The following is a 55223-nucleotide window of genomic DNA, read 5'->3' as shown; positions in this document are numbered from 1 at the left end:
CGGATGCGCTACTGGCTGTCCAAGACGCGCGAATACCTGACGGTCGACCATCCGCAGGTGAAGGCGATGCTGGGCCGCGAGAGCCCGGAGGCCCTCGCCGACCGCCTGATCTCGGGCACGAAGCTGGCCGACGCCGAGTTCCGCCGCCAGGCCCTGGGCATGACGGTGGAGCAGTTGTCGGCCGCCGACCCGCTGCTGGCCTTCGTGGCCGCCAACGACCAGGCGGCCAGGGCCATCGGCGACCGCTGGGCGGCCGAGGTCAACGCCCCGACCGCCCGCGCGGCCGAAAAGGTCGCCCAGGCGCGGTTCGCCGTCTACGGCACCAACCAGTATCCCGACGCCACGTTCAGCCTGCGCCTGTCCTACGGCGAGGTGAAGGGCTGGACCTACCGCGGCGTGACCGTGCCGCCGTTCACCTATATCGGCGGCCTCTATGAGCGGGCCACCGGCTCGGAGCCGTTCAACCTGGCCCAGGCCTTCGCCGACCACGAGGACGATGTGAACAAGGAGGTCGTCTACGACTTCGTCTCGACCAACGACATCATCGGCGGCAACTCAGGCTCGCCGGTGGTCAACGCCGCGGGCGAGGTGATCGGCGCGGCCTTCGACGGCAACATCCACTCGCTGGGCGGCGCCTTCGGCTACGACGGCGAACTGAACCGCACGGTGACGGTGTCGACGGCGGCGATCACGGAAGTGCTGCGGACGGTCTATCCGAACCCGCGCATCCTGGAAGAGCTGGGCGTGGAGTAACGCCCTTCTCCCCTTGCGGGAGAAGGTGTCAGGCGTAGCCTGACGGATGAGGGGTCGCACCGGTCTTGCCGGGCGACCCCTTCGTCATTCATGGTCGGCCCCGACGTCGGCATCCGTCGGCAAGACCCCTCATCCGACCCGCTTCGCGGGCCACCTTCTCCCGCAAGGGGAGAAGGAAGGAGTTAGACATGCGCCACCTCACCCTCGCCGCCTCCGCCGCCATTCTCGCCTTCGCCGCCGCTTCAGCAGCCCGGGCCGAGGAAGGCATGTGGACGTTCGACAACTTCCCCATCGCGCGGGCCAACCAGACGCTGGGGACGAACATCGACCAGGCGTGGCTGGACCGGGTGCGGCTGTCGTCGGTCAAGTTCGGGGGCTGTTCCGCGGGGATCGTCTCGGGCGAGGGCCTGGTGATGACCAACAACCACTGCGTCGCCACCTGCGTGGCCAATCTGTCGACCCAGGCGGTGAACTACGCCGAGACCGGCTTCGCCCCGCGCACCCGCGAGGAAGAGCTCAAATGCCCCGGCGGAACGGCCGAGATCCTGACCGACATCAGCGACGTCACCGAGCGGATGCACGCCGCCGGCGCCGGGCTGGAGGGCCAGGCCTTCACCCAGGCGCGCGACGCGGAGGCCGGCCGGATCGAGCAGGAAGCCTGCGCCGGCGACGCGACGGTGCGCTGCCAGGTCGTCAGCCTGTACCGGGGCGGCCAGTTCAAGCTGTACAAGTACCGCCGCTACACCGACGTCCGGCTGGCCTGGGCGCCGGAGGACCGCGCCGCGACCTTTGGCGGCGACCTCGACAATTTCAGCTTCCCCCGCTTCGCCATCGATGCGGCCTTCATCCGCCTCTACGAGAACGGCGCTCCGGCGGCCACGCCGACGCACTTCAAGTGGAACGCCGACAAGCCGGTCGAGGGCACGCCCGTGTTCGTCGCGGGCAGCCCGGGCGCGACCCAGCGGCTGCTGAGCATGGACCAGCTGATGACGCTGCGGGACGTGGTCCTGCCGATGGACCAGCTGATCGCCTCAGAACTGCGCGGGCGGCTGATCCGGTTTTCGGAGGAGAGCGAGGAGAACGCCTTCATCGCCATGGATCCGATCGTCGGGCTGGAGAACACCTACAAGCGCGGACTGGGGCGGATGCGGGCCCTGACCGATCCCGACTTCATGCGGATGAAGACGGAGGCCGAAGCGGACTTCATATCCCGCTGGATGGCTCGGGAGGCGGCCGGGGCCGCCGGGAGAGCCGCAAGTGGGGATGCCAGCCACGCGGGCAGCAGTGGAACACCGTGGCTCACCCTGGCCGCCATTCAGCCGACCCAGCGCGAACTGTATCCGGCCATGGCCCTGCTGGAGGGCGGCACGGGCGTCGGCACCACCTCGCCCGGCGGCGGCTCGCAACTGTTCAGCTGGGCCCGGACGCTGGTGCGCGCGGCGCAGGAGCGGGAGAAGCCCTCGGCCCAACGCCTGCCGGAATACGCCGACAGCCGGCTGGCGGGCGTGCAGTCGGGCCTGTTCGCGGAGCGGCCGGTCTATCCGTCGCTGGAGCAGGTCCGCATGGAATGGTGGCTGTCCAAGACGCGCGAATGGCTGACGGTCGACGATCCGCGCGTGCGGGGGCTGCTGGGCCGGGAATCGCCCGAGCAGCTTTCGGCGCGGCTGGTCGAGGGCACGAAGCTGGCGGATCCGGCGGTGCGGCGGGCGCTGTGGGAAGGCGGTCTGGCGGCGATCGAAGCCTCGGACGATCCGATGATCCGCTACCTGCTGTCGATCCAGGACGAGACCCGCGCGGTGCGATCGGACTGGGAGGCCCGGGTCGAGGCGCCGACCAGCCGCGCCTCGGAGCAGCTGGCGGCGGCGCGGTTCGCGGCCTATGGCGACGCCGTCTATCCGGACGCGACGGGGACGCTGCGGCTGACCTACGGCAAGATCGAGGGCTCGGACGTGCCGGGCCAGCGCTTCGGCGCCTTCACCACCTTCGCCGGCCTGTGGGACCGGGCCACCGGCGCGCCGCCGTTCGACGTGGCCCCGAAGCTGCTGGCCGCGAAGGACCGGATCGACCCGGACACGGTGATGGACATGGCCGTGTCCTCGGACACCATCGGCGGCTCGTCCGGCTCGCCGGTGGTCAATGAGGCGGGCGAGATCCTGGGAGCCAATTTCGACTCCACGGTGCTGACCCAGCGCAACGCCTACGGCTACGACCGCAACGTCAACCGCTCGGTGATCGTGACCACCGGCGCGGTGACCGCGGCGCTGCGCGACGTCTACGGGATGGAGCGGCTGGTCGAGGAGCTGGGGGTCGAATAGCGGCCAGGGGCCAGCGGCGTTGAGCCCGGGCCCGGCCCGGCCGCAAACGCCCCTTCCGTCGACCCTGGACCCTGGACCCTGGCCTCAGAGTTGGCTCATCTTCTGCTGGGCCTTCGAGAAATACTGCCAGCCGGTCCAGAGGGTGACGATGGCGGCGACCCAGATGAGGACGTAGGCGAAGGTCTGGAAGTGGGGCTGCCACTCCAGCGGCCAGCCGAAGCCGTCCCACAGCAGGGCGATCTGCAGGGCGCCGAGGGCGATCATCTGCAGCATGGTCTTCCACTTGGCCAGCAGGGTGACGGGCAGCTTGACCTTGCCGGCCACGGTCTCGCGCAGGGCCGAGACGGCGAATTCGCGGAACAGGATGAGGCCGCAGGGAATGGCGCTCTGGGCGACGGAGCCCCAGGCCAGCACGCCGAGGATCGCGCCGGTGACCAGCACCTTGTCGGCGATGGGATCGAGGATGGCGCCCCAGCGGGTGGTGGCGTGCCAGCGCCGGGCCAGATAGCCGTCCACCCAGTCCGTGGAGGCGGCGACCACGAAGATGACGAAGGCCGTGCGGCCGAGGCGGAACTGGTCGTCGGGGCTCAGATAGTCCGACAGCACCGGAATGCCCTGCGGCGCCGCGCCGGCCAGGATCAGGAACATCACCACCCCGGCGACGAGCCGCAGGCCCGTCAGGATGTTGGGGATGGGATTGGCGTGGTGGGTCGGGGTCATTGTCGGCATCCGTGCTTCAACGCCGATGTGCCACGCTTCGATGCCTGAGGCGAGCGATCAGCCGAGCGGCTCGAACCGGCCGGGGCCGTTGAGGGCCGTCAGCACGCCGTTGGCGATGCCGAAATGCAGGCCGGTGAGCGTCAGTTCGCCTGCCGCCTCCCGCTCGGCGATCCACGGGAAGGTGCGCAGGTTCTCCAGCGACAGCCGCACCACGGTCTCCTCTGCCAGCCGCTCGGTCTCCTCGCCGGGGAAGCTCTCGCAGATCAGGCGAACCACCGGCGCGGCCTGGGCCACCCAAGGGGCCACGAAGTCACCGCAGGTGTCCGGCGCCCCGTTCAGCATGGCGTGCACGCCGCCGCAGTAGGCGTGGCCCATGACCACGATGCGCGAGACGTTCAGGACCTTCACCCCGAACTCCAGCGCCGCCGAGACGCCGTGCAACTGGCCGTCCGGCTGATAGGGCGGCACGAGGTTGGCGACGTTGCGGACGACGAACAGCTCGCCGGGAGCGGCGTCGAAGATCAGCGCGGGATCGGCGCGGCTGTCGGAACAGGCCACTACCAGGGTGTGCGGCTTCTGGCCGTGAGTGGCCAGCGCCTCGTATTCGGCCTTGGCGGCCGGCCAGTGTTCGGTGCGGAACCGTCGATAGCCGGCGGTCAGTTCGTCGGATGAATCGCTCATGGCCGCCGCCATGCCTCAAAGCGCGCGACGGCGCCAGCCTGGATCATTTCACCAATTCGGGATGGCGGGCCTCGAACGCGGCGAAGTCTTCAGAGACGTCGATGTCCCAGCCCCGCCCTCGCACGAGATCCTCGGCGCCGCCCGAGTCGCCCAACGCCAGCCGGGCGTAGCCGAGGCCGTAACTCGACGCCGCCTGTTGGGGATCGGCGGCGAGAGCCCGTTCGTAGTCGGCTTTCGCCTCTTCGTAGCGGCCCATCTGCAGCAGGACCATGGCGCGGCTGTCGATGAAGGCGGCCTCGCCGGCCGACAGGGCCGCGTCGCAGTCGGTCAACGCCTGGTCCAGATCGAACGCCTCGATGGCCTGGCCCCAGCAGACATTGTTGAGCATCACCGGATCCCCCGGATCAAGGGCGCGGAGGGCCGCGAAATCGGCCCGCGCCCCTGCTGTATCGCCCATGGACGCCCGCAACTGCCCACGCTGGCTCAGAAGGTTGGCGGCGGCGGGCGCGGCCCCCAGGGCGCGGTCGAGAGCGGCGAGGGCCTCGCCCGCACGGTCCGTCCGCCTTTCGAGACGAACCAGCGCCTCAAGGGCTATGGCGTCCGTCGGGTCCGTCTCCAGCCGTGACGCGGCCAGGCTCCGCACCTCGTCCCCCCGCCCGAGCCGGGTCAGGGCCCGGAACTCGCCCCACGCCCCCGTGGAGCTGTCAGGCGCGGTTGTCTTGAGCGCGCGGTAGTCGGCCAGGGAGCGGTCCCAGCGGCCGAGCTGATAGTAGGCGGCGCCACGCGCTGACAGGGCCGAGACGTCGGCAGGGTCGAGTCGCAGGGCGACGGTCAGGCTGACGACGGCCTCGCCGTACTTGCCCTGACCGTAGGCCGCAAAACCCTGGCCCACGGCGGCCGCCTGATCGCCCGGATCGAGATCCACGGCGTGGTCATAGTCGGAGCGGGCGCCATCGTAGTCGCGCGCCTCGGCCCGCGCCGCGCCGCGCGCCTTCACCGCCTCGGCGTTATCCGGATTCCGTTCAAGGGCGGCGTCGAGCAGCGCCAGGGCGCCGTCATGGTCGCCGGCGTCGCTCAGACGGCCCGCGCGGGCGACAAGGTCGGCTTCGTCGCTTGCGCCCGGCAGCCGGCGCGCGGCGTCGGCTTCGGTCGCCACATAGTCAGCCGGCGCGCGCAGACGCATGGGAAGGGCCGTGGCGTTCTCGGCACGCGTCCGGGCGGAGGCCATTTCCGCGGCGGTGACCTCGGGCGTCAGGCTCGTCGAAACGACGGCGACTTCGGCCACGCCGTTCTCGAGCCTGCCGTGCCGTTCGATGCGGTAGCCGCCGCCTTCGATCGTCTGGTCGCCGCCTTCCAGTTGGAAGCCGCGGCCCCCGTACGGCAGGCTCACCCGCATCACGGAGCGGTTCATGGTGGGGTGGGCGATGGCGTACGGGGCGTCGCTGAATCGGGCGAGGAGGCCGCGCCGCTCGGCTCCGGCCGGCAGGACCAGGCCGGAGTCAGGCACCGCCATGACGCGTCCGCCCGAACCGTTGATCCAGCTCAGACGGGTCTTCCCTCGCATGAGCAGGTGGAGCACGTTCGCCGCTTCGTCATAGCGGGTTTCCACGGCCTCAATCGTCAAACCGGACTCATCGCCGTTCCACTCGGCCTTCATCATCGCTTCGAGCTGGTCAGGAGGAACGTTGCCCAGCTGACGGCGGAGGGCGGTCGCGTAGTCGCCGCGATAGGCGAAATCGACCGCCATGGACGCGTCGGCGTCGATGCCAGACGTCGCATCCACGTCGATGAGGATATCCATCGTCGGAACCGTCAGCGGCGGTTGCTCGATGGGCTCGAGCCCGGCCCCGGCCTGGCGAACAGGCAGGCCCCAGCGATAGGGAGGCGGGATCAGGCCCTCGAGCGTGCGATCGCCGATGCGGGTGCCGTCCATCCACCAGGCCGCGCCGTCCACCTGCGCGCGCACGATGACATGATCGAACCAGGCCAGAAGCGGCAGCTGGGCGTCCAGACCGTCGCCCCATCCGGTGCTGACGAGCACCGGTTCGGCCTCGATGTTCAAGCCCTTGAGCAGGGCCAGCAGCAACACCGTCTTGCCCTTGCAGTCGCCGTAGCGGCTGCGCCACACCTCGTCCGCGGACATGGGCACATAATTGCCCTCGCCCATGGCCAGGGCGAGGTAACGGACCTGATCCTCGACCAGCCGCAGGGCCGCCATGGCGCGTCCCGCGTCGGTGCCATGGGCCGCGCGGATACGTTCGATTTCGGCCAGCAGTGGCGAGTCCGGCTCCAGCGTCGCCCCCGTTTCATAGAGGGGGGCCATCAGCTTCGAGGCGTCGGCCCACGACTGGAAATCGGTGAACTGCACCGTGCGGAACAGGGTGAAGCGCACCGGAAGGTCGCCGGGCATCTGCTCCGGCGTCAGGTTGCGGGCCTCGATCTCGTAGAGCCATCCGTCGCCGGACCGGCGGGGGCGAACATCCGCCCATGGTGCCGAGGCCATGACCTGCATCGGGTGGTCGTCCGACCATGTTGCGCGCAGGCGGTAGTGATCCATGATCTGGCCGGAGCCGAGCCCGTCGAACGCCTCGAGGTGGGGCGCCAGCACGCCCTTGGAGTCGTGGCGGGTGAACGACAGTTCGAGGATGTCTCCCACGCGTAGATCCCGCGGCTGGAGCGTCGCGGTCAGCCGTCCGTCAAGCATGGCGGACTCGAGGCTGCTTTCGCGCCGAAGCGTTTCGAACGTCTGGTCCGCGAGCACGTCGATCGTCTGGCCGTCGCGGACGAGGCGAAGGCTATGGACCTGCATTGTCTCGCGAGGCGGGCTCCACTCCAGGCTGACGGTCCCCACGCTGCCCAGCCCCTGCCGGGTGAGGACCTGGAACCGCTGGAAGGTGTAGGTGTGGGCGCCGTCGGCGTCGAAGCGGATCTGATGATCGATGGCCAGCGCCCGCAAGGCGGCGTCGCCGACGGCCGGGGCGGGCGCATCTGTGATCGGCGCCTGCACCCAGGCCGGCGCCGGTGCGAGCTCGACCTCTTGCGCGGACGCGGCGGCGGCGGCGAACACCGTCAACGAGACGGCGAGCGCCGTGAACCATCTTGCAAGCACTGACGCACTCCCCCTACTCGCGTTCTGGTTTAGCACGACGAGGGCAGACCGCCAGAGGTCGCTTCCCTAGGGCCGCCGGAAGAAGGCGTGGATGCGTTCGGCGAGGGGCTGGTTGATTCCCTCGACCTTGACCAGGTCGGCGACCGAGGCGCGGGAGACGCCCTTGGCCGAGCCGAAGGCGTGCAGCAAGGCCTTTTTGCGCCCCGGGCCGACCCCCTCGATCTCGTCGAGCGGATTGCGCTTGATGTCCATCGAGCGGCGCTTCGCATGGGCGCCGTTGGCGAAGCGGTGGGCCTCGTCGCGCAGACGCTGGATGTAGTAGAGGGCCGGCGACTTGAGCGGCAGCATGAAGGGCGGCTTGCCCGGCACGAAGAAACGTTCGAGGCCGGCGTCGCGATCGGGCCCCTTGGCCACGCCGACGGCAAGAATGTCGTCGAGCCCCAGATCGGCGAGCACGGCCTGGACCTCGGCCAGCTGGCCCGCGCCGCCGTCGATCAGCAGCAGGTCGGGGCGTTCGACTTCCTCGCCCTCGTCCTCGTCCTTGACCAGGCGGGTGAAGCGGCGGCGCATGACCTCGCGCATCATGCCGTAGTCGTCCCCGGGAGTCAGATCCTCGCCGCGGATGTTGAACTTGCGGTACTGGTTCTTGCGGAAGCCCTCTGGCCCGGCGACGATCATGCCGCCAACGGCGTTGGTCCCCTGGATGTGGGCGTTGTCGTAGACCTCGATCCGCTCTGGCCGGCTGTCGAGACCGAAGGCCTCGCACACCTCGTCGAGGATTTTCCCCTGGGCCGAGCTCTCGGCCATCTTGCGGCCCAGCGCCTCGCGGGCGTTGGTCAGGGCGTGGTCGATCAGGGCCTTGCGATCGCCGCGCCGGGGTTGCTCGATGCTGACCACGCGGCGGCCATCGACCGTCCTGGCCTTCATCGAGAAGGCCTCCTCGAGCAGTTCCTTCTCGTGCGGGACGATGTTGGACAGAATCTGCCGCGGCACCGGCTTGTCCTCGTAGAACTGGCCGAGGAAGGCGGCGAGGATTTCGGCGTCCGTGTCGCTGCGGTCGACGCGCGGGAAATAGGCCCGGCCGCCCCAGTTCTGGCCGGAGCGGTAGAAGAAGACCTGGACGCAGGCCTGACCGCCGTCGGAATGCAGGGCGAAGACGTCGGCCTCGGCGACGCCTTCGGCGCTGACGGAATTCTCCATGGCGATGGCCGACAGGGCGCGGATGCGGTCGCGGACCCGGGCGGCCTGCTCGTAGTCCATGGCCTCGGCGGCGGCGCTCATCTCCTTCGACAGGCGCCCGATCACCGCCCGCGACTTGCCGCGCAGGAAGGCCTCGGCCTCGTCGACCAGCCCCTGATAGTCCTCGAGCGAGATCAGGCCGGTGCACGGCGCCGAGCAGCGCTTGATCTGGTGCAGCATGCATGGCCGGGTGCGGGTCTCGTAGACGCTGTCCGAACAGGAGCGCAGCAGGAAGGCCTTCTGCAGGGTGGTGAGCGTCCGGTTGACCGCCCAGGTCGAGGCGAAGGGGCCGAAATAGTCGCCCTTGATGGTGTGGGCGCCGCGATGCTTGCGGACCTGTGGCGCGCGGTGGTCGCGGCGGATCATCAGCTCGGCGAACGACTTGTCGTCGCGCAGCACCACGTTGAAGCGCGGCTTGAGCTTCTTGATGAAGTTGGATTCGAGCAGCAGGGCCTCGGTCTCCGAGGCGGTGACGACCAGCTCCATCGAGCGGGTCAGGGAGACCATCAGGCCGATGCGCTGGGTGTGGAACCGGCCCTGGGCGTACTGGAGGATGCGCTTCTTCAGCGAGCGCGCCTTGCCGACGTAGAGGCAGGCGCCGTCCTCGCCGTACATGCGGTAGACGCCCGGCTTGTCGGGCGCGCGCCGGGCCTCGTCGCGGATCAGGTCGGCGGCGACCAGCGAGGGCGGCGGCGTCTCGGCGGCGGGAATCGTCTCCTCGGTCATCGGGACCGATATAGGCCTAGAATTTGCGCACCATAAGGACGCCGGCGATCACGAGGCCGACGCCGGCGACGCGGCCGAGGCTGATCGGCTGCTTCGGCATGCCCATGGCCCCGAAATGGTCGAGGGCGACGCTGAGCAGCAGCTGGCCGGCGACCATCAGTATGATGGTGGTGGCCACGCCCAGCCGGGGCACGCCCCAGGCCGCGGCGACCACGAAGATGGCGCCGTACAGCCCGCCGACCCAGGCGTACCAGGGCAGGGCCCGCGACGCGGCGATGTCCGGCCGGACCTGCAACACGACCGCGAGGATGCCCAGCGCGGCCGTGCCCACGGCGAACGAGACGAAGGCCGCGTTCACCGGCGATCCGACCGCGGTCATCATCTTCGCATTGGTCGGCGCCTGCAGGGCAGTGGCGGCGCCGCCGAAGACGACGGCGATCATGGCGAGGAGAGAGGGGTTCATGAACGCTCGCTAGCACGGCGCACGCGGGCGCGGCAGGGCCGATCGTGGTTGCGGCGCATCGCCCGGCGTGGCCTGTTCGGCCGATGATCGTCATTCCGACCTCGCCCGGCGTCCACCTGCTGTTCGACCTGCTGGCGTGGGCGGCCGGCGCGGCGCTGGGGCTGGTCCTCTACCGGTGGCGGCTGCGGGACCTGACCGAACGGACGGCAGGGGCCGTCGGGCCGGGCTATGTCGCCAGCCTGGCCGTCGGCGGAATTGCGGGCGCTTGGCTGTCCGGCTCGCTGAACACCCTGATGTCCTCCACCCCGACGCTGTCGCACAGCATCATCGGCGCGCTGGCCGGGGCCGTAGTCGGCGTGGAGACCTGGAAGCGGGTCAGGGGCGTGCGGGGTTCGACCGGCGGAGTCTTCACCGGGCCCTTCGCGCTGGGCATAGCGGTCGGACGGCTGGGCTGCCTGTTCGAGGGCTTGCCGGATCGGACCTACGGTCTGTCCACGTCGCTGCCTTGGGGCGTCGATCTGGGCGACGGAATCGCCCGCCATCCGGTGCAGATCTACGAGTCGCTGGCCATGCTGGCGTTCCTGGGACTCTATTTGGCCGGGCTGGCGCGGCGGTCGCCCTGGGCCATGCGGCGCAGCTTCTATGGGCTGTGCGTCTGGTACGGGGCTCAGAGGTTCGTCTGGGAATTCCTCAAGCCCTATCCAACCTTGGCTGGACCGTTCAATCTGTTCCACCTGATCAGCCTCGGCCTGGTCGTCTACGGGGTGGTGATGTATGGACGGGACCTCCGGCACGCTGAAGGCGGCGGACACGCGCAAGGTCGCGCCCTATCTGTTCTTCGGCCAGACGACGAGCCTGTGTGAGACCTGCTACGGGCTCGCGCCGGCCAAGATCATCATCGACGATGACAAGGTCTTCTACCTCAAGCGCTGCCCTGACCACGGCGTGCAGAAGACGCTGATCGCCGACGACGTGGCCTACTGGAAGGGCCAGAAGGACTGGCTGAAGCCCGGCGACCGGCCCTTTATGCCGCAGAGCCGCACCGAGCACGGCTGTCCGTGGGACTGCGGCCTGTGCCCCGATCACGAACAGCATTCCTGCCTCGCCATCGTCGAGGTCAACGAGGCCTGCAATCTGAGCTGCCCGGTTTGTTTCGCCGACTCGTCGGTGAAGCGGGAGGGCCATCGCCCACTGGCCGAGATCGAGGCCATGCTGGACGTATTGGTGGCGTCGGAGGGCGAACCGGACCTCGTGCAGCTGTCGGGCGGCGAGCCGACCATCCATCCGCAGTTCTTCGACATCCTCGACGCGGCCAAGCGGCGGCCGATCCGGCATTTGATGATCAACACCAACGGCCTGCGCATCGCGCGTGAGCCGGGGTTCGCCGAGCGCCTGGCGGAATACGCCCCCGCGTTCGAGGTCTATCTGCAGTTCGACAGCCTGAAGCGCGAGGCGCTGATGGACCTGCGCGGCGCCGACCTGAGGGCGATCCGGGTCGAGGCGCTGCAGGCGCTGGAACGGGTCGGGCTGTCGACGACGCTGGTGGTGACGCTGAAGAAGGGCGTCAACGACGACGAGATCGCCGACATCGTCCGCTTCGCCCTGAAGTGGCGCTGCGTGCGCGGGGTCACGTTCCAGCCGATCCAGGACGCCGGGCGCAACGACGGGTTCGACGCGAAGAAGCACCGGATCGTGCTGACGGAGGTGCGCAGACGGATCGCCGAGGCGGGCGTGTTCGCGCTGGAGGATCTGATCCCCCTGCCCTGCAACCCCGACCAGATCTGCATCGGTTATGGTCTGCGGGACGGCGAGCGGGTCGTGCCGGTGACCTCGCTGATCCCGCGCGAGCTGCTGGTGGCGGTGGCGCCCAATACGGTGACCTTCGAGGCCTATCCGGAACTGCAGAAGCGGGTGTTCGACCTGCTGTCGCTGTCGACCGCCCAGACGGATACCTCGGAGAAGCTGTCGGCCCTGCTGTGCTGCCTGCCCGAGGCCGCCGTGCCGCAATCGGTGGGCTATGCTGACACCTTCCGGGTGGTGGTGTCGCAGTTCCTCGACCGGTTCAATTTCGACCTCGGCACCGTCAAGCGGTCCTGCGTGCATTTCGTCCAGCCGGACGGCCAGATCATTCCCTTCGACACCTTCAACACCTTCTACCGGCCCGGCGCGCCCGGGGCGGATGCGCTGGCCAAGGGGAGGAGCCCGCGATGAGCGGAGGGGACGGAACACGGGCGGCCGCCAGATTCTTCGGCTTGCTGATGATGGCCGCCGGCGGTCTGATCGCGCTGACCACCGGGGCCTGCACCCTTTATGTCGTCCTGGCGGGTCTGATGGCCAATGGGTCAGGCGGTTACGGTACGACCGGGGAATGGGTCGTGATGGCGCTGGTCATCGGCGGCCTCCCGTGCTTGATCGGCGTGGGGCTGTTCCTCGGCGGCCGCAAACTATCCAGGCCCCCCCGCGCCCGAAGGGTTGCCCCCGTGGAGAGCGACGATGAGCCCACCCTGAGATCGTAATCCCGTCATCGTCTTCTTCGGCTGGCTGCTGATCGCGATCGGCGGACTGATCACCTTCGCCTCAGGCGCCTGCACCGTGACATTCGTCGTCGGCGGGTTGAATCAGACCAACGCCGACGGCTTCATCGGATGGCTTCTGCTCTGCCTGGCTATCGGCGCCGTCCCGATGCTGCTGGGAGCGGGCATTGCGGCGATCGGCTGGCTGATGTGCCGCCGCCGGGTCACCAGACCGGATCGGTCTCCGCCCCGCTGAGCGCCTCGGCCACCCGCGCCCGCGTCGCGCGGTGCGTGTCCTCCGGCAGGGCGCAGGGGTCGAACCAGCCCACCTCCGCGATCTCGCCGCGGCTGGTGCGGTCGGTGAGGGTGAAGCGGTCGATGCGGTAGACGAGGACGTGGTCGCCGCGGAAGAAGCGCTCGTTGGAGTGGACGCTGACCAGGGTCGGGCGGCCCTCGAGTATGACGCCGGCCTCCTCGCGCATCTCGCGGGCAAGCGCGTCCTCGCAGGACTGGCCGCGCTCGACGCCGCCGCCGGGCAGCCACCAGCCGTGCAGATAGGTGTGTTTGACCAGCAGCACCCGGCCCTCGCCGTCCACCGCCATGCCGCGCACGCCCAGGGTCATGCCCCGGCTGATCCGCGACCAGGCGAAGAACAGCGGGCGGGTCCAGGGCTCGATACGGGTGCGCCACGTGGTCATGGGCGGGACGATAGGGCCTGAGGTCGGCTTGAACAGCCGCGCGGGGCGCTTTATTGCGGGCCCCTGCTACAGGAGCATCGCATGCTGGCCCTCTTCATCATCCTCGGCTTCGTGGCCGTTCTCGCCGCGATCAACTTCGTCGAGTTCGGCCGGGTTGACTGAGCCGGCGGCCCGGAGCGGCGCCGCCCTCGTCACCGGCGGGGGGCGGCGGATCGGCCGGGCCATCTGTCTGGAGCTGGCGCGGGCCGGCTTCGACGTCGCCATCCACTATCGATCCTCGGGCGCGGAGGCGGAGTCCGTCGCCGGCGAGGTGCGGGCGCTGGGCCGCCGGGCCGCGACCGTGCGCGCCGATCTGGCGGACGAGGCCGCCACGAAGCGGCTGATCCCCGAGGCCGTCGCCGCGATCGGGCCGCTGGCGGTGCTGGTCAACAACGCCTCGGTGTTCGAGGACGACCGGGTCGGCTCGCTGTCGCGCGAGACCTGGGACGCGCACATGGAGACCAACCTGCGCGCGCCGGTCGTGCTGGCCGAGGCCTTCGCCGAACAGGCTCCGGACGGGTCGGCGATCGTCAACCTGCTGGACCAGCGAATCCTCAAGCCCGACCCGCGCTTCATCTCCTATGCCCTGTCGCGCAACGGCCTGTGGTGGGCGACGCGGACCCTGGCCCAGGCGCTGGCGCCGCGCATCCGCGTCAATGGCGTCGGGCCCGGACCGACCCTGCCCTCCACTCACCAGACGCCCGGGCAGTTCGAGGCGGAGGCCCGCGCGACGCCGCTGGCCCGCGCAGGCAGCCCCGAGGCCGTGGCCTCGGCCGTGCGATGGCTGGTGGACGCCGAGCTGGTGACGGGCCAGATGATCGCCGTCGACGGGGGCCAGCACCTGGCCTGGAAGACCCCGGACATCGTGGAGTAGCCCGTGGCCGCCTCATCTCCCCTGCCCTTCCCGGGCGCCGACGCCGCCCCCGGCATCCGCCGCGAGGGCCTGACCGTGTTCGTGCGCGGGCTGGAGGTCGCGGCTGGAATCGGCGTGCACGACCACGAACTGGGCCGGCTGCAGCGGCTGGTCATCGACGTCAGCCTTGAACTGACGCCGGCGGCCATCGAGCGGCTGGCTGACACCATCAACTATGAAACCGTGGCCGAGGCGGCCCGGGTCATCGTGGCCGAGGGTCACGTCGGACTGGTCGAGACCTTCGCCGAGCGGCTGGCCCTGGCCATGCTGGCGGACACCCGGGTGCGGCGCTGCGCCGTGCGGATCGAGAAGCCGGGCGCGCTGGACGGCGCGGCGGCCCCCGGCTGCGAGGTCACGCTGGCGCGCTGAGGCGGCGTTCGGCGGTTGCGCCCGCGACGGCGGACCGTCATTCTGGATTCAAGGACTCGAAGGACCTCCGATGGCCGAACCCGGCGATCCGCAATCCCCGGACGATCACGACGACCTGATCGGCTTCGCCTCGCCGGCGTCGTTGCAGGGACGCGTCCGGACGCCGGCGGCGCCCGAACCCGCGCCCGAGGCGCGCCCGGAGCCGGAACCGGACCTGTTCACCGCCTCCGTCGCGGCCTCCATCCCGGTCGAGCCCGACCCCGCTCCGGCGCCCGCGACGCCGGATCCGGCTCCCACGCCCATCGCCTCCGTCAGCGCCTCTATTCCGGTCGATCCGGAGCCGGACCCCGCGCCCGCCGAACGGGCTCCGCCCGAAGCCGCCCCGTCCCCCGCGCCGGTCGCGGCGGACTCCATCTTCGAACCTTCGCCCGGGTTCTCGCCCCGCCCCCGGCGCAGCGAGACGCCGGCCATTCCAGGAGGCGGCATGGGCCTGTACGCTGTTTATGCGCTGATCTTGTTCGCCATCCCGACGCTGGGGGTCTCGGCGCTCATCGGTCTGCTCGCCGTCACGGGCCGGGCCGGACCGGACGATCCCACGGCCCTGTCGCATTTCCTGTATCAGCAGCGGACCCTGTGGACGGCCGCCGTCGCCGTCGCGGTGGGATTGATCTTCTTCCTGGTGCCCTTCGGCCTGGGGCCGGCGATCATGTTCCTGGCCGCCCTGTGGCTGGTCGTCAGGGGCGCGGCGGGGGTCTGGGCGCTGAAGGCGGGGCGGCCGATCGCCGATCCCCGCGGCTGGTGGATCTGAGAGGAGCCGCGCGATGAGTTCCACACCTCCCCGGGACGAACCCGTCTTCCGCGCCGGCGGATCCGGCGACGGCAAGGTCGCCGCCCTGGTCGGATGGGGTCTGTTCATCCTGTCGATCCCGAGCGCCTGGGTCCTGGTGCTCGTCGGTCTCGTTGTCGCCTATGCGGCGCGGGGTTCGGCCGAGGGTCTGGCGCGCCAGCATCTGGACGCGCAGATCCAGCTGTTCTGGTCGGTGTTCATGTGGGGCGCCGTCGCCATCATCGGCGTGATCGTCAGCGTTCCGCTGATGGTCGTCGGCATAGGCTTCATCACGATCATCGTCTTCGGCTTGGCATGGTTCCTGATCAGCGTCTGGTTCACGGTGAAGAGCATCTTCGGTCTGATTGCCCTGGTGAGCGACCGCGCCCCCTGAGGCGTTCAGGAGACAGGGTCCTGCTTGTGCGACGCTGACGCGCAATTGCCGGGAACGGATGGTCAGCGCTGGAGTTGCCGCGTGTGTCGGCACGCCGACATACGGGTAGGGAGACTTCGCCGATGACCGATCTGCGCGACGTTCTGGGCCGTCAGCGATACGAACAGGGTTTCACCGCCCCCGACGGGCAGACGCGCACCGTATTCGCCGACTACGCCGTCCAGGGCGATACGCGCATCATCCTGCATGTCGAGGCCGATCCGGCGCTGAGAGGCACGGGGGCGGCGGGAGCCTTCATGCAGTCCCTGGCCGAGCATGCCCGGGCCGAGGGACTGAAGCTGGCCCCCCGGTGCAGCTATGCGGTGCTTTGGTTGAAGCGGCACAGCCAGTACGACGACGTGGTTGCCTGAGCCGCCGACGCCAGTCAGCCGCCCGCCCGTCAGCCGCCGCCGTAGCCGCCGATGATCGGCAGGATCTCGCCGGTGATGTAGCTGGAGCATTGCGGCGAAGCGAGGAAGACGAAGGCGGGCGCGATCTCCTCCGGCTGGGCCGGGCGCTTCATCACCGTCTGCGAGCCGAATTTGGCGACCTTCTCCGCCGGCTGGTCGGCCGGGTTCAACGGTGTCCAGACTGGACCCGGCGCGACCACGTTGACGCGAATGCCCCTGGGCGCGAGGTGAGTCCCCAGCGACCGGGCGAAGGCGTGGATGCCACCCTTGGTCATCGAATAGTCCAGCAGGTTGTCGTTGCCCATGATGCCGGTGACCGAGCCCGTCATGACGATCGACCCGCCCGGCTTCAGATGGGGAACCGCCGCCTTCACCAGGTTGAAATAGCCGTAGAGGTTGGTCTTCAGGGTGCGGTCGAAATGCTCGAGGGTCAGGTCCTCCAGCGCCTCGACGTGCTCCTGGAAGGCGGCGTTCGGCACCACGACGTCGAGGCGGCCGAAGGCGTCGAGCGTGGCCTTGACCGCCGCCTCGGAGAAGGCGGGATCGGCGGCGTCTCCCTTGAGCACGATGGCGCGGCGGCCCTCGGCCTCGACGGCGGCCTTCGTGTCCCCGGCGTCGCCTTCCTCGTCGAGATGGCAGATGGCGATGTCGCAGCCCTCGCGGGCGAACAGCACCGCCACCGCGCGACCGATGCCGGAGTCGGCGCCGGTGATGATCGCCGCCATCCCCTCCAGCTTGCCGGAGCCCTTCCAGAACGGCGCGTCGTACATGGGCGCGGGATCGAGGGCGGCCTCGTCGCCGGGCTTGCGCTGATGCTGCTCCGGGAAGGGCGGTTCGGGATATTTGCGAGCCCCGGCCTGAACCGCCCCCTCCTCCTTCGACTCGCCGCCAGCAGGAGCCTTGGCGTCGATCTCCGCCTGAATCTTCCGCTCCTGATCGGCGATGTTCTCGGCGCGGTTTTCGAAGCGGTCGTCCATCGGGTCGGCTCCTGTCTCGGGGATGAAGACAAAGTCGATGGAGCGGCCGGGTGTTCCCGCGCATTGTAGCGGCACGGTTGGAGGAGACGGCGATGCCCGAGGTCGATCTGGACGCGCTGGGGGCGGCGGCGGGGCCGATGCAGGCGTGGGTGCTGCCCGCGCTGCTGGGGCTGGGGCTCGCCTCGGCGACCGGACTGCGCACCTTCCTGCCCCTGCTGATGCTGGCGCTGGCGGCGCGCTTCGAGATGTTCGGGGTGCGGCTGATCGACCAGATGGACTGGCTGGTCTCCTGGCCGGCCATCGCTGCACTGGGCATAGCGACGACGGCAGAATTCCTCGGCGACAAGGTCCCGGCCATCGATCACGGGCTCAACGCCGTGGGCTATGTCACCCGCCCCGTAGCCGGCGCCATCGCCGCGGGCAGCGTGTTCTGGGCCGTGGACCCGGCCATGGCGGCCATGGCCGGACTGATCGTGGGGGCGCCGGCGGCCCTCGCCTTCAACGCGGCCCAGACCGGCGTGCGGGTCGGCTCGACGGCGACCACGGGCGGGCTGGGCAATCCGGTGGTGTCGCTGTTCGAGGACGTGCTCGCCTTCTTCACGGTGATCGTCGCCTTCCTGGCGCCGATCGTGATTCCGCTGGTCCTGCTTGTACTCGCCGTGATCGTCTTCCGGCTGGCGCGCCGCATCCGCGAAGGGCGGACGCCGCGACCCGCCTAGAGGGCGCGGCTGACGATGGCCTTGAGGGTTTCGGCCCTGGCCGGCAGGTCCGAGGACAGGCGGCCGGCGATCTCGCGGGCTCCGACCGGATAGGCGTCGCCGCCCTCGGCGATCTCTCTCGCCATGCGCGAGGCCTCCAGCAGGACCCGCTCCAGGGCCTCGACCTGTTCGACGGCGAGGGCGCGCGCCTCGAGCTGAAGCCGTTTGACCCGTTCCGTCGTCGTCTCGGGCGTGCGCATCAGGTCGTAAATCTCGGCATCGCCGGGAATGAGGCGCAGATCGGGCTTGGGCGGACTCTTGGGCATGGGTCACTCCTGCCAAGCCGAATGCGAAGCGGCGCCGCTCCGTTCCCGTCGGAGAGGGTAAACGCGCGACAACGGGCGCCGGTGTGTTTCCGTTGCATCACGAAACGGCACCGCGCCCGGGTCCGGCCCGTCAGGCAGCCTCGGTACGAAGCTCCGTCCGGGCCTCGGCCTCGCGCACGGCGTCGACCGCCCGATCCACGACCTCGAGGCCGGCGCCCGGTCTTACGGCCTCGACTGTCAGGATACGGCGGAACGTCCGCGCGCCGGGCCGGCCGTGCATCAGCCCCAGCATGTGCCGGGTCATGGCCGGCAGATGCACCCCCTCCGCCAGCCGCGCCGCCAGATAGGGGCGGTAGCGCTCGATGGCCTCGAAGGCGTCGACGTCAGGCGTGGCGGCGCCAAACAGCCGCCGGTCCGCCTGGCCGAGGATCGCCGGCTCGTGATAGGCGGCGCGGCCCAGCATGACCCCGTCCAGCCGGACGCCGTCGGAAGCGTCGAGATGGACCTCCGCCTCGTCCAGTGAGGCGACGCCGCCGTTGATGGTGACGGACAGGTGCGGCCGCTCGCGCTTGAGCCGCCGCACGAGGGCGTAGTCCAGCGGCGGCACGTCGCGGTTCTCCTTCGGCGACAGGCCCTGCAGCCAGGCCTTGCGGGCGTGGACGATGAAGACCTCGACGCCGACGGCGGCGCAGGCGTCGACAGTTTCGAACAGGGAGATCTGCGGGTCCTGGTCGTCGACGCCGATGCGGCATTTGACGGTCGCGGGCACGTCAACCGCCGACCTGATCGCCGCCATGCAGTCGGCGACCAGAGACGGTTCGCGCATCAGGCAGGCGCCGAAGCGGCCCGACTGCACCCGATCCGAGGGGCAGCCGACGTTGAGGTTGATCTCGTCATAGCCGAAGGCCGCACCGATGCGCGCGGCCTCGGCCAGCTGGTCGGGATCGGAACCGCCCAGCTGCAGCGCCACCGGATGTTCGACCTGATCGAAACCGAGCAGGCGCTCGCGGTCGCCGTGGATCACCGCCGGGGCGGTGACCATCTCGGTATAAAGCAGGGCCCGCGCCGTGAGGGCGCGATGGAACGCCCGGCAGTGCCGGTCGGTCCAGTCCATCATCGGGGCGATCGAGAGGCGGCGGTCCATGGGGCGGCGCTTCTACACCGAAGTCGGGCGCGAGGCGACCAGGGGAACCTTTGGCATTGGCCGCGGTTCATCGGGCCTCAAGGAGGAATTCCCATGATCAGACCAATTCTCGCCGGCGTCGCCTGTGTCGCCCTGCTCGCCGCCTGCAACCAGGAACAGAGCCCGGAAGCCGTCGACAAGGCCCAGGACATGGCGGCCGGTCCGGTCGGCCAGACCTCGGCCGCGACCATGGGCTCGAACATGGTGTCGGCCTATGTGCCCAACGCCGCCATGGGCGACATGTATGAGATCCAGGCCGCCGACATCGCCCTGCAGCGGTCGCAGAACGCCCAGGTCAAGGAACTGGCGACGATGATCAAGACCGATCACACCGCCGCCTCCAACGCCATGAAGGCCATGCTGCCGCAGGCCGCCCCGGACACCACGCCGCCGACGGAGCTGGATGAGCGCCGGCAGGGCCTGATCGACAACCTGCGCTCGGCGTCGGCCGAGAATTTCGACCGCACCTGGGTCGACCAGCAGATCGCCGCGCATAACGAGGCGCTGACCCTGCACCGCGGCTTCTCGGACCAGGACTCGCCTCTGGCGGCCCATGCCCGGTCGGTGGTCCCCAAGATCGAGGCTCACCTGCGCCAGGCCGAGCAGATCAAGGCGGCGATGTAACACTCGCCCCCTGACCGAAACGACAGGGCCGGCGCCGATCAGGCGCCGGCCTTTTCGCGTTCATCGTCCTCTTCCAGAACCTCGGCCGCCTCCGGATTGAGCGCCGTCCCCTCCCGGCGAGGCTTGACGTAGGGCTCGGGCCGGGTGGTCGCGATATTGCCGCGCATCAGGGACCGTCCGGCCTGGATGCCCTCGACCAACTGGAGCGAGAAGCGCTCTTCGTCGCGGCGGCGGACATCGGCGATCGTCTCCCGCGCCTGATCGCCGCTGAAGCCCAGATCAATGAGCACCTGCTCACCGAAGACCAGCGCCGATTCGAACGTCTCTCGCATCTGGTACTCGACCCCGGCCTGGACGAGGCGGATGGCGTGGCCGCGGTCGTAGGCGCGGACGAACAGTTTGGTCAGCGGGAACTCGGCCTTCACCAGTTCGACGATGCGGTCGGCGGTTTCCTGCTTGTCGACGCAGACGAGGATGGTCTCGGCGGTCTCGGCGCCGGAGGCGCGCAGCACGTCGAGCCGGGAACCGTCGCCGTAGAAGACCTTGAAGCCGAAATTGCCGGCGGCCTGGATCATCTCGACGTCGGTGTCGATGATGGAGACGTCGATGTCCCGGGCCAGCAGCGGCTGCGACACGACCTGGGCGAAGCGGCCGAAGCCGATGATCAACACCCGCTCGCGCAGGCCGTCGGCCCGGTCGACGCCATCCGTCCCATCGGGGCCGACCGATTCATCGGGTCGCAAGCGGTCGGCGAGCATGACCCGCAGCGGCGTCAGGGCCATCGACAGGATGACCACGGCCGAGAGGATGGCGGCGGTGCGGGCGTCGAACAGGCCGGCGGCGAAGGCGGTGGAATAGAGGACGAAGGCGAACTCCCCGCCCTCGCCCATCAGGGCGGCGCGCAGCAGACCCTCGCCATGCTTCTGCTTCAGCCGGGCGACGGCGTAGACGGCCACCATCTTGGCCGACATGAAGGCGGCCAGCCCGCCCAGCACCCAGGCCCAGTCCGCGAACACCACCCGGACGTCCAGCGACATGCCGACGCTGAGGAAGAACAGGCCCAGCAACAGGCCCCGGAACGGCTCGACGTCGGCCTCGAGCTGGTGGCGGAAGGTCGACTCCGACAGCAGGACGCCGGCGAGGAAGGCGCCCATGGCCATCGACAGTCCGCCCAGGTTCATGGCGTAGGCGGCGCCGAGAACCACGAACAGCGCCCCCATGGTCATGATCTCGCGGCCGCCGTAGCGGGCCAGCAGGCGGAAGAAGGGGTTCACCACCCAGCGCCCGGCCGCATAGACCAGGGCCACGGCGCCGACGGCCAGCGCCACGGTCATCCACATGGGATTGCCGGTGTCCACGGCCGAGCCGTAGGTCCCCGCGAGCACGGCCACCAGGGCCAGCAGGGGCACGATGGCGAGATCCTCGAACAGCAGGATGGAGATCACCCGCTGGCCGGGCGGAGCGGCGTTCTCGTTGCGCTCCTGCAGCAGTTGCATGACGATCGCGGTCGACGACAGGGCGAAGCCGAAGCCGGCGATCAGCGCCGCGTACCACGCCAGGCCGGCGGCGAGGGCGAGGCCGGTCAGCAGAAGGGCGCAGACCAGAACCTGCACCGCCCCCAGCCCGAAGATCTCGCGCCTGAGGCTCCAAAGCCGCGCCGGACGCATCTCGAGCCCGATGATGAACAGGAACATGACGACGCCGAGTTCGGCGACGTGCAGCACCGACTCGGGTTCGCGGACCACCCCCAGGGCGGAGGGGCCGATCAGCAGGCCGGCGGCCAGGTAGCCGAGCACCGAGCCGAGGCCCAGGCGGCGGAACAGGGTCGCGGCCACGACCATGGCGGCGAGCAGGGCGACGGCGTGTCCCAGACCCATGCTGGTCGTCTCGTGCATCGTGGTCCCCTGTGTGCGCGAGCCGTCATAGTGGGGGCGCCGGCGGCCAGACGCCAGCCCGGGCGTGTCAGGCTTCGTCAGGCGACCGCGGCGGTTGTGCGGCGCAGGGTAGGGTGTGCCAATGCACTGACAGGGAGCGACGCCGATGATCCATCACCCGCTGAGACGCAGTCTGGCCGCCGTGCTGGCGGCCTCCCTCGCCGCCCCGCTGGCGCCCGCGCCGGTGACCGCCGCCAGCCGCCCGGACCGGGTGATCGACGGCGTTGTCTCGCCCGACAACTGCCGTCGTGTCGGCATCGAGCTCGCCCCTGACCGGGGCGGCGACTACTACGGCGCCACCGCGCGGAGGGGGGCGCCGGGCTACGCACCGCCCGCCCCGATGCCGCCGCCGCCGCCTCCGCCGCCGCCGCCTCCCCCGATGGCTCCGCCACCGCCGGTCCAGCCGGCGACACAGGTCGATGAGATCGTCGTCAGCGGGTCGCGGATCAATCACGACAGCCGGGCGGCGCCCACCGCCATGGTCGTCGCCGGCAACCTGATGGCCCCGGCCAATGTGCCGCCCGACACCGAACGCTACCCCGACGCCACGCCCAACCCGGTGAAGCGGGTGGCCGAGGAGCCGGTGTCGACCTTCTCGATCGACGTGGACACGGCCAGCTATTCGAATGTCCGCCGCTTCATCGAGGAGGGCCGCCTGCCGCCGCCCGACGCGGTGCGGGTCGAGGAGATGATCAACTATTTCGACTACGGCTACGAGCGACCCCGGTCGGCATCGGAGCCGTTCGCGATCACGACGGCGGTGGCCGCCTCGCCGTGGTCCGAGGGCCGCCAGATCGTCCACGTGGCGCTGCAGGGCTATGAGCTGCCCGAGAGCCAGCGGCGGCCGCTGAACCTGACCTTCATGGTTGACGTGTCCGGCTCGATGCACTCGCCGGACAAGCTGGACCTGGCCAAGAAATCGATGAACCTGATCATCGACCGCCTGCGGCCGCAGGACCGGGTGGCGGTGACCTATTACGCGTCGGACGTCGGCACCGCCGTGGGTCCGACCCCCGGCACGCAAAAGCTGAAGCTGCGCTGCGCGGTCGAGGCGCTGAACGCCGGCGGCTCGACGGCCGGGGCGCAGGGCATGGTCAACGCCTACGCCCAGGCCGAGGCGGCGTTCGGGCGCGACAAGGTCAACCGCATCCTGATGTTCACCGACGGCGACTTCAACGTCGGGGTGACCAACGACCAGCGGCTGGAGGACTATGTCGCCGCCAAGCGCGAGACCGGCATCTATCTGTCGGTCTACGGCTACGGGCGGGGCAACTACCAGGACGCCCGCATGCAGACGATCGCCCAGGCCGGCAACGGCGCCGCGGCCTATGTGAACAACCTCGAGGAGGCGCGCCGCCTGTTCGGCCCGGCCTTCGACCGCGGCGCCTTCCCCATCGCCGACGACGTCAAGATCCAGGTCGAGTTCAATCCGGCCCGCGTCTCGGAGTACCGGCTGATCGGCTACGAGACCCGGATGCTGAACGAGGAGGACTTCAACAACGACCGCGTCGATGCCGGCGAGGTGGGGTCCGGCGCCTCGGTGACGGCGGTCTATGAGATCACCCCCGTCGGCGGACCGAGCCAGATTCCCGAGCGGCGTTACGACGCGAACCGGCCCGACAATTCCCTCGGCGTCGGCGGCGGCGATGCGTCGGGCGAGGTGGGCTTTGTCCAGGTCCGCTACAAGCTGCCGGGCGAGCGCGACTCGCGGCTGATGCAGCGGGTGGTGTCGAACAGCGGCGCCGGACAGGTCTCGGCCCAGCCGCCGGAAAGCACCCGCTGGGCCCTGGCGGTCGCCGCCTTCGGCCAGAAGCTGCGCAACGATCCGTGGCTGGGCGACGGCTACGGCTGGGACCAGATCCTGGAACAGGCGCAGGGCGCCCGGGGCGAGGACCCCTACGGCGAGCGCGCGGACTTCGTGCAGATGATCCGGGCCGCCGCGGGGATGGAAACGCAGGCGAGGCCGTGATCCCGATTTCCTTCTCCCGACGGGAGAAGGTGGCGCGCAGCGCCGGATGAGGGTCGGCTGGTGAAAGCGGCGAAGCCGCCCGCCGCCAGTCGACCCTCACTCTTCGCATAACGACGATCGCTTCGCCCTCGTGCGCTCAAGCCCTCTCCCATCGGGAGAGGGTTCGTGCATGGTGGGGCGTGACAGAACAAATCTCCCCCAGGACCGCCCGCCGCATCGCGCTCTCCGCCCAGGGCTTCGGCCGGACGCCCCCGGCGGCGCCTGGCCCGAAACACGTCCGTGACCTCGTCCGCAAGCTCGGCGTCGTCCAGATCGACAGCGTCAATGTGGTGACGCGGACCCACTATCTGCCCGCCTTCTCGCGGCTGGGCGACTATCCGCGCGAGGCGCTGGAAGCGGAGGCCTGGGGCGCGCGGCGCAACCTGTTCGAATACTGGGGGCATGAGGCGTCGCTGCTGCCGCTGGAGCTGCAGCCGCTGCTGCGCTGGCGCATGGCCCGGGCCGAGGCGGGCGAGATGTGGGGCGGACTGGCGCGGTTCGGGCGCGAACGGCGCGACTATATCGACGGGGTGCTGAAGGAGATCGAGCGGCGGGGGCCGGTCACGGGCGGCGACTTCAACGACGCGCCGCGCGGGGCCCCCGGCTGGTGGTCCTGGTCGGACGGCAAGCGGGCGCTGGAGTGGCTGTTCTGGGCCGGGATGATCACCACGAAGACGCGGCGGGGGTTCGAGCGGGTCTACGACCTGACCGAACGCGCCCTGCCCGCCCGGATCATCGACCTGCCGACGCCGGACGAGGCCGACGCCCAGCGCGAGCTGATCCGGCGGTCGGCGCGCGCCATGGGCGTGGCGACCATGGCGGACCTGCGGGACTACTACCGGCTGCCGCTGGCGGAGACGAAGGCGCGGGTGGCGGAGCTGGTCGAGGCGGGCGAGTTGGCGCCGGCGTCGGTGAAGGGGTGGCGGCAGGCGGCGTATCTGGCGCCCGGCGCGCGGACTCCGCGCACGGTGACCGGCGCGTCCCTGCTGTCGCCGTTCGACAACCTGATCTGGGCCCGCGACCGGACCGAGCGGCTGTTCGGGACACGGGTGCGGCTGGAGATCTACACCCCGGCCCACAAGCGGACCCACGGCTACTATGTGCTGCCGTTCCTCGAGGACGAGGCGATCACGGCTCGGGTGGACCTGAAGTCCGACCGGCAGGCGGGCGTGCTGTTGGTGCAGGCGGCTTGGCGGGAGCCGGACGCGACGGCGGAGACGGCGGCGCATCTGGCGGGCGAGCTGCGACGGATGGCCGGATGGCTGGGGCTGGAGGGGATCGAGATCGTCGGCAAGGGCGATCTGGCGGAGGCGCTCGCCCGCGAACAGGAATAAATTCTTAGGTCGACCTTGCCCGGTGGCGATGGATATCCCATGTGCACCGGGTGCGGTCCTGCGCGGGAGATCTTTGAAAATCTGATGATCGACGCGGCGGCTTCAGCCGCGTTCCGGATGGGAATTTCCGATAATCTGGCACGGTTCCGGTGGCCCGAAATCGTCAACCCATTGTTTTCCCGTACTATCGTTGGCCGATTTTGGCACGGTTGGCGCCCCGAATTCCCGAAACCGTGCCAACGGCGCCGGGCGTCGAGGCCTAGACTTCGAACTTCACGCCCTGCGCCAGCGGCAGGTCGCGGCTGAAGTTCACCGTCTGTGTCTGGCGGCGCATATAGGCCTTCCAGGCGTCGGAGCCGGACTCGCGGCCGCCCCCGGTATCCTTCTCGCCGCCGAAGGCGCCGCCGATCTCGGCGCCCGAGGGGCCGATGTTGACGTTGGCGATGCCGCAGTCCGAGCCCCAGGCCGAGAGGAATTGCTCGGCCTCGCGGACGCTGTCGGTGAAGACGCAGGACGACAGCCCCTGCGGCACGGCGTTCTGCATCGCCACGGCCTCGTCGAAGTCCGACCAGGTCAGGACGTAGAGGATCGGGGCGAAGGTCTCGTGCTCGACCACCGCCGTCTGGAAAGGCATGCGGACGATGGCGGGGCGGACGTAGACGCCGTCGCCCTCGACGGGCGCGCCGCCGGTGAGGACCTCGCCGCCCTGTTCCACGGCCTGGGCCAGCGCCGCCTCGAAGCCGCGCCGGGCGTCGGCGTCGATCAGCGGGCCGACGAGGGTTCCGCTGTCGCGCGGGTCGCCGATGGGCAGGGTCTCATAGGCCTTCTTAAGGCGGGCGATCAGGGCGTCGGCGATGGACTCGTGGACCAGCAGGCGGCGCAGGCTGGTGCAGCGCTGGCCACAGGTGCCGACGGCGGAGAAGGCGATGGCGCGCACGGCCATGTCGAGGTCGGCCGAGGGGGTGACGATCATGGCGTTGTTGCCGCCGAGCTCGAGCAGCGAGCGGCCGAGGCGGGCGGCGACGGTCTGGGCCACGGCCTTGCCCATGCGGGTCGAGCCGGTGGCCGAGACCAGCGGGATGCGCGGGTCGGCGGCGAGACGTTCGCCGGTTTCGCGGCCGCCGATCACCACCTGCGACAGGCCCTCCGGCGCGTCCCCGAAGCGGGCGATGGCGCGGTCGAGCACCGCCTGGGTCGCCAGCGCCGTCAGCGGCGTCTTCTCCGACGGCTTCCAGATCACCGGATCGCCGCAGACGAGGGCGAGGCAGGCGTTCCAGGCCCACACCGCGACCGGGAAGTTGAAGGCCGAGATGACCAGCACCGGTCCGAGCGGCTGATACGTCTCGCGCATGTGATGCCCGGGCCGCTCGCTGGCCAGCGTCAGGCCGTACAGCTGGCGCGACAGGCCGACCGCGAAGTCGCAGATGTCGATCATCTCCTGAACCTCGCCGAGGCCCTCCGAAACGATCTTGCCGGCTTCCAGGGTGACGAGGCGGGCGAGGTCATCCTTCGAGGCGCGCAACTCCTCGCCGAGCAGGCGGACCAGCTCGCCGCGGCGCGGAGCCGGCACGCGCTTCCACAGGTCGAAGGCGGCGACCGAGCGGACGACCACGGCGTCGGGGTCCGCCGTCTCCGTGACGGCGCCGGCGCTGGAGCCGTCGACCGGCGAGCGGACCGTCAGGGTCCCGCCCCACGCCGCCTCGCCCACGCCCAGCCGTTCAAGGATGGCTTTCGCCTCGTTCGCCGCCGTCATCGTCACGCTCCTGCCGATGCATGCGATTAGACTCCCCGGCGGGCGAACGAAAGGGCCGCCCCATCGCCGGAGCGGCCCTTCGAGACCCGTCCCGGGTCTTACCAGCGAGACCAGCTGGCGCGCTGGACCTGGAACTGGATCCGGTCCAGACGGCGCTCGAGGTCTCGGTACTCGCCGGCGCTCAGGCCGTTGCGGGCGTAGCGATACTCGAGCCGCCGATAGGCGTTCAGCTGGCGGGAGAGGTCGCGGGCCTTCAGCCGATCGACGCCGCCGCTCCAGGCCATCCGCTCGATGTGCTGCGACAGAACCTGCGCCCGGTAGCGGAGGTCTCGCGGAGCGTAGCCGCGGCCGTAGCCGTAGCCGTATGGTTGGCTGTATCCGGGCGAACCGAAGCTGAGGGTGACCCCGAAATTCTGGGCCAGCGCCGGGGTCGAGACCATGACCGCGGACGCCGCCAGCACGGGAAGCAGGGCTTTCCTGATCATGGCGGTCTTCATTGCGTTTGTCCTTTCGTGTCCGGGACCATCCCGGGTGATGGACGCAGGAGACCACGCGGCGACTGACACGACCCTGAGGGGTTCGTTGTGCGCCAGTCAGGAACCGGCGCGGAGCCGGAGGGTTCTGTCGGCAAGCCGACAACCAGGAGAGACCCGATGAAAGTTCGCGACGTGATGAGCAAGGACGTCCAGGTCGCCCGCCCGGGAGACAGCCTGCAGGAGGTGTCGTCGCGGATGGCGAGCGGCGACTTCGGCTTTATGCCGGTGGCCGACGGCGACCGCCTCATCGGGACGATCACCGACCGGGACATCACCGTGCGCGCGGTGGCCGGCGGCGCCGCCTGCACCGCGCCGGTGGTGGAATATATCACCCGCGATCCGCACACGGCCCGGGCCGACGACGACCTGCAGACGGTGCTCGACGCCATGGGGTCGAAGCAGATCCGCCGACTGCCGGTGCTGGACAAGGACGACCGGCTGGTCGGGGTGGTTTCGCTGGGCGACCTGTCGACGCGGGTGAAGGAGAAATACGCCGGCGAGACGCTGGAGGACATCTCGCGTCCCTGACGGAGGGGGTGTTAACCCTTTCGCCAAACCACGTGTTCACCCGGGCCGGCGCATGCTCGCCGTTCACGACGGGAGACGCCGATGGCGCGCGCGCAGTTCCAGAAGGGTCAGAAGGTCTGGGTCGAATGTGTCGGCGCCTGGGCCCAGATCGAGAAGGTCCAGCCGGTCTGGGCCAAGGGCTTCGAGGAGCCGGTCCGGGTCACCTATGACGTCGGGCTGGGCCGGGAATTCCTGGCCCACGAACTGCTGCTGCCCAGCGAGGATCCTGCCGCCAACGCCGGCGAGAACTGGCGGCTGATGCGGGCCCGGAACAAGTGGCAGACGGCCGACGACACGCCGCATCACCCGTTCCCCGGCACCTATCCGGTGGTGGTCACCGACAAGGCGGACTGGGGCGGCTGGCGCGTGCCGGGAGCGGAATATGACCGCGACCCGGACCAGATCGAATTCCAGGCCCGGCTGATCGCCGCGTCGCCGAGACTGATGGCGCTGGCCGAGCGGATGGTCGCCGCGGTGGACGAGGCGCCCGAGGACGCACCGCCGGAGATGCAGTTGCTGGCGCGGGACGCCCGGGCCGTGCTGAAGAGCGTCAAGGACGTGCTGGCCGCCCCGGAAGCCGCGGCGACTCCGCCGGCGCCGTCACGGGCGGCCTGAGCGGCCGTCCCCTGAAATGAGCCTCCGGTCAGGCGAGTAAGCCTCGACAGGAATCCGCGACGCAGCCTAGATTCGGCCATCGTCGCCGAATCGGTCCGGGAGAGCGCCTTGCGGGGCAGCGAGCGCCGCATAACCCAGCAAGGACGGCGCGCCCAGGACCGGCGCAAGGGCCCGCCCGCATGGCTGCGGATCGCCATCCTCGCGGTGACCCTGGCGGTGGCCGCCTACGTTCTTCTGTTCGCTCGTGAAATGGCGCGGCCGGGCCAGGAAGCCGACACCCTGCGCATGGCGGCGGTGGACCGCGAGGCCCGGATGCTGGCGCTCGAACTGGAAGCCCGCATGGCCCCCGTCGAAGCCGCCGTCCGCGTGGCGTCGCAGGCCGGCGGAGCCGCCGAGGCGATCCGGCAGGCGCGCGCCGCCGCGCCGGGACGCCCCTTCGCCGTGATCGCTTCCGACGGGGGCGTGGTCACGGCCACGGGCGCGCCCGCCGCAGCTTTCGCCTCTGCGCCCGGCAAGCCGAGACTGGCGGCTGACGGGGCCGCGGTGCTGGTTTCATCCACCCTGGCCGACGGCGCCCGGCTGGTTGGCCGCGCGCCCCTGCCCTCCCTGCGGACCACCGACGGCGTTGACCGTTGGCTGTTGTCCGGACCGGGCACGCCGCTGGCCGGAGGGCCGCGGGCGGCGCAGAGCCTGGCCCTCGCCGAGGCTCCGGCCGACGGACGCGGCCAGGGCGCGACCGTGGCGACTGCGGGAGGAGCGGTGCGGCGAACCACGGTGGCGGTGGGCGAGACGGGACTGATCGCGGTGGCCTCGACACCGGTCAGCGTCGGCGCGGGAGCCCTTCTGGACGACGCCTGGGTCCTGACCGCGCCGTTCGTCATCGGCGTCCTGGTCCTGTTGCTGTCCCTGCTGCAGCAACGCAAGCAGGCAGGGATCAGCCGCGAATGGGCCGCGTCGGAACGCCGGTTTCGGGGCGCGGTCGAGGCGGCGCGCTGCGGGGTCTGGGACTGGGATCTCGAGAGCGGGCAAATCCTGCTGTCCGACTACATGGCCGACCTCATGGGTCTGGAGCGGAACGGGACGACCACGGCCGAGGCGATGATGGAGCGCATCCATCCCCGCTACCGGGGAGCCGTGGAGCACGCGCTGCGCCAGGCGGAGACCTTCGGAACCTTCGAGGTCAGCTTCCCGGTGCCCGACGAGCAAGGCCGGGCCCGCTGGATAGACGCCCGCGGACAGGCCCGGGGCGAGCGCGGCGAAGACGGTTTCACCTCGATCCTCGGCATTGCGCTGGACACCACCGAGGCGCGGCGGGCCAAGGCGCACGCCCAGGCTGCCGAGAGCCGGCTGCGCGACGGCATCGAGAGCGTCTCGGACGCCTTCGTCCTGTTCGACCGTCAAGGCCGGCTGATCCTGTCCAACCAGGCCTTCCAGGACGCCTTCAACTTCGAGCCCGGGGTTCTGCGCAAGGGCGCACTCAAGGTCGATCTGAACCGGATCGCGGCCCTGGCCATCAAGTCGGACCAGCCCGCCCCGGGCGGCCGCGTGGGGGCCCGCGAGGTCGAACTGCACGACGGGCGCTGGCTGCAGCTGGTCGAGCGCTTCACCTCGGATGGCGGGTCGGTGGTGACGGCGGCGGACATCACCGCCATCAAGCAGAAGGAGGCCGAGCGCCAGCGGGCCACCGAAAGACTGCACGTGACCATCACCGAACTGGAGGACCGCGAGGAGAAGCTGTCGCTGCTGGCGCGCAAATACGAGATCGCAATGACGCGGGCCGAGGCGGCGAACCAGGCCAAGTCGGAATTCCTCGCCAACATGAGCCACGAGCTGCGGACGCCGCTGAACGCCATCAACGGCTTCTCCGAGATCATGGCCGGCGAAATGTTCGGCCCCCTGGGGGATGCCCGCTACAAGGGCTATGCGGCCGACATCCTGCGCTCCGGCCAACATCTGCTCAGCCTGATCAACGACATCCTCGACATGGCAAAGATCGAGGCCGGCAAGCTGACGCTGCACTACGAGGAGGTCTCGCTGAAGGAGATCGTCGACGACGCCGCGCGCCTGATGCGCGGCCGGGTCGAGGAGGCGGGGCTGAAACTCCTGGTCGACGCGCCGGAGCTGCCGACCATCGAGGCCGATCACCGGGGCCTGAAACAGGTGGTGCTGAACCTTCTGTCCAACGCCGTGAAATTCACCCCCGAGGGCGGCGACATTGTCGTGGCCCTGTCGCGCGAGGATGACGACCGGGTGCGGGTGGCCGTCACCGATACCGGCATCGGCATCGCCGCAGAGGACCTCACGCGGCTGGCGCGGCCATTCGAGCAGGTCGAGGGACAGCATTCGAAGACCAACCAGGGCACCGGCCTGGGTCTCGCCCTGACGAAGTCGTTGATCGAGCTGCACGGCGGGACGATGAGGATGGAAAGCGAACCGGGACGCGGCACCACGGTCAGCTTCGACCTGCCGATGCGTCGCCCCATCCGTTCCGCCGAAAGGCAGGCGCGAGCGGCCTGAACCTCCTAGGAGCGGGGCGGCGTCGCCGCGCGCGCCTTGCGGTCGCCCTTGTCGCGCACCACCGTCCGGCCACGGCGCGTGAGGATTTCCGACAGGGCCGCGCGATCGGCGGGCTCCAGCGTCGCCAGCACCGCCACGGCGTCTGCCTCGAGCCGGGCCCGGCCGCGCAGTTCGGCGGCGCGGGACTGTTCGAGCAGGGCCGAGACCTCGGCCGGGTCGAAGTCGGCGGAACGCGCCAGCGCCGTCGCCTGGCGCCGCTTCAGCCGGGTCTCCTCGAAGTCCGGGCGGGCCGCCCGGGCGGACGCGCGCAGGGTTTCGCGCACGCGATCGCGCACGGCGGGATCGAGCCCCTCGACAACCGCCATGAAGGAGCGGTCGCGGGGCGCCCGATGCTGGGCCTCGATGCGGCGCTCGACGTCGGCCCGGCCGACGAGCAGCGTGGCGCCGGCCGCCAGGGCGAACAGGTTCAACGCCACCGAGGCGGCCAGGGCGATCTTCAGGGTCCTGGCGGTCAACCGAGCACCTCCGTGTCGTCGACGCCGAGCAGGGACGCCTGGTACAGCACCGCGTCGGCCTCGGCGGCGGCGGTCAGATGGCCGGTCATGACGACGCCCGCCGCCACCCCGGCGCAGGCCGCCACCGCCCAGCCGGCCCCCAACGCCAGGGTCAGGCGGTCGATCCACAGCCGGCCGGAGCGCCCCACCCGGCCTCCGGCGGACGCGGCGGCGGCGATCACCCGGTCGCGCAGCGCCATCGAGACCTGCGGCGTGGGCGAGCGATGCAGCAGGGCGTCAACCGCATCCGCCTCGACCAGAGCCGGGCCGGCGAGGTCCGGATGAGCCGCCGCAAAGGCGTCGGCCTCCAACCGTTCGGCGTCGGGCCAGCGGCGGCGGTCCGCGCCGTAGGCGGCCACCAGGGTGAGAAAGCGTTCCGCCGTCATCACGTTCATACTCCTTCGGCCCCGGGCCGATGCTCGGCCAGCGCCAGTCTCAGCGCCCGCCGTCCACGCGACAGCAGGCTCTCCAACGCCTCGATGCTGATCTCCATCAGCCCCGCGGCCTCGATGTTCGACAGTTCCTGATAATGGCAAAGCACGATGGCTTCGCGCTGGCGATCGGGCAAGCGGGCCAGGGCGCCGTTGACCGCCGCGCCGACGTCGGCGGCGAGCAGGCCGCGATCCGGCGCCGGCCCGTCGTCGCGCCGGTCCGGCGGCGCGTCGGTGGGAACCTCTCGCCGCCGCCGCAGCCGGTCGTAGCAGAGGTTCAGGGCCACCCGATGCAGCCAGGTGTCGAACTTGGCCCGGCCGGAAACCCAGCGGGGCGCCTGCCGCCAAGCACGCACCAGAGCCTCCTGGGCCACGTCTTCGGCCTCGACCGCGTCGCCGAGCATGCGCTGGGCGAGAGCCAGCATGCGCGGCAGCTTGCGCGCGACCATGGCTTGAATGGCCGCGGGATCACCCTGACCCACGCGGCGCACCAGATCCTCGTCGGGGTCGGCGAAGGTCGCCATCCGGCCTCGTGCGAACGTTGCTGCAAGGCCGGTATGGTCGAGGACCGCCGCGCCCGTCATCTGCTTACTCCGAAGCGGGCGCCGGAGGCGACGCCTGTTGCGCCTGGCGGGCGGCGCGGCGGCCGGCCATCCGCTCGCGGCGATGCTCGCGGCGATCGGCGCGGGCTGCATGGCGCTCGGCGGCGGTGACGAAGCCGTCCCGGTCGGCGTCAAGCCGCGAGAAGGCGGCCGTGGCGCGGGCCTCGGCCTCTACGATCACGATGGGGCCGCGCTCGGCCATCCTTCCGGCCCGCGCGGCGTGGCGGTGCGCACCGCGATGACCAGCCCGCGGGCCGCGTTCGGCGCGGACCCCGGCCCGGTGTTCGCGGCGGGCCTCGAACTCGGCCTTGCTGATGACCCCGTCGTCATCCGCGTCGAGCCGGTCGAAACGGGCGTCGGCGCGGCCGGCGCGGCGGACTTCAGCAACAGCGCGTCGCTCGTCGGCCGTGACCGAACCGTCCCGGTTCGCATCCGCAGCAGTCAGGCGCGCCACGCGCCGGCCCACGAATTCGGCCTGGCTGAGACGCTGGTCTCCGTCGGCGTCGGCGCGCATGCCGCGGGCGTGCGGCGGCTCCGGCGACTGCCGGGCCACGGCGGCTCCGCCGGCGGCTGTGAGGGCGAGGGCGGCGAGGCCGCTGGCCAGAAGGGTCTTGTTCATCTCGATGGTCTCCATGGCCGCCCGACGCGGCCGCGCATCCCTGTCTGAGAGTGAAACGCTGTTCGCGTCAGTCTCCGTCGGCGGCCGGCGGCAGGGCGGCCTCGAAAGCGGCGCGAGCAGCCTTGCGGGCCTCGGCCAGCCCGGCTTTCAGGGCGTCAAAGCTGGAGAAGCCGGCCGCCTTCGCCAGCCGCTGACGGAAGCCCTCCGGCTCGTGGTCAGGATCGGGTCGGTCATCGAAGGCGGCGCCGAGAATCTGGCTGAGCGCCTGCTGCAGCCGCCAGGCCTCGGCCAGCTCGGGATCGTCCGACAAGGCCTCGAGCGTCGAGACCGTCATCGGCCCTTCGGCCCGCGCCCGCCGGAGCTGGCGCACCTGGGCGACGAATTCCGCATCGACCTGACCGCCGGGCGCCAGTTTGACGTCCCAGTCGCCCTGGCCGGGCCGTTCCCGGGCCATCAGGTCGCGCATGCGCCGGGCGTCCGCGGCGAGAGCCACCCCCGGCCGGGGCCGCCGCAGGATGGCCTCCAGCGTCGCCGCCGTGCGTGCGCCGAACTGCGGATCGCTGGCCCAGACCACCCGGGCGCGGGTCAGGGCCATGAACTCCCAGGTGTCGGCCTCGGTGGCGTAATAGTCCTCGACCGCCGGGAGCCGCAGCGACACCGGTCCCTTGGCGGCGCCGGGCCTCAGACGCATGTCGACCTCGTAGAGCCCGCCCTCGGCCGTGTGCGCCGAAAGGGCCGCGATCAGCCGCTGGGTGAAGCGCGAGTAGAACACCCCTGCGGCCCACTGTCTGCCGTCCGACACGGCGTCGGCGGGCGCGTCGTACACGGTCATCAGGTCGAGGTCCGAGGTCGCCGTCATCTCGCGCGATCCTGCCTTTCCCAGCGCCACGACAGCCACCGCGCCCCCTGCCAGCGCACCGCCCTGGCGCATCGTCTCGGCCATGGCGGCGGGGGCGAGGGCGGCCAGGCAGGCGTCGGCAAGGGTCGTGTAGGCGCGCCCCGCCTCCTCAGGCCCGACGCGGCCGGTCAGGGTCTGGACGCCGATGCGGAACATCTGCTCGCGGTGAACGCGGCGCACCACATTCATGGCGGCCTCGAAGTCGGGCGCGGCGGCGGCCTCGACCCCCATCTGGGCGACCACGCCCGTGTCTTCCTCGATGCTGCGGGCGAAGCGCGCGTCGAGCATGCTGTCCAGCGCGGCCGGATAACGGCCCAGCGTCCGCGCGAGCCGTGGCGCGAAGGCCATGACGCCGACGACGAGATCGAACAGCTTCGGCTGGGCGAGGAACAGGGCCTGGACCTGAACTCCGCCGCTGAGCCCCGAGAAGAACACCGCGAACCGGCGGAAGGCGGCGTCGGCGGCGCCGGTGTCGGCCAGCGCCGTCAGCAGCCGGGGGGCGAGGCGGGTGAACAGTTCACGGCCACGCGCCGTCCGCGTGGCCGGGATGCGGCCGTGATGCCAGCCGCGGATGGTGTCGGCGACCATGGCCGGATCGGAGAAGCCCATCCGGGCCAGGGTCTCGAGCGTCTCGGGATCGTTCTCGACGCCGGTGAAGACCAGCGAGCCGTAGGGAGACGACAGCTGCTCCTCGCCCTCGAACAGCTCGCCATAGCGGCGGTTGACCCCGACCAGCAGCGCCTCGACCCGGGCGTCGAAAGAGGACAGATCGCCCTCGCCGGCCAGGGCCGCGACACGGGCGCGGGCGGCGGGCTCGGCCGGCAGGCTGTGGGTCTGTTCGTCGTCGAGCATCTGAACGCGGTGCTCGAGGCCGCGCAGTTCGATGTAGGCGGCGGTTAGCTCCGCACAGGCGGCGGGGTCGACGTGGCCGGCGTCGCGCAGGGCCTTGAGGGCGTTGGTGGTGCGGGGGGTGCGCAGCCCCGGGTCGCGGCCGCCGAGGATCAGCTGCTGGGTCTGGGCGAAGAATTCGATCTCGCGGATGCCGCCCCTGCCGAGCTTCAGATTGGCGCCCGCCGCCTCCAGTCCCTCGCCGGTCTTGTGGACGTGGATCTGGCGCTTGATCGACTGAATGTCGAGGATGGCCGGATAGTCGAGGCTGCGCCGCCAGATGAACGGGACGAGGGCCTTCAGGAAGCCACGCCCGGCCTCGACATCGCCGAGCACAGCGCGGGCCTTGATGAAGGCGGCGCGCTCCCAGTTCTGGCCGACGCTCTCGTAATAGGCGAGGGCCGTGGGAGCGGCGACCACGGGCGGGGTCGAGGACGGGTCGGGGCGCAGGCGCAGGTCGACGCGGAAGACGTAGCCGTCGCCCGTGCGCTCCTGCATCAGGGCGGCCAGCGACTGGGCCAGGCGGTCGACGAACCGCTGCGGTTCCACGCCCTCGGCCAAGGCCGGGATCAGGGCCTCCGGCTCCCAGAACAGGCTGATGTCGATATCGGAAGAGTAGTTGAGTTCGAACGCGCCATGTTTGCCCATGGCGAGGCCGAACAGACCCGGCACTGGGCCGCGCGGGTCGTCGGCGGCGCTGACCAGTTTGCCGCGCTCGCGCTGGTCGTGGGCGACGGCGCGAAGGGCGGCGTTGACCGAGGCGTCGGCGAAGCGACTGAGCGCGCCGGTGACCTGATCGAGGTTCCACACCCCGCCGAGGTCGGCGAGCGCAGTCAGCAGATGCAGTTCGCCCTTTAGGCGGCGCAGCGGGACGCGCAGGTCGTCGGCGCCGCCGGTCAGGGCTTCGGTGGCGGCGACGATGGCCGAAAGGCGCGCGCCGGGCGGCTCCTCGAGGATGGCGCGCAGGCGGTCGGGCCAGCGCCGGGCGAGGCCGAACAGATAGGGCGAGGCGGCGAAGACCGGGGCCAGGGCGGGCCAGGCGCGATCGAGGGTCCCGGCCCAGCCGCCGTCCGAAGCGGCCTCGGCGAGCCGTTCGCGGGCCCGGTTCGCGGCCTCGGCGTCGAGCACAGGTCCGCAGGGCGCCAGGGACAGAGCCGTCGCCTGGCTCACGCGCCTTCCGCCGGCGGCAGGACCAGGGCGACGCGCAGGCCGGGACCGAAGCCACCGTATTCGCCCGGGCCTTCATCGAGCTGGACGCGGCCGCCGTGGGCCTCCAGCACGGCTCCCACCAGCGACAGGCCGAGGCCGGAGCCGGGCTCCGTGCGGCTGTTGTCAAGGCGGACGAAGCGCTGGAGGACCCGCTCACGGTCGGCCTCGGGCACGCCGGGGCCGGTGTCGGTGACGGAGAACTCGATTTCGCCGGAGCTGCGCCGACGGGCCCGCAGCATCACCGCCCCGCCCGGCGGGGTGTATTTGATGGCGTTGTCGATGACGTTGGCCAGGGCCTGGGCGAGGAAGGGGCGGTTGGCCTCGACCATCAGGCCGCGCTCGATCTCGGCCGAGAACTCCAGACCCTTGTCCTCGGAGGCCGGCTCGTAGAGCTCGGCCATGTCGGCGGCGAGGTCGGCGGCGTCGAACAGCTGGGGATCGGGCGTACGGCCCGCCGCCGCCTGGAGCCGGGCGATGGCCAGGACGGTGTTGAAGGTCTTGAGCAGGTTGTCGGCCTCGTCCAGGGCCAGCTGCAGGGCGTCGACGCCGTCGATCTTGCCCGCCTCGGCGTCGATCAGCGACACCTCCAGCTTGGCCCGCATGCGCGTAAGTGGCGAGCGCAGATCGTGGGCGATCGCGTCGCCGGCGTGGCGGATCGAGGCCATCGAGGCTTCCAGCCGGTCCAGCATGGTGTTCAGCCCGGCGCCGAGCTCGTCCAATTCATCGCCGGAGTTGCGGACCGGCGCCCGCGCCTTCAGGTCGCCCTCCTGCACCGCCGTGACGACCCTGTTGAGCCGACCCATCGAGCGCTCGAGATTGCGGCTGACCAGCACCCCGCCCGCCAGGCCGAGCAGCAGGACGATGCCCATGGCGCCCCACAGCGCCTGAGTCAGCCGTTCCAGATAGGCCTCCGTGTCGCCGAGCGACCGGCCGACGAAGAGCATCTCGCCCCCGGACAGCCGGACCTGCACGCCGCGCGCCTGGGGCCGGGTCACGCGGCCCTCCGCATCGGTCTCGGTCAGGGGGAAGGTAATCCACTGGCGGTCGCCCTCCATCGTTTCGATGGGAGAGAGGGTCAGGCTGCCGGTGACCCGGCTGCCGTCGGGGTTCATCAACAGATAGACGAAGGTGCTGCGCGTCAGGGCCCGGTCGATCAGGGCCGCGTTCAGGGCGTCGATGCCGCGGGCGTCGTAGATGCCGGTCAGCACCTGCAGCTCGCCGCGCACCTCGCGCTCGGCGTTGACGCGCGCCTCAGCGGCCGAGGCGAAATAGACATAGGCCAGGATGGCGCTGGCCGCCGCTGCGAACAGGGCGAGGAACAGCAGCGTCAGCCGGAAGGGCGTGCGGCGAAGGAGGGACGGGAGCCGCATGACGCGGGCTCAGGCCTCCAGCCGGTACCCCGCGCCGCGCACGGTCTGCAGCATGGCGTGGTCGAAGCCCTTGTCGATCTTGGCGCGCAGGCGGCTGATGTGGACGTCGATGACGTTGGTCTGGGGGTCGAAATGGTATTCCCAGACCTTTTCGAGCAGCATGGTGCGGGTCACCGACTGGCCGGCGTGGCGCATGAGGAATTCGAGCAGCTGGAACTCGCGCGGCTGGAGGTCGATCTCCTTGCCGCCACGGTGCACCGTCCGGGCGATCAGGTTCATCTCGAGGTCGCCGACCTTGAGCATGGTGGCGACCGAGCCGGTCTCGCGGCGGCGCGACAGGGCCTCGACGCGGGCGATCAGCTCGGAGAAGGCGTAGGGCTTGACCAGATAGTCGTCAGCCCCGGCGCGGAGGCCGGCGACGCGGTCGTCGACCTCGCCGAGGGCCGACAGGAACAGCACCGGCGTCTGGTCGCCGTCCTTGCGCAGGGTCTCGACCATGCCGATGCCGTCGAGGCGGGGCATCATGCGGTCGACGACATAGACGTCGTAGCCGCCCTTCTGAGCCTCCAGCAGGCCGAAGGCGCCGTCGACGGCGTGGGTCGGTTCGTGACCGGCCTCGGTCAGGCCGCGGACCATGGCGGTCGCGGCTTCGGCGTCGTCTTCGACCACCAGGATGCGCATGGAAAGACCCCTCCGGATGCAGAATCGCCGCCGATGTTAGCGCATCGGCGGCGATGGGGGCAGTTAAGGCTTTGTCAGGTCGATTACTCGCGGGCGAGCGGCAGGACGACGGGTGAGTTGCCGTTTGGCGTGCGGACCAGGAGCAGGATGCCCGAGCGGCCCGCGGACCGAACTGCAGCGACGGCGGCGCGGAACTCGGCGGCGGTTCTTACCGGGCGGCTGTTCGCCTGCATGATGACCATGCCCGGCTGGAACCCCTCGCGGGCGGCCCTGGAATTGGGAACGACGGCATTGACGACGAGGCCCTCGACCCGCTCCGGCACATCGAAGCGGCTGCGGATCGCCGCGGTCAGCGGAGCGACGGACAGGCCTTCGACGACCTCGCCGGCGGCGGGCCCGGCCTTGGGGGGCTCGTCGGCTTCGGGCGCGGCGGGGTTGGCTCGGGCATTGATGTCGGCAGGGCGCGTCCCTGAACGGACCTCGATCCTCTCCCGCCGGCCTTCGCGAAGAATTTCCAGACGCAGTATGTCGCCCGGGCGGGCCGCCCCGACGAGACGGGTCAGCTCGGTCGACGTCTCGATCTTCTCGCCATTGAGGCTGACCACGATGTCGCCGTTGCGCAGGCCGGCGCGCTCGGCGGGGGCGTCGGGCGTGACCTCGTTGATATAGGCCGCCTCGAAATCGTCCGGCAGTCCCAGCGACTCGCGCATCTCATCCGACACGGTCCCGATCTGGGCGCCGAGATAACCGCGCTTGATCGGCTCGCCGCGCATCAGGCTGGTCGTGACCTCCTTGGCGATGGAGGCCGGGATGGCGAAGCCGACGCCGACCGAGCCGCCGGTGGTGGAGAAAATGGCGGAGTTCACGCCGATGACGCGGCCGTAGATGTCGAAGGTCGGACCGCCGGAGTTGCCACGGTTGATGGCGGCGTCGATCTGCAGGAAGTCCGTATAGGGATTGTCGTTGGCCTGCGGCAGGCTGCGGCCCGTGGCCGAGACGATGCCGGCCGTAGCCGTGCCGCCGAGGCCGAAGGGGTTACCCACCGCAATGACCCAGTCGCCGACGCGGGGCTGGGCGTCTTCCTCGAAGGAGACGAACGGGAAGTCGGAGCCCTCAACCTTGATCACCGCCAGGTCAGTGTCGACGTCGCGACCGACAAGGGTGGCTTCCAGTTCGCGCCCGTCGGCCAGGGTGACCCGGATTTCGGTCGCGTCCTCGACCACATGGTTGTTGGTGACGATGTAACCCTCGGCGGAGATAAAGAACCCGGACCCGGCGCCCTGCGTCGTCAGGGGCTCCTCGCCCTCTTCAGGTTGGGGGACCGGGATCGAGAACGGAGTCCCCGGAATCTGGAGCGCCCCGCCCGGACCAGCCCGGAGCGGCGCCTCGACATCGATCTGCACCACGGCCGGGGCGACCTGCTGGAATATGTCGGCGAAGCTGAGGGGCGCGCCTTGCGGCGGGGCGAAAAGACCGGCAGGGCCCGCGTTCGGGGCCAGGCGGCCGGAGACGCCGGACACAGGGCCCGCGTTGGCGGTCGGCCAGTCGATGACGCCGCCGGCGGTGGCGCCGGCAGCGAGAACCAGGCCGAAGGTGGCCCCCAGCATGAATTCCTTACGCTTCATCATCGGGTTCGTACGATCCTCTCCTCGGGCGCGGACGCCCGGTCAGTCCGTCAATATAGGGCCGCGGCTCCCACCGCCAACGCCGGGGCGCGAGGATAGGTCCGTCGGAGCGTCAGTGGTCAGACGGCTTTGCGTCAGGATCGGGGCGAAGCCCGTCCCCGGCGACGATATCCGCCAGCCGCGCCTCCTCCTCGGCGGTCAGGGGCGCCGCCTCGGCCCGGCGGCCGCGGGATCGCAGCAGCAGCAGGGCCAGCACGGCCGCCATCAGGGCCACGGGCCCGAACCACAGCAGCCAGGTGCCGAGGCGGACGGGCGGCTGGAACAGCACGAAATCGCCGTAGCGCCGGACGAGATCCTGTTCGATCTGCGCGTCGGTGCGGCCGGCGGCGACCTGTTCGCGGACCAGCTGGCGCATGTCGGCGGCGATGACGGCGGGGCTGTCGGCGATGGCCTCGTGCTGGCAGACCACGCAGCGGATGCCGTCGAACAGCGCCTGCGCACGGGCCTCCTGCGCGGCGTCGGGCAGCGGCCGGTCGGGCGCGGGGGGCGGCTCCTGCGCGAACACCGGGCTCCCGATCAGGCCAAGAGCCGCAATGGCGATCAGCAGGACGCGTTTCATGCCGCCCCCTTCCCCTTGCCGACGCCCAGCCGCAGCCGGCGGTCCAGAAGCGACAGCACCCCGCCCAGCGCCATGATGGCCGGACCGAGGAAGATCAGCCGGGCCCACGGGTTCCACCACACGCGCACGTTCCATGCGGGGGCGCCCGCCGCCGTCCGGCCACGCTCGCCCACCACCACATAGACGTCGTCGAGGCCGCGGAAATCGAGGCCGACCTCGGTGGTGGTCTGGCCGCCGGCGGGGAAGAAGCGGCGCTCGGCGACGACCTCGCGCGGCGCCGCCCCGGAGCGCAGGGTGACGGTCAGCCGGCCCTGCTCGGCGAGATAGTTGGGCCCTTCGACAACGCGGACGGCATCCAGCCGGACGGCCCAGGGACCGGCCTCGATGATTTCGCCGACCGCGAGAGGGCGGGCCGCCTCGACCCGGTAGCCGGTCTCGACCACCGCCCCGAGCACGAAGACGCCAAGGCCGGCGTGGGCCAGGGTCGTGCCCCAGGCGCCGAGCGGCAGGGCCCTGGCCCGGCGCAGGGTCTCCCCGAAGGAGGCGCGGAACAGGCGGGTGCGCTCGACGGTCTCGGCGAGGGCGCCGAGGATCAGCCAGGCGCCGAGGCCGATCCCCGCCGCCGACAGCGCCTTGCGCGGCTCGAACATCAGCCAGCCGGCGAAGGCGAGAAGGATGGCGAGGCCGGCGGCGACGGCCAGACGCTGGGTCACGCCCATGAGATCGCCGCGCTTCCATGAGAGCAGGGGACCGGCCGGCAGGATGATGAAGGCCACGGCCATCAGCGGTACGAAGGTCAGGGCGAAATAGGGCGGGCCGACCGAGATGGTCGAGCCGTTCATCGCCTCGAGGATCAGCGGATACAGGGTGCCGAGCAGGACGGTGGCGCAGGCGGCGGTCAGGAACAGGTTGTTCAGCACCAGGGCGCCCTCGCGGCTGACGGGGGCGAACATTCCGCCGCCCTTCAGCTGCGGCGCGCGCCAGGCGAACAGGGCGAAGGCCAGGCCCGCCGTGCCGCCGAGGATGGCCAGAAGCATCAGCCCGCGCTGCGGGTCGACCGCGAAGGCGTGGACGCTGGTCAGGACGCCGGAGCGCACCAGGAAGGCGCCGAGCATCGAGAAGGTGAACGCCAGCAAGGCGAGGAAGGTGGTCCAGCCCGCCAGCGCTCCCCGTCGCTCGGTGACCACGGCGGAGTGCAGCAGGGCCGCGCCGGCCAGCCACGGCATGAAGCTGGCGTTCTCGACCGGGTCCCAGAACCACCAGCCGCCCCAGCCGAGCTCGTAATAGGCCCAGAAGGCGCCGAGGGTGATGCCGACGGTCAGGAAGGCCCAGCTGGCCAGGGCCCACGGCCTGACCCAGCGGCCCCAGGCCGGCCAGAAGGCGGAATTGGCCCGGCCCTCGACGAGGGCGGCCACGGCGAGGGAGAAACAGACCGAAAAGCCGACGTAGCCGGCGTAGAGGAAGGGGGGATGGAAGGCGAGCGCCGGATCCTGCAGCAGCGGGTTCAGCGACGCGCCCTGGAACGGCGCCGGGTTCAGCCGCGCGAACGGGCTGGAGGTGAAGACGGCGAAGGCGAGGAACAGCACGCCGAGCAGCCCCTGGGTGGCGACGGCGGAGGTCTTGAGGCCGAACGGGAGGTTGCGGGCGCGGGCCAGGACGGCGCCAAAGCCGGTCAGGACCAGGCACCACAGCACGAGCGAGCCCTCGTGGCTGCCCCAGGCGGCGGCCACCTTGTAGAGCATCGGCTTGTCGGTGTGGCTGTTGGCCGCGACGTTGGCGACCGAGAAATCCGAGGTGGCGAAGGCGAAGATCAGGGTGGCGAAGGCCAGGGCGACGGCGAGGGCGGAGGCCATCGCCGCTCCCTCGGCGGCGCCGGCCAGCACCGGGCTGCGGCGCAGACGGCCGGCCACGGCCATGCCGGTCTGCAGGGCGGCCAGCGCCAGCGCCAGGATGAGGGCGAATGCGCCCGTCTCAACGATCACGAGCCGGACACTCCGGCTTCGGGCCGCCACTCGCCCTTGGCCTTGAGGCTGTCGGCGACCTCGCGCGGCATGTAGTTTTCGTCGTGCTTGGCCAGAACCTGGGTGGCGCGGAAGGTCCGGTCCGGCTGGAAGGCGCCCTGGGCCACCACGCCCTGCCCTTCGCGGAACAGGTCCGGCAGGTCACCGCGGTAGGTCACCCGGGTCGTGGCGACCGTGTCAGTGACCACGAAGGCGACCTGGCCCGCGCCGTCGTGGACCACACTGCCGATCTCGACCAGGCCGCCGAGGCGGACCACCCGGCCCGCTGGGGCCTTGTCCGGCGTCGCTTCCGAAGGTGAAAAGAAGAAGGTCACGCTGTCGCGCATGGCGAACAGCGACAGGCCGACGGCCAGCGCCAGCACCGGTGCGACCGCGGCCACGATCCACAGGCGACGGCGCGCCTTGGGAGACCTGGGCAGCCAGCTCATCGGGGGCCTTCAGCGGGCGGGAGACGCGCCTCGAGATCGGCGCGGTCGGGATCGCGAGGATCAAGGGCCGCGATCAGCGGCAGCCACATCTCGCGCGCGGCCGCGGTGTCGCCTCGCGCCAGGGCCGCCTCGCCGAGGAAGTAGCGTGCGCCGCCCTGGTTGGGGTCGAGTTCGAGCGCGCGGCGGAAGGCGGCCTCGGCATCGCCGCCGATCGCGCCCTGGTTGGCCCGCACGAGGGTCTCGCCCAGTCGCGCCCAGCTCCGCGCATCGTCGGGCTTGAGGGCCAGGGCGCGGCGGAAGGCGGAGGCTGCGCCGATCGGATCGCCCGCCTGCGCGCGGGCGGCGCCGAGCATGGCCAGCGCCTGGTGATCATTGGGCCGTTCCTCGACCACTCGCGCCACAACCGCCGCCATCTGCGGAGGCTGGAGCGTGTCGAGCTGGCCGGACCATTCGTCCACCCGGCGTTCATAGGCCTGATCGGGCAGGCCCGGCGCGCCAACGAGCAGGTACAGGCCAACCGCTCCGGCCGCTGCCACGCCGATGCCGCCCAGCACCGCGAAGCGATCCGCTGCGCCGGCCTGCACCGGGGCGGACTCGCGCCGCGCGGTCAGGATGCGGCGCCCCGCCTCGGCCCGGGCGGCGGTCCAGCCGGCCTCGTCGAGCAGGCCCCGCGCCTTCAGCCGGTCCAGTTCGGACAGTTCCGCGGAGGCGGTGGCGGCGGTCACGACCTCGCCCGCGTCCGCGCCGCGCCGCGCGCCGGCGAGCACCAGCAGGCCCGCGAGCGCCGCCAGCATCGCCGTCATGATCCAGAACATCGTCATCGCCGCGCGATGTAGCCGATCAGGCGGCTCGCGACGAGGGCCTCGAGCCGCCCTTGCCGCTCCCGGCGACCGCGGCGCGACGACGCACCGTCCGCGCGGCGTCCTTCGCGTCGACGAGATCGAGGCAGCGGGCGGCGAGTTCGACGAGCCGCAGGGCGTTGACCTCGTCCGCGGCCTCGCCGTCGTTGATCAGCAGCAGGGCCTGATCGGCGTAGTCCGTGAGCCGGGCGGTCAGGGATTCCACCAGTTTCTTGCGGTCGGACTCCGCCCCGAAAGTCGAGGCCGGGCCGCGCACGGCGCCGACGAGCTTGAGCAGGTTCCGCGCGGCCTGGACGGTCTCGCCCTGCACCGGCGCGGTTAGTTGCGGCGACTTGCGGGTCATCCGCCCGGAAATCTGGATGCGTTCCAGCGGCAGGGCCTTGTCCACCGCCCGATCGGCGGCGCGCAGGAAGGCGGACAGCTGGCCGGCGATGCTGACCCGCGCGTCGCGCACCGACTTGCCCCAGACGCTGAGCGGATTGAGGGTCAGGGTGACGTCCAGCTCGTTCAGGACATTGGCGCACCAGGTCAGGTCCTCGATGATCGGATCGACCGTCGCCAGTTCCGATCCGGGCCGGAAGGCCCCGATCCGCGCCACCCGCGCGTCGACGCCGGAGATCAGCCGCTCGATGAAGCCGGACAGTTCGGAGGCGCTGAGAAAGCCCTCGCGGCCGGAGGAACAGGAACTCTGGGTGATGATGCGCAGGATCAGGACGGCGTCGTCCAGGTGCGAGAACAGCATCTCCAGCACCCGCTGCGCGCCGTCGAGATGGACGCCGGCGCAGTCCTTGAGCAGCAGGCGCAACTCGGCGATCTGGTCGCCGTCGGGGCGCTTCAGCCAGACCTCGAGCGACGGCAGGCCGCGCCGGGCCAGGTGAGCCAGGTCGAGGCAGGCGGCGAGGTCGGCGAGGCCGCGCTCGCGCCGCTCGGGTTCGAGCTCGGGAGGCCAGATCAGGTCAGGGCGGTCGCGCACGGCCGCGGCGGCGGCGAGGCAGATGCGGTCGCAGACGGCCACGGCGTCCGCGCCCTCGCGGTCAAGTCGGGGCAGCAGGGCGGGCTCGCGCGTCGATCCGGCCTTCCACAGGCGCGGCAACACGGCGGCGGGGAAGGTCATGGCCTCGACGCCGTCCCTGCGTGGCCGGAACATGGGCAGCAACGGCGCCATCACGAGGCGACGGCGGGTCCGGTCACGAACCTCGTCGGCCAGCATGTCGGCGAGCTCCAGCGCCCGTGCGCCGGGCAGGGCCACGGCCACGGACGACAGCTTCACCAGCATGTCGTCGGGCGCCTGCTCGATCAGAGCAGCCAGGGCGACGCGATGGGCGACAGACAGCCCGGACATTCAGACACCTCGCGACCGGTCAATCGTCCGGCCGCCGGCATGCTGCCCCCGCGGGGTTAATATCCGCTATCCGACGGCGGCTCAGGTCTCGGCGGAGGGCAGCTCCAGTACGGCCTTGAGTCCGCCCAGTTCGCTGTCGGCGAGCGAAATCCGCCCGCCGTAGGCGCGGGTCAGTTCGACGACGATCGAGAGGCCGAGACCCGAGCCCGGGGTGGTCTCGTCCATGCGGGCCCCGCGCAGCAGGGCGGCTTCGCGCTGCTCCTCCGGCAGGCCCGGGCCGTCGTCCTCGACCACCACGACCATCTGTCCCAGTCCGGTCGGCCCGGCCGAGACGCGAACGCGGCGCTTCGCCCACTTGCAGGCGTTCTCAAGCAGATTGCCGAGCAGTTCCTGCAGATCCTGCCGCTCGCCGCGGAAGGCCAGTTCGTCCGGGGCGCGCCAGTCGATGACCACGCCCTTGTCCTCGAACACCCGCTCCAGCATCACCGCCATCTCGTCCAGCACCTCGGCCACCGGGGTGATCTCGCCAAGCATCTGGGCGCGGGCGGCGGCGCGGGCGCGGCGCAGGTGATGATCGACCTGGGCCTTCATCACCTCTGTCTGCCGGCGCACGAGATCCGGCAGCGGTCCCTTCTGCGTCCCGGCCTCGGCCAGCATGACCGACAGGGGGGTCTTCAGCGCGTGGGCGAGGTTGCCGACGTGAGTGCGCTGGCGCTCCACCGTCTCCTGATTGTGGTCCAGCAGGCGGTTGACCTGTTCAGCCAGCGGCTGGATCTCGAGCGGATAGCTGCGGGCGATGCGGGCGGCCTTGCCCTTGCGGACATCCGCGATCTCGTTCCGGAGCGCATAGAGGGGCCGCAGGCCGATCTGCACCTGCAGGAAAACCGCGATCACCAGGCCGAGGCCGAGGATCAGCAGGGCCGTCCAGGTGAAGGTGGCGAACTGCTGGGTGTCGCGGTCGATGTTCGAGCGGTCGATGCCGGCCAGGAAGACCACCGGCTCCGTCCGGCCCGGGAGCTGCTTCATGCTGGCGGCCACCCGCAGCGGCACGCCCAGGGGCCCTTCCCCGCCCGGACGCAGACCGTCGGGGTCGTTGTAGCTGATGGTCGCGCCGCGGGCGGCGGCGAGCCGCGCCGGGAGCTCCTGCGGAATGGTCAGGCTCTCGCCCGCCAGGGAAGGCGAGCGGACGAGGATGCGAAGCCGCCCGTCCGGGCCTGGCTCCGCCACGGCCCAGTATTTGCCCGACAGGGCGCGCAGGGTGCGGTCGTCCTTGACCTCGCTGACGGTCAGGGAGCCGTCAGTCCCGGCGTCGGAGGCGAGGACCACCTCGTCGATGGTGTCGCCGAGGACGTTGCCGAGCCGGCGAAGGGCCGATTCCTGATACTGATTGGTCAGCGCCCAACCGGTCAGGACGAGGGCCAGGACAATCCAGGCGGAGGCGAGCCAGATCAGGCGGCGCGTCAGGCTTCGGCCCGGACGTCCGAACCAGCGGCCCCAGCTGCGCGGCGCGTCGGCCGCTCCGGTTTCGACAGGGCCCCCCGCGCCGTCCGTCACGTGTCGTCGCTCTCCCCCGGCAAGGGAGTCAGCCGGTAGCCGAGACCGCGCACCGTCTCGATCCGGTCCGGACCGATCTTCTTGCGCAGGCGGCCGACGAAGACCTCGATGGTGTTGGAATCGCGGTCGAAGTCCTGGTCGTACAGATGCTCGACCAGTTCGGTGCGGCTGATCACCCGGCCCTGGTGCATCATCAGATAGTGCAGCAGCCGGTATTCAAGGGAGGTCAGGCGCAGGGGTTCGCCATTGACGCTGGCCCGCGCGGCGCGGGGGTCGAGCCGCAGTCCGCCGCACGCCAGGGTCGAAGACGCGATGCCGGCCGAGCGCCGCAGCAGGGCGCGCAGGCGGGCCAGAAGCTCCTCGGTGTGGAAGGGCTTGGTCAGGTAGTCGTCCGCCCCGGCGTCGAAGCCCGAAACCTTGTCCGACCAGGCGCCGCGCGCGGTCAGGATCAGCACCGGCGTGGTCTTGCCCTCGCGGCGCCAGCGCTCGAGCACGGAGACGCCGTCGATCTTGGGCAGGCCGAGGTCGAGCACGATGACGTCGTACGGCTCGGTGTCGCCGAGGAAATGGGCTTCCTCGCCATCGGCGGCATGGTCGACGGCGTAGCCGGCATCGGACAGGGCGCCCTTCAGCTGGCGCGATAGATCGGCGTCGTCCTCGACAAGCAGCACGCGCATTCAGCGTTCTCCGATTACGCGGCCGGTGCGGCCGTCGACCATGATGTCGGCGACGCGGCCGCCGGGATACTCCCAGCGCACCACGATGGTGTCGCCGCGATTGCTGGCGCCCAGGAAGCGGCCTGGCCGACCGGCGGAGGCGCGCTGGACGGCGGCCCCCACGCTGACGCGAGGGCCGTGGTCCTGCAGGTCGCGAGGCGACCGTTGGCGCTCATCGCGATCGCCACGGTCCTGCTGTCGCTCCGCACGGTCGCCACGATCCTGCGCCGCAGCGGACAGGGGCGCGGCGGCGAGCAGGGCGGCAAGGATGTAGACGGGCATCCGGGTCATGGGCGACGGTCTAGGCCCCAGGCTCTGAACGACGGCTGAACGGCGAGTATGGACATATTTCACCGCCGCCGCCGCCCCCTCTTCCCACGTCTCGCGCCACCATTTCGCGCCTCTCCCCGCGCATGAGGCGCCGCATGGATGCGTTGTCATCGACATGAACGCAAGCTGACACAAGCCGTTCAGATCGGGCTCAGGCGGAAAGTGGTCTTGTCCAGGTCAGCGCAGCCACCCGGCCGCGTCGAACGCGAAGGATAAGACCGATGATGAAGAAAGCCCTCATCCCCGTGCTGGCCATCGCCGCGGCGTCCGTCGCGGTTCCCGCCGCAGCCCAGAACTACGACCGCCACGACCGTGGCGACCGCTATGAACAGAACCGTGGCGGGTGGCAGTCGATCAGCCAGCGCAAGTACCAGCTGGACCGCCGCATCGACGTCGGCCTGCGCAACGGCTCGCTGAGCCGCCGCGAAGCCAGCCGGTTGCAGGTGCAGCTCAACAGCCTGATCCGCCTGGAGCGCAACTATATGCGCGGCGGGCTGACGCGCTGGGAGCGCAACGACCTCGATCAGCGCTATGATCGCCTGGCCGTCCAGGTGCGGATGGAACGTCGCGACCGCGACAACCGCCGCTACTAGGCCCGACTTTTCCTCCCCGAAAGGTCCGGGGGGCGTCGTCCGAAAGGGCGGCGCCCCCTTTCCTGTTCGGGGACGCGCAGCCGGCTCTCGATCACGGTCACGCCACGGCCCCGCAGCAATACACGATCGCCCCTCAGCCGGGTTTCGATATCGCCGCCCCGGCCCGGAAAGGCCTGATGGAACCGCACCGTCGGGCGTCCGAGCTTGTCCGCATAGAGCGGGCCCAGGATGCAGTGGGCCGAGCCGGTGGCGGGATCCTCGGGCACGCCGCAGCCGGGGGCGAAGAAGCGGTCGACCACGTCGACATCGTCTCCGGCGTCGGCCAGGGCGCAGACGATGACCTCTCCAGCCTCCCCCGCCTCGCCCTGCAGCGAGACCAGGGCGCCGATGTCCGGGCGGAGGCTCCGGACCGCCTCCGCATCCGTCAGCACCGCGACCAGATAGCGGCCGGCCCAGACCTCGACCGGCTCGACGCCGAGGGCTTCCGCAAGGCCGGCGACCGGGCCGGTGCGGCGGGGCGGATCGGCCGGGAAGTCCATCTCGTAGCCGTCGCCGGCGCGGCGCACGATCAGCGGGCCGGAGCGGGTGTCGAAGGTCAGGGCCTCCGCATCGACGCCGAGTTCGGCCATCAGCACATGGGCCGAACCGAGCGTGGCGTGCCCGCACAGGTCGACCTCGCGCCCCGGCGTGAACCAGCGCAGATCGAACCGGGCGGGATCGTCGGTGCGCCGCAGGAAGGCGGTCTCGGCCTGGTTGTTCTCCTTCGCCAGCGCCTGCATCCAGCCGTCGGAGGGCCATTGATCGAACGGCTCGACCACGCAGGCGGGGTTGCCCCGGAAGGGGGCGGCGGCGAAGGCGTCGACGGTCCACTGGCGCATCAGACGGCCTCCGGTTCGATGATGGTGAGTTCCGGCCAGCGGGCCGTCGCATTGGCGGTCGCCTTGGCCCACCCCCGGGCGAGGGGACGGTTCGGGTTGGGCCGGATGGTGAGCGAGAAGACGTCCTCCAGCCCGAACGGGGCCGCCACGCTGATCGTATCGTCGTCTTCCAGCCGCACGCCGACGGCGAAGGCGGGGGCGACGAAGCGGGCCAGCGCCTCGTCCGTGCCGGTCAGGGCCTCGTAGGGTTCGCCGAATTTGTTCTTGAACCATAGGTGGACGCGGGCCTGATTGCGGACCTCGACCATGTCGCGGAACGGCGGCTCGAAGGCGGCGGCGACGCGGCGGATGACGGCGTCCTCGGCGTCCCACGAGGTGTCCGGGTCGAAATAGCCGAGGTCGTAGTCGCGGATGCCGTATCCGGGCGAGCGGCCGGTGACGGCGTTCCAGACGCTCTGGTAGACGGCGCCGGAGAAGACCCGCCAGTCGTTCAGGCCGAGGCTGCGGACGGTGGCCAGGACGTGCATCAGGCCGGGATCGGCGCGGACGATATCGGCGAGCCGGGTCTCAAGATCGCTCATCGGGCGTCCCGCAACGGCCAGCCGTGATCCAGCGGCCCGTGGCCCCGTCCCAGCCCCGGGGCCCGGCGGATCGCCTCGGCGACATAGGCCCAGGCCTCGGCCACCGCGACCTCCAGCGGCAAGCCTTTGGCAAGGCCCGCGGCGCAGGCGCTGGCGAGGGTGCAGCCGGTGCCGTGTGTGTGGCGGGTGTCGAGGCGCGGGCCTTCCAGCAGGGTCTCGCCCGCCGGGGTCAGCAGCAGGTCGATCACCGTCTCGCCGGGGACGTGGCCGCCCTTCATCAGCACCGCCTTGGCGCCGAGGGCCAGCAGGGCCTCGCCGGCGCGGCGTTGACCGTCGAGATCGGCGACGGCGAGGCCAGTCAGGGCCTCGGCCTCGGGCGCGTTGGGCGTCAGCAGGGCGGCGCGCGGGACCATGAGACTGCGCACCGCCTGCACCGCCTCGTCGGGGAGAAGCGGATGACCGCCCTTGGCGATCATGACCGGATCGACGACGGCAGGGGCGCTGGACGCGTCGAGGATGGCGGCGACCCGCTCGACCACCTCGGTAGAGCCCAGCATGCCCGTCTTGACGGCGTCGGCGCCGATATCATCCAGCACCGCCCGGGCCTGGGCCTCGATGAGGTCGAGCGGCAGGGGATGGACGTCGTGGACGCCGAGGGTGTTTTGCACGGTGATGGCGGTGATGGCTGTGGCGGCGTAGCCGCCCATGGCCGTCACGGCCTTGATGTCGGCCTGAATGCCGGCGCCGCCTCCGGAGTCGGAGCCGGCGATGATCAGGACGCGTCCGAGGGGCGAGGTCATGGCGAGGGGATGACCAATCGCGGGCGCGACGGCAAGGGTGATGTCGGGATTGGAAGGCGGATCATTCGCTTCGTGTCTCAGCTTCCCAACGGGCCGCGGAAGATGAACCAGGCGCCGAGGGCGATGAAGGCGAAGCCGACGGCGTGGTTCATCGTCAGCTTCTCACCGAGCCAGAACACGGAGAAGGCGGCGAAGACGAGGAGGGTGATGACCTCCTGCATCGTCTTCAGCTCGGCGGCCGAATAGACCTGATGGCCGATGCGATTGGCCGGGACGGCGAGGCAATATTCAAAGAAGGCGATGCCCCAGCTGACCATGATGACGATGGCCAGCGGTTTCGAGCCGTGTTTCAGATGGCCGTACCAGGCGAAGGTCATGAAGACGTTCGAGACGATCAGCAGCAGGATCGGCGCGACGGCAGGTCCGGTCAGAAAATTCATCGGCCGGCCCCCGACGCAAGGATTGCGGACTGCACCGCCAGGGCCTGGACGGTCTCGCGGACGTCGTGGACGCGGATGATGTCGGCGCCGCGGCGGGCGGCCTCCAGGGCCAGGGCGAGCGAACCGCCGAGACGGTCGTTGGCGTCGGTCGCGGTCGGGTCGATGGACTGGATGGTGCGCTTGCGGCTGGCTCCATAGAGGATCGGGAAGCCGAGGGCCGTCAGCCGGTCGAGATGAGCGGTCAGGGCAAGGTTGTGCCGCGCCGTCTTGCCGAAGCCGAGGCCGGGATCGAGCCATATCCGCTCGCGGGCCACGCCGGCCGCCATGGCCGCTTCGGCGCGGGCGGCGAGCCAGTCGGCGACCTCGGCGACAACGTCGTCATAGTGCGGGGCGGCCTGCATGGTGCGCGGCTCGCCCTTCATATGCATGAGGACCACGTCGCAGTTCAGGTCGGCGGCGACGCGCATGGCGTCCGGGGCGAAACCGAGGGCGGCGACGTCGTTCCACATGGTTGCGCCCGCGGCGACGGCGGCGCGGGCGACGGCGGGCTTCATGGTGTCGATGCTGATCGGACCGTCCCAGCGGGCGCGCAGGCCCTGGATCACGGGAACCGCGCGAGCAATCTCGTCCGCCTCGGGCACGGGCTCGGCGCCTGGCCGGGTGCTTTCGCCGCCGACGTCGAGTATGGCGGCGCCCTGCCCGACGAGCTTGAGGCCATGGGCGACCGCGGCCTCGACCGAGGCCAGACGCCCGCCGTCGGAGAAGCTGTCCGGCGTCACATTGACGATGCCCATGACGCGCGCCGTCATTCCGCCCTCCCCTGTGGATGAAAGGTCTCGCCGCGCCGCAGCATGTCGACGAACCGGGCGATGGCCCTCTCCCGGCCGGCGGCCGTCTTGAGGGCCTGCAGGCGAAAGATCAGGGCGAAGCGGTTCTGGGCGGTCAGGATGTCGAAGCTCGCCCTCGCCTCGGGCACGGCGTCGATGGCGGCCATGAGGTCGTCGGGCACGACCGAGCCCTTGACCCGGTAGGCCTGCGCCCAGCGGCCATCCGCCTTCGCCGTTTCGACCTGTGTCAGCCCGTGGTCCGTCATGCGGCCCGCGGCGATCAGGCGCTCGACGTTCTCGACATTGATCTGGCTCCACACGCTCTTCCTGCCGCGGGGCGTGTAGCGCTGGAGGAAGCTGGCCTCGTCGAGCCCCTTGCGAATGGCGTCGATCCAACCCCAGCAGAGGGCGACGTCGATGGCCTCCTTCGGGGTGATCGAGGGCGTGCCCGACCTGACCTTGTAGATGCGGATCCAGACCTCGGGCTCGCGGTCGTGGTGGCCGGCGAGCCAGCGATCGAAGGCGTCCGGATCGGGGAAGGCGTGGACGCGGTTCGGATCGACGGACACCGGCGCCATCAGTCCTTGCCCCCGATCAGCGCGCCGATGGCCTCGAGATAGGCGCCGAAGGCCTTGCGGCCGGCTTGGGTGATCGACACCCGGGTCAGGGGCTTGTTGTTGACGAAGCTCTTGTCGATGGCGACGTAGCCGGCGTCTTCCAGCTTCTTGAGGTGGACCGAGAGATTGCCCTGGGTCGCCTCGAGCACCGTCTTGAGTTCGGTGAAGTCGGCGGCGTCGACGTCGGCGAGATAGACCATGATCCCCAGCCGCATGCGGCCATGGATGACGTCGTCGATCCGTCCGAGGTCGGCCAGCCCCATGGCCTCAGACCGCCGTCCGCGCGGCGCGGGCGTCGCGGAACATGATCCAGCCCGGAAGGGCGAACAGGGCGAACAGGGCGACGGTGCAGACGCCGAGATACCAGAGGGGCTCGCGAACCAGCAGGCCGAGGGCGACGGCGGTGAGCCATCCGCCGAGCGCCGTGGCCAGCATCCAGCCCTTCCGCTTCAGCGTCCAGGCCATGTACCAGGCGGCCGCCTGGAGAGCGAAGACGATGGCGGCATAGTAGAGCCAGATGGCGAAGTCGTGGTCGCGGTACGCGCCGACGCCGAAGACGATGATGACCGCGGTGTTGGCCATGCCGGTGGCGCTGAAGGCGGCGTTGAGACTGCGGCTGGCGGTCGTGCCGCGATTGGCCGGGCCCTCCCTGCGGTCTTTCAGGATGGCCCAGGTCAGCACCGCGAGGAAGCTGATGGTGATCAGGACGACGAAGGCCAGGTTGGCCAGGTCGGGCCAGCGGATCAGTCCCACGGCCTGGCCGATGTGGAACAGGCACTGGAGGCCGTAAAGCAGGCCGCCGGCCAGATAGCAGACGGCCAGGGTCATCGGCGTGCGCCCGCCGCCCTCGACGATCGAACGCATGAAGGCGAGGTCGTCTTCGGGCGAATGCAGGCGGGGCTTGGCGGACATGGGTTCGATTCTCCGGAGCCGGCTCGTCCGGATTGGGTGGACGAGCCGGTCAGGCTTGGCAAGCTATTCGGCGGGGGCGAGGACGGGTTGGCGGGGGCGCCGCCACGGGACGCGGCGGCCGTTCAGCCAGCGGCCCATGAAGGTGTGGCGGACCATCAGCTCATAGGTGATCAGGCAGACGGCCAGGGTGCCGAGGGAGATCCCCGCCAGCTTCAGCCCCCACGGCGCGGCCCAGTCCTGGATCCAGACCTGGGCCAGCATGACCAGGGGCAGATGCAGGATATAGATCCAGTAGGAGGCGTCGGAGAGGTAGCGCAGCGCCGGGTTGCGCCCGGTCACGAAGCGCAGGCACAGGCCCATGGCGGCCAAGGCCGAGGCGTAGACGGCGAGGGCGACGACGGCGGCGGCGAGCGCCTTGTCGGCGGTCGGCTCGACCATGGGCGCGAGGCTCGGTCCGCCGGCGAGGCTCCAGGCCCAGACGCCCGCGGCGACGGCCACGATCAGGAACAGGGGCGACCAGGCCGCGATGCGGCCCAGCAGGTCGCGGCGGCGATCCAGCAGGAAGCCGAGGCCGAAGGCGAGGCCGAAGCCGACGAGGGCAGCCGTGTCGGGGACAAGGCCGGCATCCGGCGTCGGGACGGCGAAGAAGGCGATCCACGCCGGGTCGAGCCACATCGCCAGCGCGAGAGGGATGGCGAGGATGAAGGGCGTCCACCAGCCGACGAGGAGGCCGGTCAACCGGTCGACGGCGCGGCCCCAGCCGCCCTTGCGGTCCAGCGCCGCGAACGGCGCGCGCAGGATCAGGGTCGCGGCGCAGAAGAGGGTGAGGACGTACAGGAACCACAGATGGGTCAGGGGGAGGTTGGTCCAGTCGTAGGTCGGCGGCGGCGGCGGCGGCGCGCCCGGGACGACGAGGCCGTTGGCGTGGGCGTTCCAGACCAGCGCCGTCACGATCCCGGCCATGACCGGGAACCAGAAGGCCAGCAGCGGCCCGGCGATCCGCGAGGCCCGGTCCCGGGCGAAGCCCAGCCAGCCCTTCCGCGCCAGCATCATGTGGGCGAACAGGCCGGCGATCAGGAAGAAGGCCGTCATCCGGAACAGGTGGATGGCGAAGAAGAGCCAGGCGGCGCCTGTCGAACGGCTGTCGTCGGCGACGATCCACGTCTGCTGCGGAAAGAAGGCCAGGCTGGCGTGCAGCACGACGCCCAGCAGCAGGGCGCTGGCGCGCAGGGCGTCGAGGCCATGCAGGCGGTCGGACGGTTCGTGACGGATGGCGGACATGGGTTTCTCCCCTCTCTGTGGAAGCCGATCTACAACAGACTTGTTTGATTTGCAAACTTGTTGGCGCAGAACAACCCGGAGCGGTGGAGATAGCAGGCGCCGGCGCCGCCTGCGGAACAGGCGGTGCGGGGAGGGTGCGGGACAGCCGGGCCTCGCCCGGATGTGTTTCTGGTTTTACCGTTTCGACGAGGTGACTGCCCCGCGCGGCCGTTTTCCACACGCCCTCCGACTGGCGGCCCTGCATTCGGGCCTTTGACGGATCGCCCCG

The 55223-nt window shown here is 70.7% G+C and carries 55 protein-coding genes and 1 pseudogene (1 of these 56 running past the window's edge); 19 read left to right on the top strand and 37 right to left on the bottom strand.

Annotated elements, in window-relative coordinates; all coding sequences use genetic code 11:
- A protein-coding gene (locus VEA62_RS14915; RefSeq protein WP_324823248.1) for a S46 family peptidase crosses the window boundary here: on the top strand, positions 1–753 show its end. Its footprint begins 1317 nt before the window's first position; the window shows 753 of its 2070 coding nt (coding positions 1318–2070); its start codon lies off the left edge, out of view; it ends in the stop codon at positions 751–753.
- A gap of 188 nt (positions 754–941) precedes the next feature.
- Positions 942–3068 (top strand): S46 family peptidase, encoded by a 2127-nt coding sequence (locus VEA62_RS14910; RefSeq protein ID WP_324823246.1) that lies wholly within the window; start codon positions 942–944, stop codon positions 3066–3068.
- Between the two features lie 84 nt (positions 3069–3152).
- Here VEA62_RS14910 and pgsA read toward each other — a convergent pair whose 3' ends face one another.
- The 5 genes from pgsA to VEA62_RS14885 all read right to left on the bottom strand — a co-directional run bounded on the left by pgsA (position 3153) and on the right by VEA62_RS14885 (position 10006).
- Positions 3153–3788 (bottom strand): CDP-diacylglycerol--glycerol-3-phosphate 3-phosphatidyltransferase, encoded by a 636-nt coding sequence (gene pgsA, locus VEA62_RS14905; RefSeq protein ID WP_324823244.1) that lies wholly within the window; start codon positions 3786–3788, stop codon positions 3153–3155.
- Positions 3789–3845: 57 nt separating this feature from the next.
- Positions 3846–4469: a carbonic anhydrase gene (locus VEA62_RS14900; RefSeq protein WP_324823242.1), complete on the bottom strand. Its 624-nt coding sequence runs from the start codon at positions 4467–4469 to the stop codon at positions 3846–3848.
- A gap of 43 nt (positions 4470–4512) precedes the next feature.
- Positions 4513–7578, bottom strand: coding sequence for a tetratricopeptide repeat protein (locus tag VEA62_RS14895; RefSeq protein WP_324823240.1), 3066 nt, complete (start codon positions 7576–7578; stop codon positions 4513–4515).
- Between the two features lie 66 nt (positions 7579–7644).
- Positions 7645–9543, bottom strand: a complete 1899-nt coding sequence (gene uvrC, locus VEA62_RS14890; protein WP_324823238.1) for an excinuclease ABC subunit UvrC — start codon at positions 9541–9543, stop codon at positions 7645–7647.
- 16 nt (positions 9544–9559) lie between these two features.
- Positions 9560–10006 (bottom strand): DMT family transporter, encoded by a 447-nt coding sequence (locus VEA62_RS14885; RefSeq protein ID WP_324823236.1) that lies wholly within the window; start codon positions 10004–10006, stop codon positions 9560–9562.
- Positions 10007–10089: 83 nt separating this feature from the next.
- On the opposite strand from VEA62_RS14885, the gene VEA62_RS14880 reads away from it, so the two are divergent.
- The 4 genes from VEA62_RS14880 (at position 10090) to VEA62_RS14865 (ending at position 12775) form a co-directional block, all read left to right on the top strand.
- On the top strand, positions 10090–10869 hold the full coding sequence (locus tag VEA62_RS14880) for a prolipoprotein diacylglyceryl transferase family protein (protein ID WP_324823234.1): 780 nt from the start codon (positions 10090–10092) through the stop codon (positions 10867–10869).
- Complete coding sequence (locus tag VEA62_RS14875) at positions 10781–12217, top strand: radical SAM protein (protein ID WP_324823232.1); 1437 nt, start codon at positions 10781–10783, stop codon at positions 12215–12217. Before VEA62_RS14880 ends, VEA62_RS14875 begins: the two co-directional genes overlap by 89 nt.
- A complete protein-coding gene (locus VEA62_RS14870) occupies positions 12214–12522 on the top strand; it encodes a hypothetical protein (protein ID WP_324823230.1) in 309 nt (102 codons plus the stop codon). Before VEA62_RS14875 ends, VEA62_RS14870 begins: the two co-directional genes overlap by 4 nt.
- A 76-nt stretch (positions 12523–12598) precedes the next feature.
- Positions 12599–12775 carry a hypothetical protein gene (locus tag VEA62_RS14865; protein WP_324823228.1) on the top strand — a complete coding sequence of 59 codons (177 nt, stop codon included), beginning with the start codon at positions 12599–12601 and terminating at the stop codon, positions 12773–12775.
- On the opposite strand, the gene VEA62_RS14860 is transcribed toward VEA62_RS14865, so the two are convergent.
- On the bottom strand, positions 12744–13217 hold the full coding sequence (locus VEA62_RS14860; RefSeq protein WP_324823226.1) for an NUDIX domain-containing protein: 474 nt from the start codon (positions 13215–13217) through the stop codon (positions 12744–12746). The two genes, VEA62_RS14865 and VEA62_RS14860, sit on opposite strands and share 32 nt — an antisense overlap.
- A gap of 154 nt (positions 13218–13371) precedes the next feature.
- On the opposite strand from VEA62_RS14860, the gene VEA62_RS14855 reads away from it, so the two are divergent.
- The 5 genes from VEA62_RS14855 (at position 13372) to VEA62_RS14835 (ending at position 16168) form a co-directional block, all read left to right on the top strand.
- A complete protein-coding gene (locus VEA62_RS14855) occupies positions 13372–14130 on the top strand; it encodes an SDR family oxidoreductase (RefSeq protein WP_324823224.1) in 759 nt (252 codons plus the stop codon).
- Between the two features lie 3 nt (positions 14131–14133).
- Positions 14134–14538 (top strand): dihydroneopterin aldolase, encoded by a 405-nt coding sequence (gene folB / locus VEA62_RS14850; protein ID WP_324823222.1) that lies wholly within the window; start codon positions 14134–14136, stop codon positions 14536–14538.
- A 70-nt stretch (positions 14539–14608) separates the two neighbouring features.
- Positions 14609–15346: a hypothetical protein gene (locus VEA62_RS14845; protein ID WP_324823220.1), complete on the top strand. Its 738-nt coding sequence runs from the start codon at positions 14609–14611 to the stop codon at positions 15344–15346.
- A 13-nt stretch (positions 15347–15359) separates the two neighbouring features.
- A complete protein-coding gene (locus tag VEA62_RS14840) occupies positions 15360–15758 on the top strand; it encodes a hypothetical protein (RefSeq protein ID WP_324823218.1) in 399 nt (132 codons plus the stop codon).
- Between the two features lie 122 nt (positions 15759–15880).
- On the top strand, positions 15881–16168 hold the full coding sequence (locus VEA62_RS14835; RefSeq protein ID WP_324823216.1) for a GNAT family N-acetyltransferase: 288 nt from the start codon (positions 15881–15883) through the stop codon (positions 16166–16168).
- Between the two features lie 29 nt (positions 16169–16197).
- On the opposite strand, the gene VEA62_RS14830 is transcribed toward VEA62_RS14835, so the two are convergent.
- On the bottom strand, positions 16198–17184 hold the full coding sequence (locus VEA62_RS14830; protein WP_324823214.1) for an SDR family oxidoreductase: 987 nt from the start codon (positions 17182–17184) through the stop codon (positions 16198–16200).
- 92 nt (positions 17185–17276) lie between these two features.
- On the opposite strand from VEA62_RS14830, the gene VEA62_RS14825 reads away from it, so the two are divergent.
- Positions 17277–17903 carry a DUF4126 domain-containing protein gene (locus tag VEA62_RS14825; protein WP_324823212.1) on the top strand — a complete coding sequence of 209 codons (627 nt, stop codon included), beginning with the start codon at positions 17277–17279 and terminating at the stop codon, positions 17901–17903.
- Here VEA62_RS14825 and VEA62_RS14820 read toward each other — a convergent pair.
- Both VEA62_RS14820 and dusA read right to left on the bottom strand, forming a co-directional pair.
- Complete coding sequence (locus VEA62_RS14820; protein WP_324823210.1) at positions 17900–18208, bottom strand: hypothetical protein; 309 nt, start codon at positions 18206–18208, stop codon at positions 17900–17902. The genes VEA62_RS14825 and VEA62_RS14820 overlap by 4 nt on opposite strands.
- A gap of 130 nt (positions 18209–18338) precedes the next feature.
- Positions 18339–19352 carry a tRNA dihydrouridine(20/20a) synthase DusA gene (gene dusA / locus VEA62_RS14815; protein WP_324823208.1) on the bottom strand — a complete coding sequence of 338 codons (1014 nt, stop codon included), beginning with the start codon at positions 19350–19352 and terminating at the stop codon, positions 18339–18341.
- Positions 19353–19445: 93 nt separating this feature from the next.
- Here dusA and VEA62_RS14810 point away from each other — a divergent pair, with 93 nt between their 5' ends.
- A complete protein-coding gene (locus tag VEA62_RS14810) occupies positions 19446–20015 on the top strand; it encodes a DUF4142 domain-containing protein (RefSeq protein WP_324823206.1) in 570 nt (189 codons plus the stop codon).
- Between the two features lie 38 nt (positions 20016–20053).
- Here VEA62_RS14810 and VEA62_RS14805 read toward each other — a convergent pair whose 3' ends face one another.
- Entirely contained in the window at positions 20054–21910 is a 1857-nt protein-coding gene (locus VEA62_RS14805; protein ID WP_324823204.1) for a monovalent cation:proton antiporter-2 (CPA2) family protein, read from the bottom strand.
- Between the two features lie 145 nt (positions 21911–22055).
- Between VEA62_RS14805 and VEA62_RS14800 the strand changes: the two genes are divergently transcribed.
- Complete coding sequence (locus VEA62_RS14800) at positions 22056–23918, top strand: VWA domain-containing protein (protein WP_324823202.1); 1863 nt, start codon at positions 22056–22058, stop codon at positions 23916–23918.
- Positions 23919–24097: 179 nt separating this feature from the next.
- Entirely contained in the window at positions 24098–25291 is a 1194-nt protein-coding gene (locus VEA62_RS14795) for a winged helix-turn-helix domain-containing protein (RefSeq protein ID WP_324823200.1), read from the top strand.
- A gap of 259 nt (positions 25292–25550) precedes the next feature.
- Here the strand turns inward: VEA62_RS14795 and VEA62_RS14790 are convergent, their stop codons facing one another.
- Together VEA62_RS14790 and VEA62_RS14785 are read right to left on the bottom strand one after the other, a co-directional pair.
- Positions 25551–27044, bottom strand: a complete 1494-nt coding sequence (locus VEA62_RS14790) for an aldehyde dehydrogenase family protein (RefSeq protein WP_324823198.1) — start codon at positions 27042–27044, stop codon at positions 25551–25553.
- A gap of 98 nt (positions 27045–27142) precedes the next feature.
- The gene (locus VEA62_RS14785) at positions 27143–27529 is read right to left on the bottom strand and encodes a hypothetical protein (protein ID WP_324823196.1); all 387 of its coding nucleotides are present in this window, start codon (positions 27527–27529) and stop codon (positions 27143–27145) included.
- Positions 27530–27697: 168 nt separating this feature from the next.
- Between VEA62_RS14785 and VEA62_RS14780 the strand changes: the two genes are divergently transcribed.
- The 3 genes from VEA62_RS14780 (at position 27698) to VEA62_RS14770 (ending at position 31279) form a co-directional block, all read left to right on the top strand.
- Entirely contained in the window at positions 27698–28108 is a 411-nt protein-coding gene (locus tag VEA62_RS14780; RefSeq protein WP_324823193.1) for a CBS domain-containing protein, read from the top strand.
- Between the two features lie 81 nt (positions 28109–28189).
- Complete coding sequence (locus tag VEA62_RS14775; RefSeq protein ID WP_324823191.1) at positions 28190–28762, top strand: hypothetical protein; 573 nt, start codon at positions 28190–28192, stop codon at positions 28760–28762.
- Positions 28763–28870: 108 nt separating this feature from the next.
- Positions 28871–31279 carry an ATP-binding protein gene (locus VEA62_RS14770; RefSeq protein WP_324823189.1) on the top strand — a complete coding sequence of 803 codons (2409 nt, stop codon included), beginning with the start codon at positions 28871–28873 and terminating at the stop codon, positions 31277–31279.
- Between the two features lie 5 nt (positions 31280–31284).
- Here VEA62_RS14770 and VEA62_RS14765 read toward each other — a convergent pair whose 3' ends face one another.
- The 16 genes from VEA62_RS14765 to VEA62_RS14690 form a co-directional block, all read right to left on the bottom strand.
- Positions 31285–31794, bottom strand: coding sequence for a periplasmic heavy metal sensor (locus tag VEA62_RS14765; RefSeq protein WP_324823187.1), 510 nt, complete (start codon positions 31792–31794; stop codon positions 31285–31287).
- On the bottom strand, positions 31791–32219 hold the full coding sequence (locus tag VEA62_RS14760; protein ID WP_324823185.1) for a hypothetical protein: 429 nt from the start codon (positions 32217–32219) through the stop codon (positions 31791–31793). The genes VEA62_RS14765 and VEA62_RS14760 overlap by 4 nt, the downstream gene beginning before the upstream one ends.
- 5 nt (positions 32220–32224) lie before the next feature.
- Positions 32225–32788 carry an RNA polymerase sigma factor gene (locus tag VEA62_RS14755; RefSeq protein ID WP_324823183.1) on the bottom strand — a complete coding sequence of 188 codons (564 nt, stop codon included), beginning with the start codon at positions 32786–32788 and terminating at the stop codon, positions 32225–32227.
- A 64-nt stretch (positions 32789–32852) separates the two neighbouring features.
- Complete coding sequence (locus tag VEA62_RS14750) at positions 32853–33380, bottom strand: EF-hand domain-containing protein (RefSeq protein WP_324823272.1); 528 nt, start codon at positions 33378–33380, stop codon at positions 32853–32855.
- 172 nt (positions 33381–33552) lie between these two features.
- Positions 33553–36441 (bottom strand): bifunctional [glutamine synthetase] adenylyltransferase/[glutamine synthetase]-adenylyl-L-tyrosine phosphorylase, encoded by a 2889-nt coding sequence (locus VEA62_RS14745; protein WP_324823181.1) that lies wholly within the window; start codon positions 36439–36441, stop codon positions 33553–33555.
- Positions 36438–37850, bottom strand: coding sequence for a HAMP domain-containing sensor histidine kinase (locus VEA62_RS14740; RefSeq protein ID WP_324823179.1), 1413 nt, complete (start codon positions 37848–37850; stop codon positions 36438–36440). Before VEA62_RS14740 ends, VEA62_RS14745 begins: the two co-directional genes overlap by 4 nt.
- A gap of 9 nt (positions 37851–37859) precedes the next feature.
- Entirely contained in the window at positions 37860–38531 is a 672-nt protein-coding gene (locus VEA62_RS14735; protein WP_168045080.1) for a response regulator transcription factor, read from the bottom strand.
- Between the two features lie 83 nt (positions 38532–38614).
- Positions 38615–40159: a Do family serine endopeptidase gene (locus VEA62_RS14730; RefSeq protein ID WP_324823176.1), complete on the bottom strand. Its 1545-nt coding sequence runs from the start codon at positions 40157–40159 to the stop codon at positions 38615–38617.
- 109 nt (positions 40160–40268) lie between these two features.
- Positions 40269–40775 carry a cytochrome c-type biogenesis protein gene (locus tag VEA62_RS14725; RefSeq protein WP_324823174.1) on the bottom strand — a complete coding sequence of 169 codons (507 nt, stop codon included), beginning with the start codon at positions 40773–40775 and terminating at the stop codon, positions 40269–40271.
- Positions 40772–42757 (bottom strand): heme lyase CcmF/NrfE family subunit, encoded by a 1986-nt coding sequence (locus tag VEA62_RS14720; protein WP_324823172.1) that lies wholly within the window; start codon positions 42755–42757, stop codon positions 40772–40774. The genes VEA62_RS14725 and VEA62_RS14720 overlap by 4 nt, the downstream gene beginning before the upstream one ends.
- Positions 42754–43224 (bottom strand): cytochrome c maturation protein CcmE, encoded by a 471-nt coding sequence (gene ccmE, locus VEA62_RS14715; RefSeq protein ID WP_324823170.1) that lies wholly within the window; start codon positions 43222–43224, stop codon positions 42754–42756. Before ccmE ends, VEA62_RS14720 begins: the two co-directional genes overlap by 4 nt.
- The gene (gene ccmI, locus VEA62_RS14710; RefSeq protein ID WP_324823168.1) at positions 43221–44045 is read right to left on the bottom strand and encodes a c-type cytochrome biogenesis protein CcmI; all 825 of its coding nucleotides are present in this window, start codon (positions 44043–44045) and stop codon (positions 43221–43223) included. The genes ccmE and ccmI overlap by 4 nt, the downstream gene beginning before the upstream one ends.
- A gap of 19 nt (positions 44046–44064) precedes the next feature.
- On the bottom strand, positions 44065–45426 hold the full coding sequence (locus tag VEA62_RS14705; protein ID WP_324823166.1) for a hypothetical protein: 1362 nt from the start codon (positions 45424–45426) through the stop codon (positions 44065–44067).
- 81 nt (positions 45427–45507) lie between these two features.
- A complete protein-coding gene (locus VEA62_RS14700; protein ID WP_324823164.1) occupies positions 45508–46980 on the bottom strand; it encodes a sensor histidine kinase in 1473 nt (490 codons plus the stop codon).
- Positions 46977–47657: a response regulator transcription factor gene (locus tag VEA62_RS14695; protein ID WP_324823162.1), complete on the bottom strand. Its 681-nt coding sequence runs from the start codon at positions 47655–47657 to the stop codon at positions 46977–46979. The genes VEA62_RS14700 and VEA62_RS14695 overlap by 4 nt, the downstream gene beginning before the upstream one ends.
- Positions 47658–47987, bottom strand: coding sequence for a hypothetical protein (locus VEA62_RS14690; protein WP_324823160.1), 330 nt, complete (start codon positions 47985–47987; stop codon positions 47658–47660). It lies immediately after the preceding gene.
- 263 nt (positions 47988–48250) lie between these two features.
- Here VEA62_RS14690 and VEA62_RS14685 point away from each other — a divergent pair, with 263 nt between their 5' ends.
- Positions 48251–48619 (top strand): hypothetical protein, encoded by a 369-nt coding sequence (locus tag VEA62_RS14685; RefSeq protein ID WP_324823158.1) that lies wholly within the window; start codon positions 48251–48253, stop codon positions 48617–48619.
- Between the two features lie 71 nt (positions 48620–48690).
- On the opposite strand, the pseudogene VEA62_RS14680 reads toward VEA62_RS14685, so the two are convergent.
- From VEA62_RS14680 to VEA62_RS14640, 9 genes and pseudogenes are all read right to left on the bottom strand, one after another.
- Positions 48691–49497, bottom strand: a pseudogene (locus tag VEA62_RS14680) (PhzF family phenazine biosynthesis protein); the annotation flags it as partial.
- Complete coding sequence (locus VEA62_RS14675) at positions 49497–50078, bottom strand: nucleotidyltransferase family protein (protein ID WP_324823155.1); 582 nt, start codon at positions 50076–50078, stop codon at positions 49497–49499. The pseudogene VEA62_RS14680 and the gene VEA62_RS14675, both read right to left, overlap by 1 nt.
- Positions 50075–50878: a bifunctional hydroxymethylpyrimidine kinase/phosphomethylpyrimidine kinase gene (gene thiD, locus VEA62_RS14670; protein ID WP_324823153.1), complete on the bottom strand. Its 804-nt coding sequence runs from the start codon at positions 50876–50878 to the stop codon at positions 50075–50077. Before thiD ends, VEA62_RS14675 begins: the two co-directional genes overlap by 4 nt.
- A 77-nt stretch (positions 50879–50955) precedes the next feature.
- Positions 50956–51318, bottom strand: a complete 363-nt coding sequence (locus VEA62_RS14665; protein ID WP_324823151.1) for a DMT family protein — start codon at positions 51316–51318, stop codon at positions 50956–50958.
- Positions 51315–52127: a dihydropteroate synthase gene (gene folP, locus VEA62_RS14660; protein ID WP_324823150.1), complete on the bottom strand. Its 813-nt coding sequence runs from the start codon at positions 52125–52127 to the stop codon at positions 51315–51317. The genes VEA62_RS14665 and folP overlap by 4 nt, the downstream gene beginning before the upstream one ends.
- Positions 52124–52723 carry a YdeI/OmpD-associated family protein gene (locus tag VEA62_RS14655; protein ID WP_324823149.1) on the bottom strand — a complete coding sequence of 200 codons (600 nt, stop codon included), beginning with the start codon at positions 52721–52723 and terminating at the stop codon, positions 52124–52126. The genes folP and VEA62_RS14655 overlap by 4 nt, the downstream gene beginning before the upstream one ends.
- The gene (locus VEA62_RS14650; RefSeq protein WP_324823147.1) at positions 52723–53025 is read right to left on the bottom strand and encodes a transcriptional regulator; all 303 of its coding nucleotides are present in this window, start codon (positions 53023–53025) and stop codon (positions 52723–52725) included. Before VEA62_RS14650 ends, VEA62_RS14655 begins: the two co-directional genes overlap by 1 nt.
- A 4-nt stretch (positions 53026–53029) precedes the next feature.
- Positions 53030–53674, bottom strand: a complete 645-nt coding sequence (locus VEA62_RS14645) for a hypothetical protein (RefSeq protein WP_324823145.1) — start codon at positions 53672–53674, stop codon at positions 53030–53032.
- 63 nt (positions 53675–53737) lie between these two features.
- Positions 53738–54955, bottom strand: coding sequence for an acyltransferase family protein (locus VEA62_RS14640; protein ID WP_324823142.1), 1218 nt, complete (start codon positions 54953–54955; stop codon positions 53738–53740).
- Between the last annotated feature and the right edge of the window lie 268 nt (positions 54956–55223).

Origin of the sequence: Brevundimonas sp. (assembly GCF_035627475.1) — a bacterium.
Taxonomy (GTDB): Bacteria; Pseudomonadota; Alphaproteobacteria; order Caulobacterales; family Caulobacteraceae; genus Brevundimonas.
This window is presented reverse-complemented; position numbering and strand designations above follow the sequence as displayed.

Bases quoted from the DNA above. Each gene is read 5' to 3' on its own strand.
- VEA62_RS14910 (WP_324823246.1), top strand. From the start codon at position 942: ATGCGCCACCTCACCCTCGCCGCCTCCGCCGCCATTCTCGCCTTCGCC.
- pgsA (WP_324823244.1), bottom strand. From the start codon at position 3,788: ATGACCCCGACCCACCACGCCAATCCCATCCCCAACATCCTGACGGGC.
- VEA62_RS14900 (WP_324823242.1), bottom strand. From the start codon at position 4,469: ATGAGCGATTCATCCGACGAACTGACCGCCGGCTATCGACGGTTCCGC.
- uvrC (WP_324823238.1), bottom strand. From the start codon at position 9,543: ATGACCGAGGAGACGATTCCCGCCGCCGAGACGCCGCCGCCCTCGCTG.
- VEA62_RS14885 (WP_324823236.1), bottom strand. From the start codon at position 10,006: ATGAACCCCTCTCTCCTCGCCATGATCGCCGTCGTCTTCGGCGGCGCC.
- VEA62_RS14880 (WP_324823234.1), top strand. From the start codon at position 10,090: ATGATCGTCATTCCGACCTCGCCCGGCGTCCACCTGCTGTTCGACCTG.
- VEA62_RS14875 (WP_324823232.1), top strand. From the start codon at position 10,781: ATGGACGGGACCTCCGGCACGCTGAAGGCGGCGGACACGCGCAAGGTC.
- VEA62_RS14870 (WP_324823230.1), top strand. From the start codon at position 12,214: ATGAGCGGAGGGGACGGAACACGGGCGGCCGCCAGATTCTTCGGCTTG.
- VEA62_RS14860 (WP_324823226.1), bottom strand. From the start codon at position 13,217: ATGACCACGTGGCGCACCCGTATCGAGCCCTGGACCCGCCCGCTGTTC.
- VEA62_RS14845 (WP_324823220.1), top strand. From the start codon at position 14,609: ATGGCCGAACCCGGCGATCCGCAATCCCCGGACGATCACGACGACCTG.
- VEA62_RS14840 (WP_324823218.1), top strand. From the start codon at position 15,360: ATGAGTTCCACACCTCCCCGGGACGAACCCGTCTTCCGCGCCGGCGGA.
- VEA62_RS14835 (WP_324823216.1), top strand. From the start codon at position 15,881: ATGACCGATCTGCGCGACGTTCTGGGCCGTCAGCGATACGAACAGGGT.
- VEA62_RS14830 (WP_324823214.1), bottom strand. From the start codon at position 17,184: ATGGACGACCGCTTCGAAAACCGCGCCGAGAACATCGCCGATCAGGAG.
- VEA62_RS14825 (WP_324823212.1), top strand. From the start codon at position 17,277: ATGCCCGAGGTCGATCTGGACGCGCTGGGGGCGGCGGCGGGGCCGATG.
- VEA62_RS14820 (WP_324823210.1), bottom strand. From the start codon at position 18,208: ATGCCCAAGAGTCCGCCCAAGCCCGATCTGCGCCTCATTCCCGGCGAT.
- dusA (WP_324823208.1), bottom strand. From the start codon at position 19,352: ATGGACCGCCGCCTCTCGATCGCCCCGATGATGGACTGGACCGACCGG.
- VEA62_RS14810 (WP_324823206.1), top strand. From the start codon at position 19,446: ATGATCAGACCAATTCTCGCCGGCGTCGCCTGTGTCGCCCTGCTCGCC.
- VEA62_RS14805 (WP_324823204.1), bottom strand. From the start codon at position 21,910: ATGCACGAGACGACCAGCATGGGTCTGGGACACGCCGTCGCCCTGCTC.
- VEA62_RS14800 (WP_324823202.1), top strand. From the start codon at position 22,056: ATGATCCATCACCCGCTGAGACGCAGTCTGGCCGCCGTGCTGGCGGCC.
- VEA62_RS14790 (WP_324823198.1), bottom strand. From the start codon at position 27,044: ATGACGGCGGCGAACGAGGCGAAAGCCATCCTTGAACGGCTGGGCGTG.
- VEA62_RS14785 (WP_324823196.1), bottom strand. From the start codon at position 27,529: ATGATCAGGAAAGCCCTGCTTCCCGTGCTGGCGGCGTCCGCGGTCATG.
- VEA62_RS14780 (WP_324823193.1), top strand. From the start codon at position 27,698: ATGAAAGTTCGCGACGTGATGAGCAAGGACGTCCAGGTCGCCCGCCCG.
- VEA62_RS14775 (WP_324823191.1), top strand. From the start codon at position 28,190: ATGGCGCGCGCGCAGTTCCAGAAGGGTCAGAAGGTCTGGGTCGAATGT.
- VEA62_RS14760 (WP_324823185.1), bottom strand. From the start codon at position 32,219: ATGACGGCGGAACGCTTTCTCACCCTGGTGGCCGCCTACGGCGCGGAC.
- VEA62_RS14755 (WP_324823183.1), bottom strand. From the start codon at position 32,788: ATGGCGACCTTCGCCGACCCCGACGAGGATCTGGTGCGCCGCGTGGGT.
- VEA62_RS14750 (WP_324823272.1), bottom strand. From the start codon at position 33,380: ATGCGCGCCGACGCCGACGGAGACCAGCGTCTCAGCCAGGCCGAATTC.
- VEA62_RS14740 (WP_324823179.1), bottom strand. From the start codon at position 37,850: ATGCGGCTCCCGTCCCTCCTTCGCCGCACGCCCTTCCGGCTGACGCTG.
- VEA62_RS14735 (WP_168045080.1), bottom strand. From the start codon at position 38,531: ATGCGCATCCTGGTGGTCGAAGACGACGCCGAAGCCGCGACCGCCATG.
- VEA62_RS14730 (WP_324823176.1), bottom strand. From the start codon at position 40,159: ATGATGAAGCGTAAGGAATTCATGCTGGGGGCCACCTTCGGCCTGGTT.
- VEA62_RS14725 (WP_324823174.1), bottom strand. From the start codon at position 40,775: ATGAAACGCGTCCTGCTGATCGCCATTGCGGCTCTTGGCCTGATCGGG.
- ccmE (WP_324823170.1), bottom strand. From the start codon at position 43,224: ATGAGCTGGCTGCCCAGGTCTCCCAAGGCGCGCCGTCGCCTGTGGATC.
- ccmI (WP_324823168.1), bottom strand. From the start codon at position 44,045: ATGACGATGTTCTGGATCATGACGGCGATGCTGGCGGCGCTCGCGGGC.
- VEA62_RS14705 (WP_324823166.1), bottom strand. From the start codon at position 45,426: ATGTCCGGGCTGTCTGTCGCCCATCGCGTCGCCCTGGCTGCTCTGATC.
- VEA62_RS14695 (WP_324823162.1), bottom strand. From the start codon at position 47,657: ATGCGCGTGCTGCTTGTCGAGGACGACGCCGATCTATCGCGCCAGCTG.
- VEA62_RS14690 (WP_324823160.1), bottom strand. From the start codon at position 47,987: ATGACCCGGATGCCCGTCTACATCCTTGCCGCCCTGCTCGCCGCCGCG.
- VEA62_RS14685 (WP_324823158.1), top strand. From the start codon at position 48,251: ATGAAGAAAGCCCTCATCCCCGTGCTGGCCATCGCCGCGGCGTCCGTC.
- VEA62_RS14675 (WP_324823155.1), bottom strand. From the start codon at position 50,078: ATGAGCGATCTTGAGACCCGGCTCGCCGATATCGTCCGCGCCGATCCC.
- thiD (WP_324823153.1), bottom strand. From the start codon at position 50,878: ATGACCTCGCCCCTCGGACGCGTCCTGATCATCGCCGGCTCCGACTCC.
- VEA62_RS14665 (WP_324823151.1), bottom strand. From the start codon at position 51,318: ATGAATTTTCTGACCGGACCTGCCGTCGCGCCGATCCTGCTGCTGATC.
- folP (WP_324823150.1), bottom strand. From the start codon at position 52,127: ATGACGGCGCGCGTCATGGGCATCGTCAATGTGACGCCGGACAGCTTC.
- VEA62_RS14655 (WP_324823149.1), bottom strand. From the start codon at position 52,723: ATGGCGCCGGTGTCCGTCGATCCGAACCGCGTCCACGCCTTCCCCGAT.
- VEA62_RS14650 (WP_324823147.1), bottom strand. From the start codon at position 53,025: ATGGGGCTGGCCGACCTCGGACGGATCGACGACGTCATCCATGGCCGC.
- VEA62_RS14645 (WP_324823145.1), bottom strand. From the start codon at position 53,674: ATGTCCGCCAAGCCCCGCCTGCATTCGCCCGAAGACGACCTCGCCTTC.
- VEA62_RS14640 (WP_324823142.1), bottom strand. From the start codon at position 54,955: ATGTCCGCCATCCGTCACGAACCGTCCGACCGCCTGCATGGCCTCGAC.